This window comes from Arthrobacter sp. BPSS-3, from assembly GCF_044628475.1.
Taxonomy (GTDB): Bacteria; Actinomycetota; Actinomycetes; order Actinomycetales; family Micrococcaceae; genus Arthrobacter.
Genome location: NZ_JBIMMV010000006.1, coordinates 1 through 55,047 on the forward strand (window position 1 = coordinate 1; position 55,047 = coordinate 55,047).

Annotated in this window: 56 protein-coding genes and 1 riboswitch (1 of these 57 only partly in view); of the genes, 29 read left to right on the plus strand and 27 right to left on the minus strand. The window is 69.9% G+C overall.

Going from position 1 to position 55,047, the window contains the following annotated elements; genetic code table 11:
- Positions 1–26: 26 nt before the first annotated feature.
- Complete coding sequence (locus ACFVY3_RS10490) at positions 27–122, plus strand: hypothetical protein (RefSeq protein WP_400159658.1); 96 nt, start codon at positions 27–29, stop codon at positions 120–122.
- Positions 123–135: 13 nt separating this feature from the next.
- Here the strand turns inward: ACFVY3_RS10490 and ACFVY3_RS10495 are convergent, their stop codons facing one another.
- The 9 genes from ACFVY3_RS10495 to acsA all read right to left on the minus strand — a co-directional run bounded on the left by ACFVY3_RS10495 (position 136) and on the right by acsA (position 7,809).
- Positions 136–762: a DUF305 domain-containing protein gene (locus ACFVY3_RS10495; RefSeq protein ID WP_400159666.1), complete on the minus strand. Its 627-nt coding sequence runs from the start codon at positions 760–762 to the stop codon at positions 136–138.
- Positions 763–892: 130 nt separating this feature from the next.
- Positions 893–1,333, minus strand: coding sequence for a DUF6153 family protein (locus ACFVY3_RS10500; RefSeq protein WP_400159667.1), 441 nt, complete (start codon positions 1,331–1,333; stop codon positions 893–895).
- 68 nt (positions 1,334–1,401) lie between these two features.
- The gene (locus tag ACFVY3_RS10505) at positions 1,402–1,998 is read right to left on the minus strand and encodes a sulfocyanin-like copper-binding protein (RefSeq protein WP_400159668.1); all 597 of its coding nucleotides are present in this window, start codon (positions 1,996–1,998) and stop codon (positions 1,402–1,404) included.
- Positions 1,995–2,267, minus strand: a complete 273-nt coding sequence (locus ACFVY3_RS10510; protein WP_400159669.1) for an SHOCT domain-containing protein — start codon at positions 2,265–2,267, stop codon at positions 1,995–1,997. Before ACFVY3_RS10510 ends, ACFVY3_RS10505 begins: the two co-directional genes overlap by 4 nt.
- An 18-nt stretch (positions 2,268–2,285) precedes the next feature.
- On the minus strand, positions 2,286–2,528 hold the full coding sequence (locus ACFVY3_RS10515) for an acyl carrier protein (RefSeq protein ID WP_400159670.1): 243 nt from the start codon (positions 2,526–2,528) through the stop codon (positions 2,286–2,288).
- Between the two features lie 23 nt (positions 2,529–2,551).
- On the minus strand, positions 2,552–3,976 hold the full coding sequence (locus ACFVY3_RS10520; protein ID WP_400159671.1) for a 2-oxo acid dehydrogenase subunit E2: 1,425 nt from the start codon (positions 3,974–3,976) through the stop codon (positions 2,552–2,554).
- A 7-nt stretch (positions 3,977–3,983) separates the two neighbouring features.
- Complete coding sequence (locus tag ACFVY3_RS10525; RefSeq protein ID WP_400159672.1) at positions 3,984–4,964, minus strand: alpha-ketoacid dehydrogenase subunit beta; 981 nt, start codon at positions 4,962–4,964, stop codon at positions 3,984–3,986.
- A complete protein-coding gene (gene pdhA / locus ACFVY3_RS10530) occupies positions 4,961–5,989 on the minus strand; it encodes a pyruvate dehydrogenase (acetyl-transferring) E1 component subunit alpha (protein WP_400159673.1) in 1,029 nt (342 codons plus the stop codon). The genes ACFVY3_RS10525 and pdhA overlap by 4 nt, the downstream gene beginning before the upstream one ends.
- Positions 5,986–7,809, minus strand: a complete 1,824-nt coding sequence (acsA, locus tag ACFVY3_RS10535; RefSeq protein ID WP_400159674.1) for an acetate--CoA ligase — start codon at positions 7,807–7,809, stop codon at positions 5,986–5,988. Before acsA ends, pdhA begins: the two co-directional genes overlap by 4 nt.
- Before the next feature lie 178 nt (positions 7,810–7,987).
- Here acsA and pyrE point away from each other — a divergent pair, with 178 nt between their 5' ends.
- The 4 genes from pyrE to ACFVY3_RS10555 all read left to right on the plus strand — a co-directional run bounded on the left by pyrE (position 7,988) and on the right by ACFVY3_RS10555 (position 11,205).
- A complete protein-coding gene (gene pyrE, locus ACFVY3_RS10540) occupies positions 7,988–8,572 on the plus strand; it encodes an orotate phosphoribosyltransferase (RefSeq protein WP_290256785.1) in 585 nt (194 codons plus the stop codon).
- Between the two features lie 107 nt (positions 8,573–8,679).
- On the plus strand, positions 8,680–9,453 hold the full coding sequence (locus tag ACFVY3_RS10545; protein WP_377972646.1) for a GAF and ANTAR domain-containing protein: 774 nt from the start codon (positions 8,680–8,682) through the stop codon (positions 9,451–9,453).
- 84 nt (positions 9,454–9,537) lie between these two features.
- Positions 9,538–10,080, plus strand: coding sequence for a hypothetical protein (locus ACFVY3_RS10550; RefSeq protein WP_290256783.1), 543 nt, complete (start codon positions 9,538–9,540; stop codon positions 10,078–10,080).
- A gap of 87 nt (positions 10,081–10,167) precedes the next feature.
- Positions 10,168–11,205, plus strand: a complete 1,038-nt coding sequence (locus tag ACFVY3_RS10555) for a thioesterase domain-containing protein (RefSeq protein WP_400159675.1) — start codon at positions 10,168–10,170, stop codon at positions 11,203–11,205.
- 4 nt (positions 11,206–11,209) lie between these two features.
- On the opposite strand, the gene ACFVY3_RS10560 is transcribed toward ACFVY3_RS10555, so the two are convergent.
- Positions 11,210–12,073, minus strand: coding sequence for an HAD-IIA family hydrolase (locus ACFVY3_RS10560; protein ID WP_290256781.1), 864 nt, complete (start codon positions 12,071–12,073; stop codon positions 11,210–11,212).
- 52 nt (positions 12,074–12,125) lie between these two features.
- On the opposite strand from ACFVY3_RS10560, the gene ACFVY3_RS10565 reads away from it, so the two are divergent.
- The gene (locus tag ACFVY3_RS10565; protein ID WP_364136348.1) at positions 12,126–12,788 is read left to right on the plus strand and encodes a TrmH family RNA methyltransferase; all 663 of its coding nucleotides are present in this window, start codon (positions 12,126–12,128) and stop codon (positions 12,786–12,788) included.
- A gap of 21 nt (positions 12,789–12,809) precedes the next feature.
- Here ACFVY3_RS10565 and nagA read toward each other — a convergent pair whose 3' ends face one another.
- Positions 12,810–14,051, minus strand: a complete 1,242-nt coding sequence (gene nagA / locus ACFVY3_RS10570) for an N-acetylglucosamine-6-phosphate deacetylase (protein WP_400159676.1) — start codon at positions 14,049–14,051, stop codon at positions 12,810–12,812.
- A gap of 161 nt (positions 14,052–14,212) precedes the next feature.
- Here nagA and fbaA point away from each other — a divergent pair, with 161 nt between their 5' ends.
- Positions 14,213–15,232, plus strand: a complete 1,020-nt coding sequence (gene fbaA / locus ACFVY3_RS10575; protein WP_290256778.1) for a class II fructose-bisphosphate aldolase — start codon at positions 14,213–14,215, stop codon at positions 15,230–15,232.
- 2 nt (positions 15,233–15,234) lie between these two features.
- Positions 15,235–15,660: a DUF3151 domain-containing protein gene (locus ACFVY3_RS10580; protein WP_400159677.1), complete on the plus strand. Its 426-nt coding sequence runs from the start codon at positions 15,235–15,237 to the stop codon at positions 15,658–15,660.
- A 145-nt stretch (positions 15,661–15,805) separates the two neighbouring features.
- On the opposite strand, the gene ACFVY3_RS10585 is transcribed toward ACFVY3_RS10580, so the two are convergent.
- Both ACFVY3_RS10585 and ACFVY3_RS10590 read right to left on the minus strand, forming a co-directional pair.
- Positions 15,806–16,435 carry a uracil-DNA glycosylase gene (locus tag ACFVY3_RS10585; RefSeq protein WP_290256775.1) on the minus strand — a complete coding sequence of 210 codons (630 nt, stop codon included), beginning with the start codon at positions 16,433–16,435 and terminating at the stop codon, positions 15,806–15,808.
- A gap of 160 nt (positions 16,436–16,595) precedes the next feature.
- Positions 16,596–17,816 (minus strand): cobalamin-independent methionine synthase II family protein, encoded by a 1,221-nt coding sequence (locus ACFVY3_RS10590; RefSeq protein ID WP_400159678.1) that lies wholly within the window; start codon positions 17,814–17,816, stop codon positions 16,596–16,598.
- Between the two features lie 363 nt (positions 17,817–18,179).
- Here ACFVY3_RS10590 and ACFVY3_RS10595 point away from each other — a divergent pair, with 363 nt between their 5' ends.
- The 4 genes from ACFVY3_RS10595 (at position 18,180) to ACFVY3_RS10610 (ending at position 21,749) form a co-directional block, all read left to right on the plus strand.
- Positions 18,180–19,469 (plus strand): adenylosuccinate synthase, encoded by a 1,290-nt coding sequence (locus ACFVY3_RS10595; protein WP_377972656.1) that lies wholly within the window; start codon positions 18,180–18,182, stop codon positions 19,467–19,469.
- Positions 19,470–19,899: 430 nt separating this feature from the next.
- On the plus strand, positions 19,900–20,367 hold the full coding sequence (locus ACFVY3_RS10600) for a hypothetical protein (protein WP_364136360.1): 468 nt from the start codon (positions 19,900–19,902) through the stop codon (positions 20,365–20,367).
- A gap of 90 nt (positions 20,368–20,457) precedes the next feature.
- A complete protein-coding gene (locus tag ACFVY3_RS10605; RefSeq protein WP_364136362.1) occupies positions 20,458–21,006 on the plus strand; it encodes an RNA polymerase sigma factor in 549 nt (182 codons plus the stop codon).
- Complete coding sequence (locus ACFVY3_RS10610) at positions 21,003–21,749, plus strand: hypothetical protein (protein WP_400159679.1); 747 nt, start codon at positions 21,003–21,005, stop codon at positions 21,747–21,749. Before ACFVY3_RS10605 ends, ACFVY3_RS10610 begins: the two co-directional genes overlap by 4 nt.
- Positions 21,750–21,756: 7 nt before the next feature.
- Here ACFVY3_RS10610 and ACFVY3_RS10615 read toward each other — a convergent pair whose 3' ends face one another.
- The 7 genes from ACFVY3_RS10615 to ACFVY3_RS10645 all read right to left on the minus strand — a co-directional run bounded on the left by ACFVY3_RS10615 (position 21,757) and on the right by ACFVY3_RS10645 (position 29,796).
- Positions 21,757–22,251: a CoA-binding protein gene (locus ACFVY3_RS10615; RefSeq protein WP_377972658.1), complete on the minus strand. Its 495-nt coding sequence runs from the start codon at positions 22,249–22,251 to the stop codon at positions 21,757–21,759.
- A complete protein-coding gene (locus tag ACFVY3_RS10620) occupies positions 22,251–23,606 on the minus strand; it encodes an O-acetylhomoserine aminocarboxypropyltransferase/cysteine synthase family protein (protein ID WP_400159680.1) in 1,356 nt (451 codons plus the stop codon). The genes ACFVY3_RS10615 and ACFVY3_RS10620 overlap by 1 nt, the downstream gene beginning before the upstream one ends.
- On the minus strand, positions 23,606–24,790 hold the full coding sequence (gene sfnG, locus ACFVY3_RS10625; RefSeq protein ID WP_400159681.1) for a dimethylsulfone monooxygenase SfnG: 1,185 nt from the start codon (positions 24,788–24,790) through the stop codon (positions 23,606–23,608). The genes ACFVY3_RS10620 and sfnG overlap by 1 nt, the downstream gene beginning before the upstream one ends.
- 8 nt (positions 24,791–24,798) lie before the next feature.
- Positions 24,799–26,847, minus strand: a complete 2,049-nt coding sequence (gene acs / locus ACFVY3_RS10630; RefSeq protein WP_400159682.1) for an acetate--CoA ligase — start codon at positions 26,845–26,847, stop codon at positions 24,799–24,801.
- Positions 26,823–27,734 (minus strand): ABC transporter permease, encoded by a 912-nt coding sequence (locus tag ACFVY3_RS10635; protein ID WP_400159683.1) that lies wholly within the window; start codon positions 27,732–27,734, stop codon positions 26,823–26,825. Before ACFVY3_RS10635 ends, acs begins: the two co-directional genes overlap by 25 nt.
- Entirely contained in the window at positions 27,734–28,786 is a 1,053-nt protein-coding gene (locus ACFVY3_RS10640; RefSeq protein WP_364136372.1) for an aliphatic sulfonate ABC transporter substrate-binding protein, read from the minus strand. Before ACFVY3_RS10640 ends, ACFVY3_RS10635 begins: the two co-directional genes overlap by 1 nt.
- 176 nt (positions 28,787–28,962) lie before the next feature.
- The gene (locus ACFVY3_RS10645; protein WP_400159684.1) at positions 28,963–29,796 is read right to left on the minus strand and encodes an ABC transporter ATP-binding protein; all 834 of its coding nucleotides are present in this window, start codon (positions 29,794–29,796) and stop codon (positions 28,963–28,965) included.
- A gap of 339 nt (positions 29,797–30,135) precedes the next feature.
- Between ACFVY3_RS10645 and ACFVY3_RS10650 the strand changes: the two genes are divergently transcribed.
- The 11 genes from ACFVY3_RS10650 to ACFVY3_RS10700 all read left to right on the plus strand — a co-directional run bounded on the left by ACFVY3_RS10650 (position 30,136) and on the right by ACFVY3_RS10700 (position 38,382).
- On the plus strand, positions 30,136–30,561 hold the full coding sequence (locus ACFVY3_RS10650; protein WP_400159685.1) for a CoA-binding protein: 426 nt from the start codon (positions 30,136–30,138) through the stop codon (positions 30,559–30,561).
- Between the two features lie 75 nt (positions 30,562–30,636).
- Positions 30,637–30,726: riboswitch (SAM riboswitch) on the plus strand.
- Between the two features lie 139 nt (positions 30,727–30,865).
- Positions 30,866–31,678 (plus strand): methionine ABC transporter ATP-binding protein, encoded by an 813-nt coding sequence (locus tag ACFVY3_RS10655; RefSeq protein WP_377972669.1) that lies wholly within the window; start codon positions 30,866–30,868, stop codon positions 31,676–31,678.
- The gene (locus ACFVY3_RS10660) at positions 31,671–32,336 is read left to right on the plus strand and encodes a methionine ABC transporter permease (protein WP_377972671.1); all 666 of its coding nucleotides are present in this window, start codon (positions 31,671–31,673) and stop codon (positions 32,334–32,336) included. Before ACFVY3_RS10655 ends, ACFVY3_RS10660 begins: the two co-directional genes overlap by 8 nt.
- A 36-nt stretch (positions 32,337–32,372) precedes the next feature.
- The gene (locus tag ACFVY3_RS10665; protein WP_400159686.1) at positions 32,373–33,809 is read left to right on the plus strand and encodes an NtaA/DmoA family FMN-dependent monooxygenase; all 1,437 of its coding nucleotides are present in this window, start codon (positions 32,373–32,375) and stop codon (positions 33,807–33,809) included.
- 27 nt (positions 33,810–33,836) lie between these two features.
- Positions 33,837–34,709, plus strand: a complete 873-nt coding sequence (locus tag ACFVY3_RS10670; RefSeq protein WP_364136384.1) for a MetQ/NlpA family ABC transporter substrate-binding protein — start codon at positions 33,837–33,839, stop codon at positions 34,707–34,709.
- Positions 34,710–34,733: 24 nt separating this feature from the next.
- The gene (locus ACFVY3_RS10675) at positions 34,734–35,984 is read left to right on the plus strand and encodes an acyl-CoA dehydrogenase family protein (RefSeq protein ID WP_400159687.1); all 1,251 of its coding nucleotides are present in this window, start codon (positions 34,734–34,736) and stop codon (positions 35,982–35,984) included.
- A 113-nt stretch (positions 35,985–36,097) separates the two neighbouring features.
- Positions 36,098–36,535 carry an MmcQ/YjbR family DNA-binding protein gene (locus ACFVY3_RS10680; protein WP_400159688.1) on the plus strand — a complete coding sequence of 146 codons (438 nt, stop codon included), beginning with the start codon at positions 36,098–36,100 and terminating at the stop codon, positions 36,533–36,535.
- Positions 36,532–37,101, plus strand: a complete 570-nt coding sequence (locus ACFVY3_RS10685) for a DUF1990 family protein (RefSeq protein ID WP_290256755.1) — start codon at positions 36,532–36,534, stop codon at positions 37,099–37,101. Before ACFVY3_RS10680 ends, ACFVY3_RS10685 begins: the two co-directional genes overlap by 4 nt.
- A complete protein-coding gene (locus ACFVY3_RS10690) occupies positions 37,095–37,718 on the plus strand; it encodes a hypothetical protein (protein ID WP_400159689.1) in 624 nt (207 codons plus the stop codon). The genes ACFVY3_RS10685 and ACFVY3_RS10690 overlap by 7 nt, the downstream gene beginning before the upstream one ends.
- A 31-nt stretch (positions 37,719–37,749) precedes the next feature.
- Positions 37,750–38,067: a putative quinol monooxygenase gene (locus tag ACFVY3_RS10695; RefSeq protein ID WP_377972684.1), complete on the plus strand. Its 318-nt coding sequence runs from the start codon at positions 37,750–37,752 to the stop codon at positions 38,065–38,067.
- A gap of 21 nt (positions 38,068–38,088) precedes the next feature.
- A complete protein-coding gene (locus ACFVY3_RS10700; RefSeq protein WP_290256752.1) occupies positions 38,089–38,382 on the plus strand; it encodes a DUF503 domain-containing protein in 294 nt (97 codons plus the stop codon).
- 15 nt (positions 38,383–38,397) lie between these two features.
- Here ACFVY3_RS10700 and ACFVY3_RS10705 read toward each other — a convergent pair whose 3' ends face one another.
- Entirely contained in the window at positions 38,398–38,913 is a 516-nt protein-coding gene (locus ACFVY3_RS10705) for a MarR family winged helix-turn-helix transcriptional regulator (protein WP_400159690.1), read from the minus strand.
- Positions 38,914–39,014: 101 nt separating this feature from the next.
- Here ACFVY3_RS10705 and lgt point away from each other — a divergent pair, with 101 nt between their 5' ends.
- Both lgt and ACFVY3_RS10715 read left to right on the plus strand, forming a co-directional pair.
- Positions 39,015–40,034: a prolipoprotein diacylglyceryl transferase gene (gene lgt, locus ACFVY3_RS10710; RefSeq protein ID WP_400159691.1), complete on the plus strand. Its 1,020-nt coding sequence runs from the start codon at positions 39,015–39,017 to the stop codon at positions 40,032–40,034.
- Entirely contained in the window at positions 40,024–42,132 is a 2,109-nt protein-coding gene (locus ACFVY3_RS10715) for a transglycosylase domain-containing protein (protein WP_400159692.1), read from the plus strand. The genes lgt and ACFVY3_RS10715 overlap by 11 nt, the downstream gene beginning before the upstream one ends.
- Before the next feature lie 93 nt (positions 42,133–42,225).
- Here the strand turns inward: ACFVY3_RS10715 and purL are convergent, their stop codons facing one another.
- From purL to ACFVY3_RS10740, 5 genes are all read right to left on the minus strand, one after another.
- Positions 42,226–44,559, minus strand: coding sequence for a phosphoribosylformylglycinamidine synthase subunit PurL (gene purL / locus ACFVY3_RS10720; RefSeq protein ID WP_400159693.1), 2,334 nt, complete (start codon positions 44,557–44,559; stop codon positions 42,226–42,228).
- A complete protein-coding gene (purQ, locus tag ACFVY3_RS10725; RefSeq protein ID WP_400159694.1) occupies positions 44,556–45,314 on the minus strand; it encodes a phosphoribosylformylglycinamidine synthase subunit PurQ in 759 nt (252 codons plus the stop codon). Before purQ ends, purL begins: the two co-directional genes overlap by 4 nt.
- A gap of 1 nt (position 45,315) precedes the next feature.
- The gene (gene purS, locus ACFVY3_RS10730) at positions 45,316–45,567 is read right to left on the minus strand and encodes a phosphoribosylformylglycinamidine synthase subunit PurS (protein WP_290256746.1); all 252 of its coding nucleotides are present in this window, start codon (positions 45,565–45,567) and stop codon (positions 45,316–45,318) included.
- A gap of 269 nt (positions 45,568–45,836) precedes the next feature.
- A complete protein-coding gene (locus ACFVY3_RS10735; protein ID WP_400159695.1) occupies positions 45,837–47,369 on the minus strand; it encodes a beta strand repeat-containing protein in 1,533 nt (510 codons plus the stop codon).
- Positions 47,370–47,451: 82 nt separating this feature from the next.
- Positions 47,452–48,438 carry a hypothetical protein gene (locus ACFVY3_RS10740; protein ID WP_400159696.1) on the minus strand — a complete coding sequence of 329 codons (987 nt, stop codon included), beginning with the start codon at positions 48,436–48,438 and terminating at the stop codon, positions 47,452–47,454.
- Positions 48,439–48,721: 283 nt separating this feature from the next.
- On the opposite strand from ACFVY3_RS10740, the gene ACFVY3_RS10745 reads away from it, so the two are divergent.
- Both ACFVY3_RS10745 and ACFVY3_RS10750 read left to right on the plus strand, forming a co-directional pair.
- Positions 48,722–51,877 (plus strand): PAS domain S-box protein, encoded by a 3,156-nt coding sequence (locus tag ACFVY3_RS10745; RefSeq protein WP_400159697.1) that lies wholly within the window; start codon positions 48,722–48,724, stop codon positions 51,875–51,877.
- A complete protein-coding gene (locus ACFVY3_RS10750; protein ID WP_400159698.1) occupies positions 51,874–52,821 on the plus strand; it encodes a diguanylate cyclase in 948 nt (315 codons plus the stop codon). The genes ACFVY3_RS10745 and ACFVY3_RS10750 overlap by 4 nt, the downstream gene beginning before the upstream one ends.
- 57 nt (positions 52,822–52,878) lie before the next feature.
- On the opposite strand, the gene ACFVY3_RS10755 is transcribed toward ACFVY3_RS10750, so the two are convergent.
- Positions 52,879–53,052 carry a CsbD family protein gene (locus ACFVY3_RS10755; RefSeq protein WP_290256743.1) on the minus strand — a complete coding sequence of 58 codons (174 nt, stop codon included), beginning with the start codon at positions 53,050–53,052 and terminating at the stop codon, positions 52,879–52,881.
- A gap of 336 nt (positions 53,053–53,388) precedes the next feature.
- Between ACFVY3_RS10755 and ACFVY3_RS10760 the strand changes: the two genes are divergently transcribed.
- A complete protein-coding gene (locus ACFVY3_RS10760; protein WP_400159699.1) occupies positions 53,389–53,574 on the plus strand; it encodes a hypothetical protein in 186 nt (61 codons plus the stop codon).
- Between the two features lie 359 nt (positions 53,575–53,933).
- A protein-coding gene (locus ACFVY3_RS10765) for a S8 family serine peptidase (protein ID WP_400159826.1) crosses the window boundary here: on the plus strand, positions 53,934–55,047 show its start. 2,057 nt of this gene lie beyond the right edge of the window; 1,114 of the gene's 3,171 nt are visible here — the first part of the coding sequence; its start codon is at positions 53,934–53,936; its stop codon lies beyond the right edge, outside the window.

Here is a 55,047-nt window from a genome sequence, read left to right on the forward strand (position 1 = left end):
CCTCGAACCAAGCCCGAACCAACGCCCTGCAGCCATGGCTAAACTTCTACAACAACCACCGGCCACACGGCAGCCTCGGAGGCAAACCACCCATCAGCAGGTGCAACCAACCTACTGACTGAGTACACCTAGCGCCTAGAGCGTCGGCAGCAGGCCCTGCATCTCCTTGATCTCGGCTTCCTGGGCCGTGACGATGCTCTTGGCCAGCGCCACCGCGTCGGCGTTCTTCCCCTGGGCGATCTCGGTCTTGGCCATCGTGACGGCGCCCTGGTGGTGGGCGATCATCTGGGTTAGGAACAGCTTGGCCGCTTCGGGGCCCTGGGCGGCCTTCAGGCCGTTCAGGTCGTCGTCGCCCATCATGCCCTCCATGGTGTGGCCGGGCGCCATGGTGGCGGACTCGTTCCAACCCTTGAGCCAGCCGGTCATGGTGGCGATCTCCGGGCCCTGGGCGGCCTTGATCCTGGTGGCGAGGTCCTTGACCGGCGCGGGGATGCCGCTCTTGCCCAGCATCAGGTCGCTCATCTCCACGGCCTGCTGGTGGTGGGGGATCATGCCTCGGGTAAACATCGTGTCCGCAGCGTTGTGGTCCGCGGCGGCTGGCGCGGTGCTGGCGGGTGCGCTGCCGGACATACTTCCGTGATCCATGCCGTTCATGGAATTCATCGGGGCGGAGCCTGTATTGGAGCCGGAGGCGCAGCCGGCGAGGGCAAGAGCGGCGGCGACGGCGGTGGCGGACAGGGCAAGGTACTTTTGGGTTTTCATCGGGGTCCTTCGGATCGTTTCGGGCGCTCGGGCGCCCGCGGAAGAGGTACGCGTCATTGACGCGCCGGCCAGGGCCTATGGGCGGCCGGCGGGGCGGGCGCCGGGAAACTTCACGGCGCGCTCTCTTCTTTTACGTGCGACTGATGCAAAGGTCCCCGGGGGATGGGCTCCCGGGAAGATAGGACCAGCGCGGGGCCGCCACGAAGACGCCGGACGGCGGGGTGGCGACGGCGACACCGGTGCCCGGCGGCGGGGCCGCGAAAGACGCCGACGCCGCGGCAGGAGTGCAGGAGGGATCCATGGTGTGCATGCCGGTACCGCCGTGCGGGCCGGTGCAATGGTCGTCGGGTGCCGTCCCCGGCTGCTGCTGGCCACCGTGATTGTGGTCGGGCATTGCGGCGCTGTGGACGGCGGCGGAGGCCTCCGCCGGGGTGCCGTGCCCGTCCATCGGTGCGAGCGACATGACGTGCATTCCGAGGATGCCGGCCATCAGGGCCACGGACAGCAGGACCATCCGGGCACGGTGCAGGACGGCCATCATGCTGGCGGCCCGTCCGGTCACGGCGATCATCCCTCCTGGTGGAAGCTGCTGATCCAAGGCTACCTTTACCACCGGCGGCTATCTCGCCGGGGCCGGGCTCAGGGGACGGTGAGCTGGGTGTACATGCCGGCCTCGTAATGGCCGGGGAGGTTACAGGCCAGCTCATACCGGCCCGGCGGCAGAGTGAGGGTCACCCAGCCCGAGGTGCCGGGCAGGATTCCCTCACCGGAGCCTTCGGAGCAGCTGCCGGAGACCTCCCCGAGGCTGCCGCTTTCGTCGATGGTGCCGTCCGGCCCGACCGGACGGGTTCCGGGGACCTGGTTGTCGGGCAGGGGGAGGATCACCATCTCGTGGCTGATGCTCCCGGCGTTCGTCACCAGGAAGGAGACCGTGCCGTGGGTGACGGTGCCGCGGTCGGCCCGCAGCCGCATCGCCCCGCCCATCATGCCGTTCCGCGGGCGCATGACCGGTCCGCCCATGTTCGTCAACGTGACGTTGATCTGGGTTCCGGTCAGGGCAGGGACGGAACAGCCGGCCGCGGGCCGCCCGCCGGGGCCGCCGCCGGGACCGGGGCCGGCCGGGGTGCCCAGAAGTCCGACGGCCAAGAGGCTCAGCACGGTCAAGAGAACGACGGCGGCGCCCGCCACAAGGTTCTGGCCCCGCCGGGAGAGCCCCCGCCGGGAGAGCGCGCTCACTCCCGGCGCCTCAGGGCCGCCCGCCGCGCGGTGAGTTCCTGCTCGTCGATTTCCCCTCGGGCGAAGCGCTCGTTGAGGATCCGCTCGGCGTCGTCGTGGCCGGCGTGTTCCGGGAAGCCGCGCTCCGGGAAGCCGTGGCCGGGGTGATGGGGCCGCCGCAGGAGGAGCACCACTACCGTGATCACGCCGCCCCAGAAAATCAGCATCAGCAAGGCCATGACGATCCAGCCGCCGAGGCCCCACCCGTTTCCGTACCAACCATTCATCATGACAGTGCCTCTCTATCCCTACCCGTGGCTGCCGAGGTAGCCGACCAGTCCGTCCACCGTGGCGACGGCCGGGTAGTCGCGCTCGGGGATGTCCACCCCGGTGTCCATGTCGATCACTTCCACCAGCCGGAGGAAGTCCAGCGAGTCCAGCTCCAGGTCCTGGCGCAGCCGTGCGCCGCCGTCGACGTCGTCCAGTTCGACGTCGGGCGCCACCTTCCGCAACGCCGCGCGGACCGCCTCCCGGGCGTCCTGTTCGTTCATGGCCTCTCCGTTCCCGCTCGTCGTCAAAGCTCTTCGGGCGTTTGCAGCAGTTCCCCTATCCGGGCCAGGTAGCGGCCGCCGCGAAGGCCGTCGCTGACCCGGTGGTCGGCCGAGAGGGTGGCGGTCACCGCGTGCCGCACGCCCAGCATCCCGTTCTCCGCCCACGGCTGTTCCTGCACCCGGCCCAGGCCCAGTAACGCCACCTGCGGCGGGTAGATCACGCCGAAGACGCTGTCGACGCCGAGGTCGCCCAGGTTGGTAACGGTGAGCGTGGGGTCCGCCATTTCGGCCCGCTGCAGCCGCCCGGCCCGGGCCCTGCCCACCAGGTCGCGCAGCTGGGCCATCAGTTCGTCCAGGGTGAGGGTGTCCGCGTCGTGCAGCGCCGGCGCCACCAGGCCGCCCTGCCGCAGGGCCACCGCCACGCCCAGGTGAACCGCGGGGCTGGGCCGGAATTCGTCGTCGACATAGAAGCCGTTGACCTCCGGTACGTCCCGGGCGGCGAGCGCCGCGGCCTTGAGCAGCAGCGCGGACGGGACCAGCCGGGCGGCAACGGGCCGCTGCGCGTTGACGTGCTGCATCCAGTCCATGGCCGCGCGCAGGTCCAGCGTGGCACTGAGGTAGTAGTGCGGGATGGTCTGTTTGGAGCGTGACATCAGCGAACCGATCGCCCGCCGAAGCGCGGCGGTCCGGTCCGTCGCCGGGGTTTCGGTGCCGACCTGTTGTGCCTGGGCGGGCGGCTCCGCCAGTGGCGCGGCGGCGACTCCCCGGCTTTCGGCGGCCCGTTGCACGTCCCGCACCGTCACGGCGCCGTCCGGGCCGGTCCCGGCGAGCGTGGAAAGGTCGACGCCGAGCTCCGCGGCCAGGCGGCGGGCGCGGGGCGCCGCGCGAACCCGGCCGGACTCCTCCCGGTCAGGCTCCGCCCGGCCACGCCGCACCGGGCCGGCGGCAGCTCGGGCCGAGTCGGATCGGGCCGCTGCGGCGTGTTCGACGTCGGCCCGGGTGATGGCGCCGTCCCGGCCGGTCCCGTGGATCCGGTCCGTGTCCACGCCGAGCCGGTGGGCCAAGTGCCGGACCGGCGGCGCGACCGGTGCCGGGGCCGGCGGACTGGCGGCAGGAACCGGTTCCGTGGAAGAGCGAACCGGCGGCGTTGAGGGGGGTGGCACCACAGCGCCAGGCCGGGCCACGGACGCCGGGGGAGCCTCCGGCGTCGGCCCGGGGACCTCGGCCGGGGTCTGGGTGATCCGGGCCACGGGTGTTCCCACCGGCACGGTCTGGTTCAGCCCCACCAGCAGCTCCGACACCACCCCCTCCTGGAAGGACTCGATGTCCATGACGGTCTTGTCCGTGTCCACCACGGCCACCAGGTCGCCGCGGCGGACGTAGTCCCCGGGCTTGACCAGCCATTCGACGATCTTCCCGTGGTCCATGTCCGCCCCCAGGGAAGGCATCAGGAAGTCACCCACGCGCCCCCACCGCCCCGCGCGCGGCCGCCACCACCCGCTCGGCCGAGGGGAGGGCCGCCAGTTCCAGATGCTTGGAGTACGGGATGGGCACCTCGGCGCTGCACACCCGGGCCACCGGGGCGTCGAGCTCGTAGAAAAGCTGCTCGCCAAGCCGGGCGCAGATCTCCGCGGAGATGCTGCCGCTGCGCCAACCCTCATCGACGACGACGGCGCGGCGGGTCCGTCGCAGCGCGGCGAGGATGGTGGCCTCGTCCAGCGGGCGGAGGGTGCGCAGGTCCAGCACCTCGGCGTCGATCCCGTCCCCGGCGAGCCGGTCCGCCGCCTCCAGGGTCAGCGGCAGCGTCCCGCCGTAGGTGATGAGGGTGATGTCCGTGCCGGGCCGACGTACGGCGGCGCTGGTGATGTCGACGGCGCCGGCATCCTCGGCGAGCTCGCCCTGGACGTTGTAGAGCGAGCCGTGTTCGAAGATCAGCACCGGATCCGGGTCCCCCAGCGCGGTCCAGAGCATGCCGCGGGCGTCCTCCAGGGTGGCGGGGGCGAGGATCCGCAGCCCCGGGATGTGCGCGTACCAGCCCTCGAGGCTGTGCGAGTGCTGGGCGCCGAGCTGCCGGCCCGCCCCGGTGGTCATCCGGACCACCAGCGGGACGTGGAACTGCCCGCCGGACATGTGCAGCAGCGAGGCGGCGTTGTTCATCAACTGGTCCAGGGCCAGCAGGCTGAAGTTGACCGTCATGATCTCGACGATCGGACGCATCCCGCCCAGGGCCGCCCCGATCCCGGCGCCCACGAACCCGGACTCGGAGAGGGGGGTGTCCCGGATGCGCTCCGGCCCGAACTCCTCCAGCAGGCCCAGGCTGACGGCGAACGAACCGCCGTACGCGCCCACATCCTCACCCATCAGGAACACCCGACTGTCCCGCTGCAGCGCGTCCCGGATTCCGGCGCGGAGGGCCTCACGGTAGCTGGACTTCATGGCCGGCTCCCGGAAGTATCGGCGCCGGAACTCCCCGAAGCGCCGGCTTCGGAACCCCCGGAAGCGCCGGCCTCGCTGTAGACAAACCGTTCCAGGTCCGCGACCGGTTCGGGCGTCCCGGCCTCCGCGAACGCGACGCCGGCTGCGATCTCGGCGTCGGCGTCGGCCTGGAGCTGCTCCCAGTCCGCGTCGGAAAGATCGCCGGAACCCGCCAGCGAGGTGCGCAACAGTGTGATCGGGTCCCGCTCCTGCCACCGCGCCACCTCGGCCTTGTCCCGGTAGCGTTCCGGGTCGAACATCGAGTGGGCCCGGAACCGGTAGGTGCGCAGCTCCAGGAAGTGCGGCCCGCCGCCGGCCCGGACCGCGTCCACCGCGCGGCGGGCGGTGTCCTCCACCGCCAGCACGTCCATCCCGTCCACCGCCCAAGCGGCCATCTCGTAGCCGGCGGCCTTAAGCGCGATGTCCGTCTGCGACTCGGAGCGGCCCAGCGCGGTGCCCATCGCGTAGAGGTTGTTCTCGCAGCAGAACAGCACCGGCAGCTGCCAGAGCGCGGCGAGGTTCATGCTTTCGTGGAATTCGCCCTCCGCGACGGCGCCCTCGCCGAAGAAGCAGGCGGTGACGCGGGGCCGGCCGGCCAGCTTGTCCGCGAGCGCCAGGCCCACCGCGAGCGGCAGTCCGCCGGCCACGATCGCGTTGCCGCCGTAGAAGCGGGTGGCGGCGTCGAACAGGTGCATGGACCCGCCCCGGCCCCGGCAGCAGCCCTCGACGTTGCCGTACATCTCGGCCAGGATGGCGCCGGCGGACACCCCGCGCAGGAGGGCATGGCCGTGCTCGCGGTAGGTGGCGACGACGGCGTCCTCCGGACCCAGCGCGGACAGCACCCCGGCGGCCACCGCCTCCTCGCCGATGTAGACGTGCAGGAACCCGCGGATCTTGGCGGCACTGTAGAGCTCGACGCATTTCTCCTCGAGCCGGCGCACCCGGAGCATCTGCCGCAGCAGCTCCACGGCGTCCGGGCCGCTCACGCCGGGTCCCTGGACGCCGGACCGGACTCGATGGTGGAGGTGTCGCCCTCCGGCAGGCCCAGCTCGCGGGCCTTCAGCAGCCGGCGGAGGATTTTGCCGCTGCGGGTCTTCGGCAGCGCCGTGGTGAAGTCCAGCAGCCGCGGCGCCACGGCCGGCCCCAGCCGCTTCCGGGCGAAGGCGATGATGTCCAGCCGCAGCTCCTCGGAGGGTTCGACGCCGGGGCGGAGCTCCACGAACGCCTTCACCACCTCCCCGGCCACCGGGTCCGGGACGCCGATCACCCCCGCCTCGGCGACGGCGTCGTGCTCCATCAGCGAGCTCCCCACCTCGAAGGGGCCGATCAGGTGCCCGGAGGACTTGATCACGTCGTCGCCGCGGCCCACGAACCAGTAGTAGCCGTCGGCGTCGCGCCGGGCCAGGTCGCCGGTGAGGTACCAGCCGCCGGCGAAGCACTTCCGGTAGCGCTCCTCCTCGTTCAGGTAGCCGCGGAACATTGAGGGCCAGCCCGGCCGCAGCGCCAGTTCACCCATGGTGTCCGGGTCCGTGACCAGCACCGCGGCCCCGTCCCGGACCACCGGCTTGTCCGCCTCGTCCCGGACCACCAGGGCCGCCTCGATGCCCGGCAGCGGCCGCCCCATCGACCCGGGGCGGATCTCCGTCGCGGCGAAGTTGGCGATCATGATCCCGCCGGTCTCGGTCTGCCACCAGTTGTCGTGCACGGGCTGGCCGAAGGCTTCCCGGCCCCAGAGGACCACCTCCGGGTTCAGCGGCTCGCCCACGCTGGCGACGAACCGCAGCGCGGACAGGTCGTGGCCGGCGGCGCGCTCCGCCCCGGCCTTCATCAGCATCCGCAGGGCCGTGGGCGCCGTGTACCAGACCGAGACGCGCTCGCCAGCGAGGATCCGATACCAGCGGTCCGCGTCCATTTCCTCCTCGTCCACAATGCTCGTCACGCCGTGGCTGAGCGGGGCGAGGACGCCGTAGGAGGTGCCGGTGACCCAGCCCGGGTCCGCGGTGCACCAGTAGATGTCCTCCGGGTGCAGGTCCAGGGCGAAGGTGCCGGTGGCGTGGTGGGCGGTAACGGCGTCGTGGACGTGGATGGCACCCTTGGGCGTCCCGGTGGTCCCGGAGGTGAAGTGCAGCAGCGCCATGTCCTCCGGCTGCGTCGCGGCGATCTCCTCGTCCGCGGGCGCCTCCGCCAGCAGCGCGGTTAGGTCCAGCGTGCCCGGTTCCGGGTGGCCGTCCGCGTCAGCGAGTAGGACGTGCCGCAGCTCCGGCAGGGCGTCCCGCTGCGGGGCGATCTTCCGCCGGTACAGCGCCCGGGTGGTGACCAGGGCGCGGGCGCCGCCCAGTTGCAGGCGTTGCCGCACCGGCTCGGGGCCGAACGCGGAGAACAGGGGGCAGAAGACGCTGGCGTTCTTGAACGTGCCCAGCATGGCGGTATAGAGGGCGGGGCTGCGGCCCAGGAGTGAGAAGACGCGCTCGCCGCGGCCGACGCCGAGACCGCGCAGCGCCGCCGCGAACCGGTTGCTCCGCTCGGCCAGGTCCGCGTAGGTCAGCGCGTGGGCGCCGCCGTCGGCCCGGATGAACCGCAGTGCCTCCCGGCCGCCGAGCCCGGCCGCCACGTGCCGGTCCACCGCCTCGTACGCGATGTTCAGGCCCCGGCCGCCCGGCAGCCCCGAGAGCTGCCGCCGGGCCTCGTCCCAGCTGAACGCGGCGCGGGCGGCATCGTAATCGGCCAGATGGGGGCGGACCCGGAAGCTGCCGGGATCTTTCCCGATGGCCGGCCAGCGGAGCGAGGGCGCGGTTCCTGCCGTCATGGTTACATCGGACGCCCGCGCCCCGCCGGTGCCAAGAGCCGTTAGTCCCGGCGCCAGAGCGGGGGCCGGGAGCGGACAATGCGGCGGCCGGGCGGAGACAACGCGGGGGCCAAGCGGCCCCGCGTGGGGCCGGTCGGGGCGGCACGTCCGCGCCTGTACTGCCACTAAACTGGGTGCCATGACAGCCTCCACTGACACCGCGGCCGACGCCGCCGCCGCCCGCGCCCGCCTCCTGGAACTGATCAAGGAACTCGCCGTCGTCCGCGGCAAGGTCATCCTCTCCAGCGGCGCCGAGGCCGACTACTACATCGACCTGCGCCGCATCACCCTGCACCACGAGGCCTCCCGCCTGGTGGGCCAGGTCATGCTGGACCTGCTCGACGACGCCGGCATCGACTTCGAGTGCGCCGGCGGCCTGACCATGGGCGCCGACCCTGTGGGCACCGCGGTGATGCACGCCGCCGTCGACGCCGGCCGCCCGGTGGACGCGTTCGTGGTCCGCAAGGCGCAGAAGTCCTACGGCATGGGCCGCCAGGTGGAAGGCCCCTCCGTGGAGGGCCGCAATGTCCTGGTCCTGGAGGACACCTCCACCACCGGCGGCTCCGCGCTGACCGCGGTCGAGGGTGTGCGGAAGGCCGGCGGCAACGTGGTGGCCGTCGCCGTGATCGTGGACCGGGCCACCGGTGCCAAGGAAAAGATCGAGGCCGAGGCCGGCGTGCCCTACCTGTTTGCCTTCGGCAAGGACGAACTGGGCCTGGACTAAGGGTTTTCCCTGCAGCGGAATCCTCTGGACCGGGTTTGGGGCCCGACTTATCATTTCCTCAACACCCGCGCCGGCATCCCGGCGCCTGCAGCCGGAGAACACCGCCCATGCTCCCATCCCATGACCACACCGAAACCGACCCTGGAACGCTGGTGGACCAGGTCCAGGACCTCATCCTCGACAGCAGCGACTTCGAGGAGTTCCTGAACGACCTGGCGCGGTTCTCCGCACACCAGGTCGCCGGCGACGGCGAGGACGCGCTCTGCGGGATCACCCTGCTGCGCGACCGGAAGGCCGCCACGATCGGCTGGAGCAGCGACGACGCCCGGGCGATCGACGAGATCCAGTACCGGCTGGCCCAGGGTCCCTGCCTGACGGCGGCGCAGGAGGAACGCGAGGTCTACGTCCCCGACCTGCTGGACGAGGAGCGCTGGGGCCCCGAATACGCCGACGCCGTCGCCTCCTTCGGCCTGCGCTCGGTGCTCTCCGTCCCGTTCCACCTGCAGGGCGAGGCGCAGGCGGCGCTGAACCTGTACTCCGACGTCCCGCACAAGTTCGACGGCGAGGCAGCCGACAAGGCCCGCCACTACACCCGGCAGATCAGCCAGGCGCTGCGCATGGCCGTGCGCTGCTCGCTGCACGCGGACAGCGCCAGCAATCTGCGCGCCACCCTGGAGTCCCGCACGGTGATCGACATGGCCATCGGCATCGTCATGGCCCAGAACCGCTGCGACCAGGAGACCGCGGTGCGGATCCTGACGGACGCCTCCAATCACGGGAACATCAAACTCCGTGAGGTGGCGACCTCGCTGGTGAAGTCCGTGGGTGGTTCCGGCACCCGGACCCACTATCAGGAGCCGGGCCGGCAAGCCGCGGGCTGATCCGGGAACTTGTGCCGCTAGTATTCGGCCGATAGTCTGGGCGAGGTTGAGCCGTCGGCCAAAGATACCTTCTTTGGAGTACCTATGGACCAATCCCTGAACGCTCACGTAAAGCTCGACGTCGGTCTCGACATCGTCCGGATCGATGTTATTGGCACCCTTAACCGCGAAACCCGTCCGGCCCTCCTGCAGCTGATCCAGCGCATCCGCCGCTCCGGTTTCACCTGGCACATCCGCGTGGATCTCTCCCGCTCGCCCTTCGTCGAATCTGCCGCCCTCGCCGGCCTGCGCCACGACCTCAACGCCATCGACGGCCAGAGCCGCCAGCTGGACCTCTCCGGCGCGCCGCCCCTTTCCGCCGGGGTCTCGCTGGAACTGCAGTGCTCAGCCGACGCGTCCGGCAGCGTCTTCGAGGACCTGGACTTCGCCGCCGGCGACTTCCATGCCGCCAAAATCCGTCCGCTGGGCCGGTACTCGGACGCCGAACTGCTGGCGGCCTCGGACGACGCCTTCAGCAAGCTCGACGATCCCGCCCGCGGCGCCGCCTCCGAGCTGCTGGCCCACTACGAGGACATCCGGTTCGAGATGTCCCGGCGCGAATTCGACCGCGAAACCGAAACCCTCTGACCGGCCCGGGCTCGTGCTGCCCGGCTGTCCCCTACACCCTGAATCGGAGCATTTTCCCGTGGCCGCCGCAATGGTTACGGTTGTGGTGTGCCGCGTGAGACCGAAGTGACGGAGGGCGGAACCGCTGAGGCGGATACCCGGCTCCTCCGGCACGCCGCCGAACTGGAACGGTTCTCCCGGCGGAACTTCCTGATCGGCGCCGGCACCGCGGGACTCCTGGCCGCGGACATGCTCTTCACCCGCCGCGTCCAGGCCGAGCGCCGGGTGAACAAGATCCTGACCGTGCCCGACGACGTCGCCGAACGCTACTACCCGCGCGCCAGCTGGATCCTCTTCCCGGGGTTCAAGACCAGCTGGGAGGAAGCCCAGTGGATCCTGAACTCCCTGCGCGGCGCCATGAACAAACGCGGCCAACTGGCCGCCGTCGGCTATTCCAACGTGGGCCTGGAGATCGACAAGATCGTGATCGCCGTGATCGAGCACGTGCGCGCCCACAAGCTGGAGACCCTTTACTTTTACGGCCACAGCTTCGGCGGGATGGTCGCCGTGCAGGTGGCCGCCCGGCTGCTGGAACTGCACGGCGTCAAGGTGGCCTTCATCCTGCTGGACTCCAGCCCCGCAACCCGCAGCGACGTGCTGGACCAGAGCTGGTTCGAGGGAGTGGTGTTCCTCTACGAGAGCGGCGTGCGGTTCCCCACGGTGCTGCGCGGTGGCTACGAGCTCGGCGAACGGGTGCTCAACAAGCACGAGCGCACCTGGGGCCAGATCCTGGACCAGACGCTCGAGCAGCTTTCCCCGATCGCGCCCTCCAGCGTCCTGATCCAGAGCGAGTCCGCCTACATTTACCACTTCGATCCGGGCCGGTTCGTGGGCAAGCTCGGCGACGCCAGGATGGCGTTCATTGGCAACCCGGCGGACCAGACCGTCAGCTACGAGACGGCCCGGGACTCCTGGATGCTGCGGTTCGCGGGCAACATGGTCTCCGACTCGCTGCAGACCGACGGCGCCCGGCCGGCCCACGCCAGCCCCCAGTGGAACCCGGGGATCTACAAGCAGCTGGTCGAGCAGCTCCAGGACCAGATCCTGCCCCTTCCGGCCGGCGGAGGCCGGAAGGTGGCGTTCTAGCGGCCTAAATCTGGTTCTTGAGGTCCGCGACCGAGTTCAGGATCTGGTTCGGCCGGAACGGGTAGGCGGCGATGTCGTCCTTGTGGGTGATGCCGCTGAGCACCAGCACCGTGTGCAGGCCCGCCTCCATGCCGGCGATGATGTCCGTGTCCATCCGGTCCCCGATCATGGCCGTGGTCTCCGAGTGGGCGTCGATCTGGTTCATCGCGGATCGGAACATCATGGGGTTCGGCTTGCCGACAATGTAGGGTTCCCGGCCGGTGGCCTTGGTGATCAGGGCGGCGATCGCCCCGGTGGCCGGCATGGGGCCGTCCTTGGAGGGGCCCGTGGCGTCCGGGTTGGTGGCGATGAACCGTGCCCCGCCCAGGATCAGCCGGATGGCCATGGTGATGGCCTCGAAGGAATAGGTGCGGGTCTCGCCGAGCACCACGAAGTCCGGATCCTGGTCGGTGAGGATGAAGCCCGCCTCATGCAGCGCCGTCGTCAGGCCCGCCTCGCCGATCGTGTAGGCGCGGTTGCCGGAGTCGGAGCCGCGGACCTGGTCCTTAAGGAACTGGGCCGTGGCCAGCGCCGAGGTCCAGATGTTCTCCTCGGGGATCTCCAGGCCGGAGCTGCGCAGCCGGGCGGCGAGGTCCCGCGGAGTGAAGATCGAGTTGTTGGTCAGCACCAGGAAGCGCCGGGAGGTGTCCACCCAGCGCTGGATCAGTTCGGCCGCGCCGGGGATGGGCTGGTTCTCATGCACCAGCACGCCGTCCATGTCCGTCAGCCAGCACTCAATGTCCTGGCCGCTGCGGTACACCGACGCGGTGGAACGGGTCTCGTCCGCGTCCTGCCGCTGCTCTGAGTGGTGCTCTGACTGCTCCGCCATGGTGCCCTCCGCCGATAGTGTTCCGCTACTGCTCCCAGTCTAATGTTGAGGAGTGACCCAGCCAGAAGTAACGCCAGCAGCAGAGCCTGAACCCGGGCAGGAACCGGAGATCGGCGTCGGGCCCTGGAGCGGGCCGCTGCCCGAGGGGGACCACTGGGACCCGGACCTGCTGGCCGACGGGGACCGCCGCAACGTCCTGGACAAGTACCGGTACTGGAAGCACGAGGCGATCGTCGCAGAGCTGGACTCGCGGCGCCACAACTTCCACATCGCCATCGAAAACTGGCAGCACGACATGAACATCGGCACCGTGGTCCGGACGGCGAACGCCTTCCTGGCCAAGGAGGTGCACATCATCGGACGACGGCGGTGGAACCGGCGCGGCGCCATGGTCACCGACCGCTACCAGCACGTCCGCCACCACCCCACGGTGGAGGACTTCGTGGCGTGGGCGCAGGGGGAGGGGCTCGCGATCATCGGGATCGACATCTTCCCGGACTCGGTGCCGCTGGAGACCTACGAACTCCCGCGAGACTGCGTGCTGGTGTTCGGCCAGGAAGGTCCCGGCCTGACCCCCGAGGTGCACGCCGCCGCGGTGGACACCCTCTCCATCGAGCAATTCGGCTCCACCCGCTCCATCAACGCCGCCTCGGCCGCCGCGATCGCGATGCACGCCTGGATCCGCCGGCACGTCTTCAACCAGCTCCCCGGCTAGGCCGGCAGTAAGGACCGTTCTTTAGATCGGCCGGCCCGCGGCGAACACCGCCGTGACGGCCAGGTCCTCATCCAGCAGGACCGCGTCCGCCTGGTACCCCGGCGCCAGCAGCCCCAGGTCCGTGCCCCGGCCGATCGCCCGAGCCGGCGTCCCGGTCAGCGCCGTCACCGCATCGGTCAGCGGGATGCCCGCGTCCCGCACCGCCCGGCGCAGGGCCTCGTCAAGCGTCAGGGTGGACCCGGCGATGGGGCCCTCCGCGTCCCCGGTCCCGGCCAGCCGTGCCACCCCGCCGCGCACCGTGACGGGCAGCGTGCCCAGCCGGTAGCTACCGTCCGCGGCGCCGGCCGCGGCCATCGCGTCGCTGACCAGCGCCACCCGGCCCGGGGCTCCGGTGAAGGCCAGCCGCACCATTTCCGGGTGCACGTGGACGCCGTCGTTGATCACCTCAAGGGTCACGCCGGGGGAGCGGAACGCCGCGGCGACGGGCCCGGGCTCCCGGTGGCGCAGCCCCGGCATCGCGTTGAAGGTATGCGTGAGGATGGAGGCGCCGGCGTCGAACGCGGCGAGGGCGGCGTCGTACCCGGCGGCGGTGTGCCCGACGGCGACGGCGACGCCGGCGTCCACCAGGGTGCGGAGGGCCGCCATGGCGCCGGGAAGTTCCGGGGCGAGGGTCCACTGCCGGAGCATGCCGCGTCCCGCCGCCAGCAGCGCAGCGACGTCCTCCGGGTCCGGGGCGCGGAGCAGGGCGGGGTCGTGGGCGCCGCGGAATGTGTCGGCGAGGAAGGGGCCCTCCAGGTGGGCGCCCAGGATAAGCGGGTCCGTTTCGGCCGCGTCGGCGACTGCGGCGAGCCGGGCTTCCAGGTCCGGCCGGGCGGCGGTGACGAGGGAGAGGACCAGCCGGGTGGTGCCGTGCCGGTGGTGGGTGGCCAGGGCCCGGCCGATCGCGGCCGCCCCGCCGTCGTCAGCCCCATCGTCGAACGCGGCGCCGCCCCCGCCGTGGCAGTGCAGGTCGATGAAACCCGGCGTCAGCCAGCGGCCGGCCGCGTCCGTGACGGCGCACCCGGCGCCTGGAGCATCAAGACCGTCTCCGGCCCCGTTGTCGGCAAGGGTGCCGCCGGCATTCGGCACCAGCCCCCGCCAACCGTCCCCGGACCCGACGGCCGCGACTGTGGTCCCGGCGAACGCCACCCAGGCGTCAGCGGTGATGGACCAGCCGGAGACGAGGCGGGCGGAGTGGATGATGCGGGTGGGCTGGCCGGGCATGATGCTGCCACCCTATCCGCTCCGGTCCGGGGGCAGTGTTACAACCGGGAGTGAGCGGAACCACTGCCGTCCGGCGGGAATGGCTAGGATGGTGCGTAGCCGACGAGGTTCACCCCAGGGGTCAGCCCAGCCCGCAGACGAAATTCACCTAAGGAGTCAGCATGCCCATTGCAACCCCAGAGATTTACTCCGAGATGATCGACCGCGCGAAGACGGGCGGTTTTGCTTTCCCCGCCGTCAACGTGACCTCCTCCCAGACCCTGAACGCCGCCCTCCGCGGCTTCGCCGAGGCCGAGTCCGACGGCATCGTCCAGGTCTCCACCGGCGGTGCCGCCTACTGGTCCGGCGCCTCCACCAAGGACATGGTGGCTGGCTCCCTGGGCTTCGCCGCATTCGCCCGCGAGGTCGCCAAGAACTACGGCGTCAACATCGCCCTGCACACGGACCACTGCCCCAAGGACAAGCTGGACGGCTTCGTCCTGCCGCTGCTGGCCGCCTCCGAGGCCGAGGTCAAGGCCGGCCGCAACCCGCTCTTCAACTCCCACATGTGGGACGGCTCCGCCGAAACCCTGCAGGAGAACCTCAAGATCGCCCGTGACCTGCTGGCCCGCACCGCGGCCGCCAAGATGATCCTCGAGGTCGAGATCGGCACGGTCGGCGGCGAGGAAGACGGCGTCGAGAACGCCATCAACGACAAGCTCTACACCACGGTTGAGGACGCCCTCGCCACGATCGACGCCCTCGGCGCCGGCGAGAACGGCCGCTACATCACCGCCCTGACCTTCGGCAACGTGCACGGCGTGTACAAGCCCGGCGGCGTGAAGCTGCGCCCGGAGATCCTCAAGGACATCCAGGAGCAGGTGGGCGCCAAGATCGGCAAGGCCAACCCGTTCGACCTGGTCTTCCACGGCGGCTCCGGATCCTCCGAGAAGGAAATCGCCGACGCGGTCTCCTACGGCGTGATCAAGATGAACATCGACACCGACACCCAGTACGCCTACACCCGCCCGGTGGTGGACCACATGTTCCGCAACTACGACGGCGTCCTGAAGATCGACGGCGAGGTCGGCAACAAGAAGATGTACGACCCGCGCGTCTGGGGCGCCTCCGCCGAGGCCGGCCTGGCCGCCCGCGTGGTCGAAGCCGCCCAGCAGCTCGGCTCCACCGGCAAGACGTTCTAACCGTGTCGGACGAATTCCGGAAGAACCTGCTGGGCCCTGAACCCACCCTCCTGCCCGCCGAGACCGAGGTCACCGCGGGCCTGGAGGCCGGGCACGAGGCCCTGGACCTGGTGGAGAAGCACCCGACGTCCTCGCTGCTCTGGGCCGTGCTGGCCGAGGAAGCGTGGAAAGAGGGCCGGACCATCGATTCCTACGCCTACTCCCGCGTCGGCTACCACCGCGGCCTGGACGCACTCCGGCGCAACGGCTGGCGCGGCGCCGGCCCGATCCCCTGGGAGCACGAGCCGAACCAGGGCTTCCTGCGGGCCCTGTACTCGCTCGGCCGGGCCTCCGCCGCGATCGGTGAGGCCGAGGAGCCGGAGCGGATCGAGAAGTTCCTGCAGGAGTCCGATCCCACGGCCAAAGCCGCCATCGAGGCGCGCGGCTGACCCTGCGCCCCCGGATGACCCGGGACCAGACGACGACGGCGGGTGTCCACCGAAAGGTGGACACCCGCCGTCGCGGTTTAAGCTGGGCCCACGCCCGCAGGGTTCCCTGGCCGAGCTTGCGAGGTTAGGGAGCGGGTGGGGACGATCAGGCCTTCGCCAGGCCGGTGCGGGCCATCGCGTCCGCGTAGGCTACGCGCATGTCCTCGAGGTACTGCTCCTGCCGTGCAGGGGTGCCGGCGAAGGCGCGGCCGCTGAGCGAACGCACCTTGTAGGTCTTCAGGCCGCGGCGCCAGATCATCGGCACCTCGGTCTTCAGCAGCAGGTTGGCCAGCCGGTTGGCCTCGGTGCCGTGGGCTACGATCACGGAGGCGCGGGGGACCAGGGCCAGGAACTTCAGCAGCGGCTTGAGGCCGGCGGAGATCTGGTCCGGGGTGAACTTGCCGTTGGGCTCGCCCTCGACGTGCCACGGGTGGACATTCCACGGCATCACGAACTCGGGGCGCAGGCCCAGCTTCCACTGGATGCCCAGCAGACGGGTGGCGGCGTCGGAATCGCCGGCAGTGATGAACCCGGACGGGTCCGCGGTGCCGATGTTGGAGAACAGGCTCACGATGCGGCATTCGTCCACGTCGTGGGCGGGATCGACGTAGGGGACGGTGGTGCCGGCCTTGGCGGTCTGGAGGGCGTCGCACAGCTCGTTGACAGGGGCGACATTGGCCTCGTAGCGGCGGTTAAAGAGCTGTTCGCGGAAATTTTCAGTGGCCAGGGCTGTCATGTGGTGCTGGGTCTCCTGCGGGATTGGTAACGCCGCCAGACCGGCCGCGGGCGCGCCAAAGGAAGGCGCGCCGCGGCCGGTGTGGTGTGGAAATGTGGTGTGGGCCGAAAACCTGTCCGGCCGTTACCAGTCTACCAAGATCCCGCCGGCCGGCCGCCGGTCACCAAAGTCGCTTGGTGGCCCGCCGTGCTCCCTCGCCCAGCGCCTCAAGCTTGGCGAAGGCAATCTGCGGGTGGACGCGGCCGCCGAGGCCACAGTCCGTGGAGGCGATGACGTTCTCCCGGCCCACCAGTTCGGCGAACCGCACGATCCGGTCCGCCACCAGGTCCGGGTGCTCGACGACGTTGGTGGCGTGCGAGACGACGCCGGGGATGATCGACTTGCCCTCGGGAAGCTTGGTGTCCTCCCAGACCCGCCACTCGTGCTCGTGCCGGACATTGGCAGCCTCGAAGGAGTACGCGCCGGCGTTGACCTGCAGCACCGAGCCGATGATGTCCTGGAACGGGATGTCCGTGGTGTGCGGGCCGTGCCAGGAACCCCAGCAGACGTGCAGCCGGACCTGCTCCTGCGGGAGGTCCCGGAGCGCCCAGTTGGTGGCCTCCACCCGGAGCTGGATGAACTTCAGGTAGTCCTCCAGGCTGGGCTCGGGGTTGATCTGGTCCCAGCTCTCGGCCAGCGACGGGTCGTCCAGCTGGACGGTCAGGCCGGCGTCGATGATGGCCTTGTACTCCTCGCGCATGGCGTCCGCGCAGGCGTAGAGCAGTTCCTCGTCGCTCTGGTAGTACTCGTTGGCCACCCGGGCGCAGGACCCGGGGGAGAGGGAGGCGACGAAGCCCTCCGTCAGGCCTGCCGCGGCGAGGCCGGTCTTGAGGTTGGCGACGTCGGAGGCCACCAGGTCCTGGCCCGTGTAGGTCAGTGGACCGGCAATCTTGGGCTGGGTGACCGACTTGCGGTGCGAGAGGATGCCTGAGGACGGGTCGTTGTAGGCCTCGTTGAACTTCTGCCGGTCCCGGCGGTCCGGGAAAGACGTCAGGACGATGTGGCCCGGTGAGGAGCGGTGCACCTGGGCGTCGGCCCAGCGGTCCACATTGGTCGGTTCCAGGCCGCCGAGGCGCGAGAAGGAGTAGTTCCACCAGGCGCCGTAGTCCACGGAACTGGACATAGTGTGGCCGTATTCACCGTCGTTGGCGATGTCGATGCCCAGATCGCTCTGGCGCTGCACCACGTCCTTGACCGAGGTTTCCAGCAGGTCGAGGAACTCGGGGGTAATCCCGTCCTTTTCCTTGGCCTCGTTCGCGGCGATCAGCTCCGGGGTGCGGGGCAAGGACCCGGCGTGGGTGACGCGGATGTGGTCGGTGTTCTGGGCGGAGGTAGGGGTCATGGCTCGGTTTCCTTTCCATCGGTCCTGGCGGTAGCACCGTGGCCGGCCGCGGCAGCCGCCCTGGGGGCGGTCCGGGTCCGGCGGGGTTGCTGCGGCGTCAACGGTCCAGGTCCCTCGGCCGCTCGGGATGGTCACTCCCACTACATTCCACCCGTGCTCCGCCCGCAAGTCATGCCCATAATGTGTCACGGGCCCGTGGTGGCGGCCGAAAACGCGCCCCCGGCTCCGTCGTCGGCTAAACTTGGGTGGTAAGAGCCCCTGACTGCCCGCAGCGGTAGAGTCGGGGCATTCTCATGAACGGTGCCGGACTGCGGAACCACCTGGTGGACCGAAGCACGGCCCGAACGAATGGGGGAGGATCCCATGCCAGCAATCGTGATCGTCGGAGCCCAGTGGGGCGACGAGGGCAAAGGTAAAGCCACCGACCTTCTCGGCGGCCGCGTCGACTACGTCGTCAAGCCCAACGGCGGCAACAACGCCGGCCATACCGTCGTCGTAGGCGGTGAGAAGTACGAGCTGAAGCTCCTTCCTGCCGGCATCCTCAGCCCCAACGCCATCCCGGTGATCGGCAATGGCTGCGTGGTGAACCTCGAGGCCCTGTTCCAGGAGATCGACGGGCTCGAGGCCCGCGGGGCGGACACGTCCCGGCTGCGTGTCTCCGCCAACGCCCACCTCGTGGCGCCCTACCACCAGGTGCTGGACAAGGTCACCGAGCGGTTCCTCGGCAGCCGCGCCATCGGCACCACCGGCCGCGGCATCGGCCCGGCCTATATGGACAAGGTGGCCCGCCTCGGCATCCGCGTCCAGGACGTCTTCGACGAGTCCATCCTGCGCCAGAAGGTCGAGGGCTCGCTGCGGCAGAAGAACGAACTGCTGGTCAAGGTCTACAACCGCCGCGACATCGAGGTGGACGAGATCGTGGACTACTTCCTCTCCTTCGCCGAGCGCCTCCGCCCCTTGGTCGTGGACAGCACCTTCCTGCTGAACACGGCGCTGGACGAGGGCAAGGTGGTCCTCATGGAGGGCGGCCAGGCCACGTTCCTCGACGTCGACCACGGCACCTACCCGTTCGTGACCTCCTCCAACCCGACCGCCGGAGGCGCGTCCGTGGGCTCGGGCATCGGCCCCACCCGGATTTCCCGCTCGATCGGCATCATCAAGGCGTACACCACGCGCGTCGGCGCCGGACCGTTCCCCACCGAGCTGTTCGACGAGATGGGCGTCTACCTGCAGAAGACCGGCGGTGAGTTCGGCGTCAACACCGGCCGCCCGCGCCGCTGCGGCTGGTACGACGCCGTGCTGGCCCGGCACGCCTCCCGCGTCAACGGCTTCACCGACTACTTCGTCACCAAGCTGGATGTGCTCACCGGCATCGAGCAGATCCCGGTCTGCGTGGCCTACGACGTCGACGGCGTCCGGCACGATGAGATGCCGATGACCCAGACCGAGTTCCACCACGCGAAGCCGATCTTCGAGTACTTCGCCGGCTGGACCGAGGACATCACCGGCGCCCGCACCCTGGACGACCTGCCGGAGAACGCCCGCAACTACGTGCTGGCGCTCGAGAAGCTCTCCGGCACCCGGTTCTCCGCGATCGGCGTCGGCCCGGACCGCGACCAGACGATCGTGGTCAACGATCTGATCAACGACTGACCTGATTAAGGGCTAACGCCCTTCGAGCGCCCGACGGCGGCGTCCCACCCGGAACGGTGGGGCGCCGCCGTCGCCGTTTAACCCCGGGGCAACCCCGGAAAACTCCAGAAAAACCCCGGAAATCCGCGGCGGAACGGTCCTGGGAAAAAGAAACAAAAGAATTTTCCGGATCCGCGTAACCTTTTCGGCCCTCCCGGCGATTACCCCTATGTAAGCGCCGCATGGGACCTGGACCCCAACCACGTTCCGCGGCGCGGCCGCGAAGCTACCGCACGGCACCCGCCCCCATCGGGCGCCGCGGGCTTCGCCGGAAGGATCCGACGGGCACCTGCCCCCATCAGGTGCCGACGGGATCCCAACTGTAAGAGCCGGCGGGCGCCCGCCCCCATCGGGCGCCGCCGGCCCTCCACAACCAAAGGATGTAATTTTCATGAAGAGTGTTAGCAAGACCACCAAGATTGCTGTCGGCGCCGCCATTCTCGCGGTCGGAGGCTTCTCCGGAATCGGCCTGGCCAACGCGGCCCAGGTCTCGAACACCCAGCAGGCTGAAGTGAGCAACGCTACGCCCGCCACCCCGGCCGTTCCGGCGACCCCGTCGCTGCCCGCCGTTCCGGCTACCCCGGCCGTTCCGGCTGTGCCGTCCGCCCCCGCCGTTGACGGTGCCGCCAAGGGCGACGCCTCCGTCAAGGGTGCCGACGAGTCCGCCGAGGGCTCCGTCTCCGCCGACAAGGACGGCGTGACCGTCGACGGCGCCGCCAACGCCAAGGGCGCCGCAGAGGCCCAGGCCCACGCCGGCGTCACCGTGGCCACCCCGGCCGTCCCGGGTGCCAAGGACCTCCCGGCTACCCCGGCCGTCCCGGCCGTCCCGTCGGTGGATGTCCCGCAGGTGAAGAAGTAAGCACTGCCCATCTCCTTTCGGAGGTGACGGGGTGCGGCCGCTAAGATCTTGGGGGCCGCACCCCACAGCAGTAAACGGAAGGAAAGCCTCTTGGCAGACCAGCTGAGCGATGACGAACTGTCAGCCGCCTTGGCTGGCGACCCGTCAGGATTCAGCGCCGTTTACACCGTGATGTCCCCGGCAGTGCTGGGCTACTTCCGGGCCAAGGGCGTCGACGATGCCGAGGCCCTCACCCAGGACGTGTTCGTGGACATCCTGCCCCGGCTCGGCGGCGTCACCGGCGGCCACAAGGGGCTGCGGACCTTTATCTTCTCCGTGGCCCACGCCCGCCTGGTGGACCACTACCGCCGCTCGGAACGGGCCCCGCACCACACCCCTTACGACCCCCTCACGGATGACCGGCACACGGTCTCCGCGGAGGACGAGGCACTCGGATCGCTCGGGGGCCTGACCCACACACTCTCCCTGCTCAACGAGGAGCAACGGGAAGTCCTGGTCCTGCGGATCGTCGCGGACCTCGCCATCGACGAGGTGGCCAGCATCATGGGCAAGAGCCCCGGTGCCATCAAACAGCTTCAGCGGCGCGGGCTCAGTGCCCTGCGCGAACTGGTAACAGAAAAGGACCACGCAGCATCATGACCGGCACCCGCAAACCCCAGCAGGATGGCAGCATCCAGGCGGTGCTCCGTGATGCCGGCCTGGAATCTGCCGCCGAACTCCGCGGCGCCCTGGAAAACCTCCAGGCCCTGGTCCCGGACCAGGCCCCCGCCCCGCGGGCCGACCTCGCGGCCCTGCTCGCCGCCGGCGCCCCCGCAGCAGCCGCCTCTTCCGAAGAATCCGCCTCCTCCGTCGAGGAGCCCCCGCTCCCCGCGGGCGTTGCCAGCCTGGCGGCACACCGCCGCAGCCGGGGAAACCGGCGCCGGATGGCTTTGGTGGGCGGCGCCGTCGTCGGTGCCATGACCCTCGGTGCGGGTGCCGTGGCCGCCGCCAGCCAGGACTTCCGCGACAGCGTCGGCCACACCGTGGGCAGTATTTTCCAGCCCGCCGGCAACGCCCCGGCCCCCGCTCCGTCGTCGGTCCGCCCGTCGCCGTCGGATCTGCCGGCGCTTCCGGCACCGGCCCCCGCGCCGGCCGGCACGGTCACGGCACCGACCCTGCAGGCAACGGCTCCGGGCGCGGTCCCCGAACCGGTCCGGCCCAGCACTTCGGCCACGCAGCCGGGTTTGGGCCGCGACGTCGGCCGGACCGGCGTCCTGCCGACCCCGCCGCAGCGGCCGGTCACCCCGGTGATCCCCGGCGCTGATGGCCGGGGCATCCCGGTCAGCCCGCTGCCCACCGTCCCGGCCATCCCCGAGGTTCCGGACGGGACGGGGCAGCGCTGATCCCGGCTTAGGCCAGGACCTGCCGCTTCGAGGAGATGACGCCGGTGTCGAAGCCGGCCAGGTGCAGGCCGCCGTGGAAACGGGCGTGCTCGATCTTCACGCACCGGTCCATCACCACGTTCAGCCCGGCCGCCTCGGCCTCCTTGGCCACGTCCTCATGCCAGGACCCCAGCTGCAGCCAGAGCGTCTTGGCGCCGGCGGCGATCGCCTCGTCCAGCACGCCCGGCAGGTCATCGTGCTTGCGAAACACATCCACAATGTCCGGGCTCTCCGGCAGGTCCGCCAGCGACGCGTAGCTCGGCTGGCCCAGGATTTCCTTGACCACCGGATTCACGAAGTAGACCTTGTACCGGGTGGAGGACAGCAGGTACGTCGCCACGAAGTAGCTGGCCCGGGACGGCTTGTCCGAGGCGCCCACAATCGCGATGGACTTCGCCTGCCGGAGCAGGTTCAGCCGCTCCGGCGCGGACGGTCCGGTCCAGGTGCGGGTTGCGTCAGTCATCAGTTCGCTCCAATCGTGCAGGCCTCGGCGGGCAGTTCTTCCGGTTCCGCGGATACGCCGGCGGCCGGCACTTTCGAGGCCGCGGCCAGGGCCTGGTCCAAGTCCCAGAGGATGTCCTCGATGTCTTCCAGGCCCACCGAGATGCGGACCAGGTCCTCGGGCACGCCCGCGGATTCGAGCTGCTCCGGGCTGAGCTGCTGGTGGGTGGTGGAGCCCGGGTGAATCACCAGGGTCCGGGAGTCGCCCACGTTGGCCAAGTGCGAGGCCAGCTGCAGGGCCTCGATGAACTTCTGCCCCGCGGCGCGGCCGCCCTTGACTCCGAACGAGAACACGGACCCCGGGCCCAGCGGCAGGTACTTCCGCGCCCGTTCGAAGTGCGGGTGCGAGGGCAGGCCGGAGTAGTTCACGTACGCCACCCGCTCGTCGGCTTCGAGCCATTCGGCCACGGCCTGGGCGTTCTTCAGGTGCTCGTCCAGCCGCTGCGGCAGCGTCTCGATGCCCTGCAGCAGCTGGAACGCGGACTGCGGTGACAGGGCCGGGCCGATGTCCCGCAGCTGCTCGCAGCGCAGCTTGGTGAGGAACCCGTATTCGCCGAAGTTCCCCCACCAGGAGACGTTGCCGTAGGAGGCCACCGGCTCGGTCATGGTGGGGAACTTGCCGTTGCCCCAGTTGAAGCGGCCGCTTTCGACGACGACGCCGCCCAGGGTGGTGCCGTGGCCGCCGAGGAACTTGGTGGCGGAGTGGATCACGATGTCCGCGCCGTGCTCGATCGGCCGCACCAGGTACGGGGTGCTCAGGGTGGCGTCGACGACGAGCGGAATGCCGGCGTCGTGCGCCACCTTCGCCAGCCCGGCCAGGTCCTGGACCTCGGAGGAGGGGTTGGCAACGACCTCGACGAAGATCGCCTTGGTGTTCTCCCTGATGGCCGCGGCGTAGTCCGCCGGGTCCGTGCCGGGGACGAAGATGGTGTCCACGCCGAAGCGGCGGAGCGTGACGTCCAGCTGGGTCACGGTGCCGCCGTAGAGCTGGGAGGAGGCCACGAGGTGGTCCCCGGCCTGGGTGAGCGCGGCGAAGGTGACGAACTCCGCGGCCATGCCCGAGGACGTGGCGACGGCGCCGATGCCGCCCTCCAGGGAGGCGACGCGCTCCTCGAACGCGGCCACCGTGGGGTTGCCGATCCGGGAGTAGATGTTGCCGTACTTCTGTAGCGCGAAGAGGTTGGCCGCGTCCTGGGTGTCCTTGAAGACAAATGACGTGGTCTGGTAAATCGGCACGGCCCGGGCGCCGTGTTCGGCGTCGGGGGTGCCGCCGGCGTGCAGGGCGCGGGTGCGGAACCCGAAGGTACGGTCGGCCATTACGCGTTCACCTCAATCTTGGTGGCAGGGGTGGAAAGTTCGGTGCCGTGCTTGCGGGCCAGGTCGGCCTCGAGCTCGCGCACGATCGGCAGGATGTCCTTGCCGAACGCGGCCACCTCCTCCTGGAAGTGCAGGTAGCAGGTCAGGAGCAGGTTCACTCCGATCTTCTTGTATTCAACGATCCGTTCCGCGATCTGTTCGGGGGTGCCGATCAGCTGGGTCTTGAAGCCGTCGTTGTACTGGATCAGGTCCTCGAAGCTGGAGTCCGCCCACATGCCCTTGCCGTCCCTGGTGGACGCCCCGGCCTCCTGAACGGCGTCGCGGAAACCCTCGACGGCGGGCTTGTGCGCCTTGGCGACGATCTCGCGGAGGGTCTCGCGGGCCTCCTTTTCGGAATCCCGGGCGATCACGAAGCCGTTCAGTCCGAACTTCGGGAAATCGAGGGCGCCGTCGGTCCCGCGCCTGGCTTCGCCGGCCGCGGCGACGACGCCGGCGATGTTCTCCTTGAAGCCTTCCAGGTCCTTGCCGTTGGAGAAGTACCAGTCCGCCACGCGGCCGGCCGTGGCCTGTGCCGCGGTGGAGTTGCCGCCGAAGAAGATTTCCGGGTGCGCGCGGCCGGGGACGTCCACGGGGGCGGGCTGCAGGGTGAAGTCGGTGATGTTGTAGTACTTGCCGGCCTGGCTGAAGTTCTTCTCGGTCAGCAGGCCGCGGAGCACCCGGATGAACTCCTCGGTGCGGACGTAGCGCTCGTCGTGCTCCAGCCACTCGAGGCCGAAGTTTTCGAACTCGGCCTTGAGCCAGCCGGAGACGATGTTCACGGCGGCGCGGCCGTTGGAGATGTGGTCCGCGGTGATCAGGTACTTCGCCAGCACGCCCGGGTGCCACATGCCGGGGTGGACGGCGGCGATCACCTTCAGCCGCTCGGTGGCGGCCAGCAGGCCCAGGCTGAACGAGGTGGCCTCGTGCTGCTTGTCCGCGCCGTAGGAGGCGGCGTAGCGGGTCTGGGTCAGGGCGTACTCGAAACCGGAATCCTCGGCGATGCGGGCAAGCTTCTTGTTGTAGTCGAAGTCCCAGCCGGTGCGCTGTTCGATGGTGGAGACCACCAGGCCACCGGAGACGTTGGGGACCCAGTAGGCGAACTTGAGCGGTTCGGAGAGACGGGCGACGGTGCTGTGCTCGGTCATGGTGTTCCTTACTTCCGGGAGGGTTCTGTGCTGCGTTCGCGGAGGGCCTGCTGGATGCCGGCGATAGAGGGTTCGTTCTGCAACGACGTGGTGTCGCCGAGTTCGGTGCCCTCGAACAGCTGGGTCAGCAGCCGCCGCATGATCTTGCCGCTGCGAGTCTTCGGCACGTCCGGGACCACGACGACGTCGCGCGGCTTCGCGATCGGCCCAATCGCCTTCGCGACGTGGTTGCGCAGTTCCTCGGTGGACGGGGCCCGGCCGGCGTCGCCGCCCTTGGGGACGACGAACGCGACCACCGCGTGGCCGGTTTTGGGGTCGGGGACCGGGCAGACGCCGGCCTCCACCACGTCCGGGTGCGAGACCAGTGCCGATTCGATCTCGATGGTGGAAAGCAGGTGCCCGGAGACATTGAGGGTGTCATCCACCCTGCCCAGGATCCAGATGTCGCCGTCGTCGTCGTATTTGGCGCCGTCGCCGGCGAGGAACCAGCCCTGTTCCGAGTACTGGCGCCAGTACGAGTCGTAGTAGCGCCGCGGGTTGCCCCAGACGGTGCGGGCGATTGCCGGGCCGGGGGCGTCCACCACGATGAAGCCCTGCACCCCGGGCGGTACCGGGGCCCCGGCCCCGTCCACGATCCGGGCGCCGACGCCGGGCAGCGGCCGGGCGGCGCAACCGGGCTTGAATGCGGTGTCGGTCGGGGCGGGGGAGAGGATGGTGGCACCGGTCTCAGACTGCCACCAGGTATCCACGACCGGCGCGGTGCCGGCTCCGACGTTGTCCCGGAACCAGCGCCAGGCCTCCGGATTCACGGCCTCGCCCACGGTTCCGAGCAGCCGGATGGAGGACAAGTCGTATGCGTCGGGCACGCCGTCCGGGAACCAGCCCATCAGCGAGCGCACCAGAGTGGGGGCGGTGTAGTACTGCGTGACGCCGTAGCGTTCGATGATCTCGAAGTGCCGGCCCGGGTGCGGGGTGTTCGGTGTGCCCTCGAAGATCACCTGGGTGGCGCCGTTGGAGAGCGGGCCGTACAGCTCGTAGGTGTGCGCGGTGACCCAGGCCAGGTCCGCGGTGCACCAGTGGACGTCCCGGTCCCGGAGCGCCGGGTCCGGGTTGCTGAAGAGGTGCTCGAAGCTCCATGACGCCTGGGTCAGGTAGCCGCCGGAGGTGTGGACCAGGCCCTTGGGCTTTCCGGTGGTGCCGGAGGTGTACATGATGAACAGCGGCGTCTCGGCGTCGAACGCCTCGGCGACGTGGACGTCGGAGGCGCGCCCGACGGCGTCGTGCCACCACACGTCCCGGCCCGGGACCATCGGGACGGTGCCAAGGTCCTCCGGCGCGGTGGTCCGGTTGACCACCAGGACGTGTTCGACGGCGTTGTCCCCGGCGACGGCGGCGTCTGCATTGGCCTTCACCGGCACCGCGGCGCCGCGGCGGAACTGCCCGTCCGTGGTGACCAGCAGCTTCGCGCCGGTGTCCTCCACCCGGAACTTCAGCGCGTCGGCGGAGAACCCGCCGAACACCAGGGAGTGGATGGCGCCGATGCGGGCCACGGCCAGGGTGATGATGACCGTTTCGGGGATCACCGGGAGGTAGATGACCACGCGGTCGCCCTTGGTGATGCCGAGGTCCAGCAGGGCGTTCGCGGCCCGGGATACCTCGCGTTGCAGGTCCGCGTAGGTGAGGGTGCGCCGGTCGCCCGGTTCGCCTTCGAAGTACAGCGCCACGGTGTCACCGCGTCCCGCCGCTACATGGCGGTCGACGCAGTTGTAGGCGACGTTGAGCTTCCCGCCCTCGAACCAGCTGATCTGCGGACCGGTTCCGGCCGCCGGGTCCGCGGGGACGCGGCGGTGCGTGGTGTGCCAGGGCAGCCCCGCACCGGCGGACCCGGCGGGTTCCCAGTCCAGGCGCAGCGCGGCCTGTTCCCAGAATGCGATGCGTTCGGCCTCGGTCAACGGAGCCTGTGTCTGTGGTGCCACGGCGCCTTGGCCCAGGGTCTGGGGGTCCGGGGTTTGTGCCGTGGTCTCTGCTGCCGTTACGCCCACCGGTTCACCGCCCATTTCTCCGCCAGGCCCAGCAGCGCGTCGGTGATCTTGCCGATCACGGCCAGCAGCACGATGGCCAGCAGCAGCCGGTCTGTGCGGCCGTTGTTCTGCGAGTCGGTCAGCAGGAAGCCCAGGCCCATCGAGGAGGCGATGAGCTCGGCCGCCACGAGGAACAGCCACGCCTGGGCCAGGGCCAGCCGCAGCCCGGAGAACACGGCGGGCACGACGGCGGGCAACTGCACCGTGGTCAGCAGCTTGACCCCCTTGAGCCCGAAGGCGCGGGCGGCCTCCACCAGGTTCCGGTCCACGTGGCGCAGGGCCAGCGAAACGGTGGTGAAGACGGGGAAGAACGCGCCGATCATGATCAGGGTGACCTTGGAGTCCTCGCCGATCTTCATCCAGAGGATCAGCAGCGGCACCCAGGCCAGGGACGGGACGGCCCGCAGCGCGCCGATGGTGGGGCCCAGTAGCGCGTCCGCCACGCGGGAGAGCCCCACCAGGGAGCCGAGCAGCAGGCCCAGGGCGGCGCCGACGGCGAAGCCGATCAGCACCCGCTGGGTGGAGATGGCCACGTGCAGGCCCAGCTGCCCGCGGCGGAGCAGGTCGAGGCCGGCGTCGAGCACCATGGCCGGCGGCGGGAGCTGGACCACGCTAAAGAGTCCCGCGGCGGTGGACAGCTGCCAGGCCGCCAGCACCGCCGCGGGGACCAGCAGTCCAAGGAGCAGACGCGCCCAGCCGCGGGCCAGGAACCCGGCGGGGGACCATCCGTTCGCCGGGGTGCCGTGTCCTCCCGTGACGGGGGAGGCCGGCCGGGCGGCGTCTGCCGGAGCTGCGGGGGCGGCTGCAGCGCGCCCGTCCGCAACGGTGGTGCCGGTGAAGGGGGAATCTCCGGGGACGGCCATCAGGAGTCCTTGATGGCGGAGGCGTCCGCCTTCTTCACCAGCGAGTCATCGAGAAGCGAGCCGACGGCGTCGTCGATCTGCTTCTGGCTCGCCACGTCCCCGGTCTCCACGAAGGTGGGGCCGATCTTCGCGAGGACCGTGCGCTGGGCCTCGCCCGGCGCGGGATTGACGTTGAGGTTGCTGCGCTGCAGGACCACCGTCTTCGCCACGGCCAGGTCCAGGCCGGCGGCCTCGGCCAGGATCTGCGCGGTCTCGTCCGGGTTCGCGGCCGCCCAGGCGCGGGCCTTCTCGTAGGCGTTCACCACGGTCTGCGCCTGCTGCGGCCGGTCCTTGAGGAAGGACTCGGTGGCGTTGAGGAAGCCGTAGGTGTTGAACGAGAGGTTCCGGTAGAAGAGCTTGGCGCCCTTCTGCTCGGCGCCGGCCATGATCGGGTCCAGCCCGGACCAGGCGTCCACGGATCCGTTCTCCAGGGCGGTGCGGCCGTCCGCGTGCTGCAGGTTCTGCACGGTGACGTCCTTGGGCGAGAGGCCGGCCTCGGACAGCGCCTGCAGCAGGAAGAAGTACGGGTCCGTGCCCTTGGTGGCCGCGACCGACTTGCCCTTCAGGTCCGCCACCGTGCTGATGCCGGAGCCGGGCTTGGTGACCAGGGCTGCCCATTCGGGCTGGGAGAAGATGTCGATGGTCTTGATCGGGGAGCCGTTGGCCTTGGCCAGGAGTGCGGCCGAACCGGCGGTGGAGCCGACGTCCACCGCGCCGGAACGGAGTGCCTCGTTGGCCTTGTTGGAGCCGGCCGACTGGACCCACTTGACGGTGACGCCCTGGTCCTTGAGGGCGGCCTCCAGCCAGCCCTTCTTCTTGATCACCAGGCTCAGCGGGTTGTAGGTGGCGAAGTCGATGGTCAGCGTGCCGCCGCCGTTGCCGCCGGCGGCCGCGGCGGCTGCGGGCTGGCTGCCGGAACCTTCCCCGGCGACGCACCCGGTGAGGGCCAGGGCCGCGGAGGCGGCGACGGCGGTGAGGACGAAACGGCGGGACGTGGTGCGGGTGGGAGCCATGGAAGTTCCTTTTCGGGCGGTGCGAGCGATGCGAAAGAGACAGGAGAGTGATGCGGGTGGCCGCCGGCGCGGGGAGCGGGCGGCTCGGCCGGTCCGGTGCCGGGATGCCGGCGGCGCTGCCTGCCGGGAGTGGACGGACCGTTCAGGCCGTGACCGGGGCGGCAGGGGCGGGGCCGTTAGTGGCCGTCGACGCCGAGGCTGGCCAGGAGCGAGGTGCGCATGCGGGCCAGGTCGGCCGAGGCGCGGTCCCGGGGCCGTCCGCCGGGAACGGTGAGGGTGCGCACGATCGTGGCGCCGGCCGGGGACGATTCGGTGTCCTCCCGGCCGAGGACGATGATGCGGTCCGCCAGCTGCAGGGCCTCGTCGACGTCGTGCGTCACCAGCAGCACCGTGGTGGGTTCGGCGCGGTGGACCTCCAGGAGCAGGTCCTGCATCTTGATCCGGGTCAGTGCGTCGAGGGCGCCGAAGGGCTCGTCGAGGAGCAGCACGCCGGGGTTCCGGGCCAGGGCCCGGGCCAGCGACGCGCGCTGGGCCATGCCGCCGGAGACCTCCCGGGGGCGGTGTTTGGCGAAGTCCTGCAGTCCCACGAGTTCCAGCAGGCGGGCCACTTTGGCCTTGCCGTCGCGGGCGCTGACGCCGGCGGGCAGCCCGATGGCGATGTTCGCCTGGAGCGTGTGCCAGGGCAGCAGCCGCGGCTCCTGGAACGCGAAGGCGCAGCGGTCGTCGACGCCGCGTACCGGCTCGCCGTGGATGGCGACGCTGCCGGAGGTGGCGGCGTCGAGCCCGGCGGCGGCCCGGAGCAGGGTGGACTTGCCGCAGCCGGAGGCGCCCAGGATGGCCAGCACCTCGCCGGGGACGACGTCGAAGCTGACGTCCCGGAGGACGGTGTGCGCGGCGGGGCCGGTCCCGAACGCGCGGCCCAGGCCGCGGAAGGAGACCGGGAGGGCGGGGGTGCCGGAGCCGGGCCGGGCGTCGGCCCGGGGCTGGGGCGGGTGCAGGACAGCAGTCATAGGGTTACTCCATCGGTCCTGGCAGTAGCACCCTACGGAAGCAGCCTTTGGCCCGGGTAGTCAGTCCGGACCTTTCCCTCGGCGTGCGTCCTCGTTATCGGCGGGCTCCGGGGTGGAGGTCCGTCGACCAGGGTTGCTGCGGCGTCATCGATCCAGGTCTCTCGGCCGCTCGGGATGGTCATTGTCTACTAAAACCGAACGGCGGATTTTCGCCAAATGGGCGCGTAATATTCGGAAACCTGCGGACGTGAGGTGTCTGGCCCGATCAGAAATTCGGCGCAGTGCCCGGGGTGGGATTCCCTACTGCGGGGCCGCTGCCGGCGGACGTAGGCTGGCCGCATGAGCCACGTGAACGATCCCGCCGTCGTCGAACGCCTCCTGCGCACCAGGGGCCGATGGGCCATCGTGGGCCTGAGCACCAACCAATGGCGTGCGGCCTACGACACGTCGCTGTTCATCCGCGACCGCCTGGGCATGGACATCATCCCGGTCAACCTGCCCGGCGACGACGTCCACGGGGAGGCCGGCTACCGCTCGCTGGGGGAAATCCCGGCGGAGAAACGGCCCATCGACGTCGTGGATTGCTTCGTGAACTCCGGCCGCGTCGGCGACGTGGTGGACCAGGCGATTGCCGCCGGCGCCGGCGCCGTCTGGCTGCAGCTGGGCGTCATCGACGAGGCCGCGGCGGAACGGGCCAAGGCCGCCGGGCTGGACGTCGTCATGAACGCCTGCCCGGCACGAGAAGCGCCGCTCCTGGGCCTCTGACCGGGACTGATGGGAGCTTTACGGCGTGTGACGCGCCGCTTTCACACCGGCCGGGCGTGTGCCAGATTCGTGGGGTAACCATCCCGAGCGGCTGAGAGACCTGGCTCCGTGACGCCGCAGCAACCCCCTCGATGAGGACGGTGCTACCGCCAGGACCGATGGAGAACCACTGTTCCACGGACCTGAGAGGCCGCGCTTTGTGCTGCCCCGGCGCCGGGGGACGAGGCTTTCCTCGGGCGAGCCCCGGAGGAATCATGAACACCACAACGACGGCAGCGCCGGCCCGGATCGCGGGCGGTCCGCTGTGATCGAGATCCAGAACGTCAGCACCTCGTTCCGGTCGAAGGACGGCCGGTTCACCGCCGTCGACGACGTCACCCTCACCGTGGAGCGCGGCCGGATCCAGGGCATCATCGGGTTCTCCGGCGCCGGCAAATCCACGCTGCTGCGCAACATCAACCTGCTCGAACGCCCCACCTCGGGCCGGGTCCTGGTCGACGGCGTGGACCTGACCGCCCTGAGCGAGCCGGAACTGCGCAGCAGCCGGCACGGCATCGGCATGATCTTCCAGCACTTCAACCTGCTCAACAACCTCACCGCGCAGGAGAACGTGGAGCTCTCACTGAAGTTCGCCGGGGTGGGGAAGGCCGAACGCCGGCGCCGGGCGGCCGACGCCCTGGCCATCGTGGACCTCGCGGACAAGGCCGCCAGCTACCCCGCGAAGCTCTCCGGCGGCCAGAAGCAGCGGGTGGCCATCGCCCGGGCGCTGGCCACGGAGCCGAAGGTCCTGCTCTGCGACGAACCGACGTCGGCCGTGGACCCCCGGACCACCGCCTCCGTGCTGCAGTACCTCGCGGACGTCAACGCCGAATTCGGCATCACGATCGTGGTGGTCACGCACGAAATGAACGTCATCAAGGCCATCGCGGACAACGTCGCGGTCATGGAGGACGGCCGGATCGTCGAGCAATTCGACCTGGCCGAGCTCGAACGCCCCGGCTTCCACCCCGCCACCTCGATCGGGCGGTACCTGGTCTCCGACGCCATCGAGCTGAACCGGCCCCACCGGGCAGCCGCCCCGGCCGGCCCCGCCCCGAAAGGCCTGATCCATGCTTGAGCGCATCCTCTCGGTCCTGCCCGAAATCGGCGCCGCCATGGGCCAGACCCTGGCCATGCTGCTGGTCGCAATACCGCTCGCCGTCCTGATCGGCACGCCGCTGGGCGTCTGGCTCTACACGATCGGCCCCGGCGGACTGCGGCACCGGCCCCGGCTCCACCGGGTCCTGGACGGCCTGGTCAACCTGGTCCGGTCCTTCCCGTTCCTGATCCTGCTGATCGCCATCATCCCGGTGACCCGCTTCATCGTGGGCACCACCATCGGCACGGCCGCGGTGATCGTCCCGCTGACCATCAACGCCATCCCGTACTTCGCCCGCTTCGTGGAGCAGAACCTCAGCCAGCTCGGCAGCGGGGTGGTGGAGGCCGCCCGTTCGATGGGAGCCAGCCGGTCCCAGATCGTCCGGGACGTGCTGCTGGTGGAGGCCCGGCCGGGACTGGTCAGCTCCATCACCATCATGACCGTCAGCTTCATCTCCTACTCGGCGATGGCGGGCTTGGTGGGTGGCGGCGGGATCGGCGACTTCGCCATCCGCTACGGCTACTACCGCTACGAAACCCCGCTGATGATCACCGCGATCATCCTGATGATCCTGCTGGTCACCCTCGTCCAGTTCGGCGGCTCCCGCCTGGCCCGCCGCCTCGACAAGCGCCTCTGACCGCGGCCCCGGCGCCCCACTTCGGAAAGCAGAACCATGACTTCACCAGCCAGCCCCCGCTTCGACGGACCCCGCCCCCGCCTGCTCCTCAGCGCGTTCGTCATGAACACCACCAGCCACATCATGGGCGGCCAATGGCGCCGCCCCGAGGCCCAGCAGCACCGCTTCAACGAACTGCAGCTCTGGACCGACCTGGCCCGGCAGCTGGAGGACGCGAAATTCGACGCGATCTTCTTCGCCGACGTCGTGGGCCTCTACGGCGACTACGACGGCGGCTGGGCCTCCCACCTGAGGAAGGGCCTGCAGGTTCCCTCCAACGACCCGCTGATCCTGCTCTCGGCCCTGGCCGCCGCCACCCGGGAGATCGGCCTGGCCGCCACCTCCTCCGTGATCCAGAGCCACCCCTTCCAGTTCGCCCGGCAGATGTCCACCCTGGACCACATCAGCAACGGCCGGGTGGGCTGGAACATCGTCACCAGCGTGCTGGAAAACTCGCACCGGAACTTCAACGCCACCGAGCTGACCAAACATGACGAGCGCTACGACTGGGCGGACGAATACGTCGAGGCGGCCTACAAGCTGTGGGAGGGCTCCTGGGCGGACGACGCCCTGGTCCGGGACAAGGAGGGCGGCCTCCACGCGGACCCCGAAAAGGTCAGCAAGATCTACCACAGCGGGCCCCGCTACTCCATCGACGGGCCGCACCTCGTGGCGCCGTCGCCGCAGCGCACCCCGGTGCTCTTCCAGGCCGGCAGCTCCGGCCGCGGCCAGCAGTTCTGCGCCGCCAACGCGGAGGCGACCTTCACCCTGGCGCCCAGCACCGCGATCGCGGCCGCCTACACGGCCGCCGTTCGCGAGCAGGCGGTGGCCGCCGGCCGTCGTCCCGAGGACGTGAAGTTCCTCCAGGGCATGCACTTCGTAGTAGGCGGTACCGAGGCCGAGGCAGCCCGGAAAGCGGCCGAGCTGGAGGACAGCCTGGACATCGAGGCCCTGCTGGCCCACGTCGGCGGCGGATTCGGCGTCGACTTGGGCGGCCTGCCGCTGGACACCCCCTTGGGCGACATCCAGACCGAGGGCAGCCAGGGACACCTGGAGGCCATCCGGGCCTCCACCCGCGGCGGCAACCCGACGCTCCGCGACATCGCGCTGTACCGCAGCCGGGCCAACCGGGTGGTGGGCACGCCCGAACAGATCGCTGACCGGCTCGAAGAATGGCAGGACGCCGGCATCGACGGGATCAACATCATCAACCAGACCATCCCGGGGTCCTACACCGACTTCATCACCGGGGTGCTGCCCGAACTGCGGGACCGCGGCCTCGCCCAGACCGACTATGCGCCGGGAACCCTGCGCGAAAAGCTCTTCGGTGACGGCCCCCGACTCAACGGCCGGCACCCCGCCGCCGCATTCCGCGGTGCCTTCACAGCGTTCTCCGCGGCCGCCGAAAACACTCCCGCCGCCGTCGGCGTCTAATCCCCCTCTCGACAAAGGACACCCGCCATGCACCGCAGAAATTTCCTCAAGTTCGCCCTCGCCGGAGCCGGCGCCGCGTCCGCGACGGCCCTCACCGGCTGCGGCCTGGTCAACCCCGGCGGCGCCAACGCCGCCTCGGGCGGGAAGACCATCAAGATCATCGTCACCGAGTCCGCGCCGTACCAGGAGCCAACGAAGATCGCCAAGAAGCTCCTCGAGGCCAAGGGCTGGACGCTGGAGCCCACCTACGTCACGGACATCATCCAGCCCAACCTTGCGGTGGCGAACGGTGAATTCGACGCCAATTTCTTCCAGCACAACGCCTACCTCAAGCAGTTCAACCAGGACAAGGGCCTCTCCAACGTCGGCCTGTTCTACGTCTACAGCGCGCCCGGCGGGATCTGGTCGGACAAGTACAAGTCCCTCAGCGAGCTCCCCGACGGGGCCAAGATCGGCATCCCCGTGGACCCGGCCAACAACGGCCGCGCCCTGTTCATGCTCCGCGACGCCGGGCTGCTGGAACTCTCCGACGCCACCGTCATCCACACCTCGCAGAAGAACATCACCGCCAACCCGAAGAAGCTGCAGTTTGTGGAGGTGGACCAGCAGTCCCTGGCCAAGACCCTCCCGGACGTCGACGCCGGCTTCCTGATCGCCCGGATGGCGGCCGACGCCAAGCACACCCGGGCCGACGCGCTGGCCTTCGAACCCGACGCCAACCAGGTCCCCTTCCGGATCGTCGTTGCCGGCCGGCCCGAGTTCGCCGGCACGGAGAAGGCGGCCGCGCTTAAGGAGGCCTACCAGTCGCCCGAGGTCAAGGCCTGGTTCGCCGGCTACCAGAACGGAATCCTGCCCACCCCGTGGGACCAGGACCCGGCCGCCGACGCGGCGAAACTCTAGCCGGCCCGGGGAACAGGAGACGCGATGAGCACCTCAACAGAAACAACGACGACGGCGGCGGGCGCCACCACGGAGTACGGCTACCAGGCCCTGGCCGGGCGGTTCCGACCGGTCTTCGCCCGGATCGCCGAGGGCGCCCTGGACCGGGAGCGGGACCGCGTCCTGCCCTTCGAGCAGGTCCGCTGGCTCAACGCGGCCGGGTTCGGCCGGCTGCGGGTCCCCGTGGAACACGGAGGGGACGGGATCGGCTTCGAGCCGTTCTTCCGGCTGCTGGTGGAACTGGCCGAGGCCGACTCCTCGGTGGCGCACCTGTACCGCTCGCACTTCGCGTTCGTGGAGACCGTGGGCCTGGAGGGTCCCGGCTTCCAGGACCGCTGGTACCCGCGGGTGGTGGCCGGCGAAATCTTCGGCAATGCGGCCACCGAGCAGTCCGGCAACGTCCTCGGCGCCACCGGAACCACGCTGACCCCGTCCGGACCGGACTGGGTGCTCAACGGCCGGAAGTTCTACACCACCGGGACCATCTTCGCCCGGTGGATCGCCGTCACGGCCAGTACCGCGGGCCGGGAGGGCCGCCAATACGCCGTCGTCAGCACCACGGCGCCCGGGGTGGAGATTCTCGACGACTGGGACGGGTTCGGCCAGCAGCTCACCGGGACGGGCACCACAATCTTCCGCGACGTCGCCGTGCCCGCGGAGCACATCATCCAGCGCTCGGTGTCCACCACACACGAGCCGGCCTTCTTCCAGCTGGTCCTGCTGGCGGTGCTGGCCGGGATCGGGCGGGCGGCCCTGGCGGATGCGAAGGCACTGGTCCGGGACCGGAAACGCACCTTCAACACCGGCTCGGGTGAGCTGTTCCGGCACGACCCGCTGATCCTGCAACTCGTGGGGCAGCTCTCCGCCAAGGTCTTCGCCGCGGAGTCCGTGGTCCTGGCCGCCGCCCGCGAGCTCGACGCCGCCGCCGATCCGGGCCTGGACCTCGCCCCCGCCGAGCGGTACAGCAGGGGAGAGGCGGCCGTGGGGAAGGCGCAGCTGCTGGTCCCCGAGCTGGTGCAGTCGGCAGCCCAGCAGCTCTTCGACGTCACCGGCGCCTCCGCCACCTCGAAGGCCAAGGCACTGGACCGGCACTGGCGGAACGCCCGCACGGTGGCCACACACAACCCGGCGGTCTTCAAGGCCCGGATCCTGGGCGACTACGAGGTCAACGGGACCACACCGGAGGGGCTGCACAGCATCGGCGACGCGCCGAAGGCGCCGGCGGCGGGGGAGTAGCGTCCATCCAGCCGCGCCGCTTCAGCACACCGGGGAGACTTGGCCTCACCGCGGAGACCTGGCCTCCCGGGTTCGGGCTGCCCGATGTCCGTGCCCGGACGTAAGCTCGGACCATGGACGCGGACGCACTGCGAGAGATCTGCCTGGGCTTCCCCGGCGCCTTCGAGGACTACCCGTTCGGGCCCGAGACGGCCGTGTTCAAGGTCCGCGCCGCCATTGCCGGCGGGGCCCGGCACCAGGCGAAGGTCTTCGCCCTGTCCGCCATGGACCCGGAGGACTTCAGCGTGAGCCTCAAATGCGAACCGGCGCTCGCGGAACAGCTCCGGCAGGTGCACCCCGAGATCACCGGAGCCTGGCACCTGAACAAGCGGCACTGGAACGGCGTCCGCTTGGACGGTGCGCTCCCGGACGACATGATCCGGGACATGGTGGAGGATTCCTACGACCTGGTGGTGGCCACCCTGAGCCGGGCCCAGCAGGCGCAACTGGGCTGGTCCCGGCTGGCACGGGGTGGAGACCGGGGCAACGACCGGATCGGGGACCGGCCGTGAGGGGCGGGGACCGGATCGCCGCGGGCGAGCTGACCTATTCCGGCGTCGGTGCCACCGAAAGCGGCCGGCTTCCCGCAGGCGGCCACGGCATCGTCACCCGGGCCCACATCGGCGACGGGGAGGCGGCCTACCGCCGGGCGGTGCACGGCCTGATGACCTGGCAGCTGCACCGCGGCGCGGGTCTGCGGGTCCGGGCCGAATCCGACGTCGCCCCCGGCGTCCGGGTGGTCAGCGGCTTCGGCGTCGGCCCGTTCCGCGTCGACGCCCCCTGCGAGGTGGTCTGGGTGCACCCGCCCCGCCCCGGGGCCGGCCCGCAGTCGGCCGGATTCGGTTACGGCACCCTGCCCGGGCACCCCGTCCGGGGCGAGGAGTCCTTCGAGATCTCGCTGGATGAGGCCGGCCGGGTGCTGATCACCATCACCGCCTTCGGTGTCCCGTCCACCTGGTTCTACGCCGCCGGCCGCCCCGTCACGGACCGGGCGCGCCGGCTGGTCACTTCCCGGTACGTTAGGAGTGCACAGGAACTGGCCGCCGGCGTGAACCGAGCAGGAGTGAGTGGATGCTGAACCAACAGAACCTGGACCTGATCTGGAACTTCGACAATCCCGGGCTCTCCGAAGCCCGCTTCCGGGAGGCACTGGAGGACCCGGCGTTCGACGCCGATGAACGCGCCGAACTTGCCACCCAGCTGGGCCGGGCGATCGGGCTGCAGGGCCGGTACGAGGAAGCTGACGCACTGCTGGACGCGGTCGACGCCGACGAACCCACCGTGGCGGTGCGGGTCCTGCTCGAGCGCGGACGGGTGCTCAACTCCGGCGGCCACCCCGAGATGGCCGTTCCCCTTTTCGAGCAGGCCGCGGAACTCGCGGACCACCTCGGCGAGGACTTCCTGGCCGTGGACGCGCTGCACATGCTGGCCATCGCGGACACCGCCCACGCCGAAACCTGGACCCGCAGCGCCCTCGAGTACGCCTCCACCGCCGGCGATGACCGCACCCGGCGGTGGCTGGTGGCGCTGCACAACAACCTGGGCTGGTCGCTGCACGAAGCGGGCCGCTGCACCGAGGCCATGGTCGAATTCCAGCTGGCCGAGCAGTGGGCCGAACGCGTGGGCACGCCCCGGCAGCAGGAGATCGCCCGGGCCGCCATCGGCGCCTGCTCACCGGCCCAACTGAAATACTGAAAGACCGTATCCGTACCGAAAGGGACCGTCCATGATCTTCATCGTCGTCAAATTCAAGGTCAAGCCCGACTGGTCCGAGCGCTGGCTCGGCCTCGTGGAGGACTTCACCACGTCCACCCGCAAGGAAGCCGGCAACCTCTGGTTCGAGTGGTCACGCAGCGTCGAGGACCCGAACGAGTTCGTCCTCGTCGAGGCCTTCAAGGACGACGCCGCCGGAGACCACGTCAACAGCGCCCACTTCAAAAAGGCCATGGAGGACATGCCCCAGGCCCTGGTGGAGACGCCCCGGATCATCAGCCGCCAGATCGACGGCGACGGCTGGGACCGGATGGGCGAGCTCACCATCTAGCCCGGGCGTTACGCTGGGGCCATGTGGATCGGCTGGATCGAGTTCGACCTTCTGCTGGGCGACGTGCACAGCCTGAAGGAAAAACGGTCCGTGGTCCGGCCGCTGCTGGCGGAGCTGAAGCGGCGCTTCGACATCTCCGTCACGGAGGCCGGGTACCAGGACCAGTACCGCAGGGCCCTGGTGGGCGCCGGACTGGTCGCCGCGGACCGCGCCCACCTCATCGAGGTGCTGGCCGCCGTCGAACGCTTCGTCGCGGCCCGGCCGGAGGTCGAACTCCTCAGCGCCCGCCAGCGCGAACTCCGCAGCGACGACTAGGCCCGGCGCACGGCCTCAGGGCGCGGGGTCCCGGGAAGGCAGGCCGCCGCCGTCGGGATCCTGGTCGTCCGCCTCCAGCAGGGCGGCCAGGGCGGCCAGTGCCGGAAGTGCGTCCTCGATGGCCTGCTGCGAGGAATCGGGCAGCCGCCGGAGGGCGTCGCCGAGGCGGCGGTCATTGGCGTCCTGCCAGGCGGCGAGGACCGCGGCGCCCCGCTCGGTAAGGGTCAGCGTCACCGAACGCCGGTCACCCGGCCGGGTCAGCCGCTCCACCAGCCCCGACACCACCATCTGCTGGACCAGGTTGCTCACCGTGTTGACGGCCAGCCGCTGCCGCGAAGCCAGCCCGCTCACGCCGATTCCCGGTTCCTCGGCCAGCCGCTGCAGGACCTCCACCTGGGCCATCGGCAGCGCCTCCCAGGGAAACTCCTGCCGCACGCTGGAGCGCAGCACCCTGCGCAGGCGGGTGATCACGCCGGTCAGGGACCACGCGCCGGAGTCCCGGCGGGCCGCTGCCTCCGGTACGGATTCCACGGCCCTCATCATCCGCCCAGTTTAGCCGGATACAGTCAGACCTAGAATAGTTCTGTGGCAGAACCAATTACCGTGCCGCGCACTTCTTAGACAGGACCGCCATGACCGCCGGAGATTCGTTTTTTCCGTCCCCGACCGTCAGCGCCTTCCACGTGGGACCGCTGACCATCCACTTCTATGCCCTCTGCATCCTGGCCGGCATCGCGGTGGCCATCTGGCTGGGGTCCCGCCGCTGGATCGCCCGCGGCGGCCTGCCAGGCCAGGTCCTGGACATCTGCGTCTGGGCGGTCCCGGCCGGGATCATCGGCGGCCGGATCTACCACGTCATCACGGACCCGGAGCTGTATTTCCTGCCCGGCCGGAACCCCTGGAATGCTTTTGCCATCTGGGATGGCGGGCTAGGCATCTGGGGAGCGATCGCGCTCGGCTGCGTGGGCGCCTGGATCGGCTGCCGCCGGGCCGGGGTGTCCTTCGTGGCCTTCCTGGATTCCGTGGCGCCCGGGGTGCTCTTTGCCCAGGCCCTCGGCCGCTGGGGCAACTGGTTCAACAACGAGCTCTACGGCGACCCCACCACCCTGCCGTGGAAGCTGCAGATCCACCAGATGGACGCCGCCGGAAACGCGGTCACCGATCCCTCCGGCGCCGTCGTGGTCCTGGGCTACTTCCAGCCGACCTTCCTGTACGAATCGCTCTGGTGCGTCGTCGTGGCTCTCCTCATCCTCTTTCTGGACCGGCGGTTCAAGCTCGGTGCCGGCAGCGTGTTCGCCCTTTACGTCGCCGGGTACACGGCGGGCCGCTTCGCCTTCGAACTGATGCGCTCGGACTACGCCAACCTGATCCTGGGGCTCCGGGTCAACACCTGGGTGGCCGCGCTGATCTTCCTTGGCGGCGTGGCGGGCTTCCTGCTGACCTTCCGCCGGAAGCGTTCGGTGGCAATCCCGGGCGCCGCGCCCGACGGCGGTGACGCGCCTCCCGCGGCCGACACGCCTCCCGCCGTGGAAGCGCCATCCGCCGTTGACGCCCCCACCGCCGTTGACGCCCCCTCCACCGGCGACACCGAGACCGCCGCCGTTGACGCCGAGACCGCCCCCGCGACCCGGGAACATCCCGATGCCCGCTAGGCGATCCCTCTGGCGTGCGGTCCTGGCCTTCATCGCGGCCGGGACCGTGTGCGGCGTGCTGGTGGCCGGTCTTTTCATCCCCGCCACCGCCATGGCGGGCGAGGTGGTCAGCGACTCGATCGGCATGTTCGACAAGCTCCCCGATGACCTGAACCTCAACGCCCCGCCGGCCACCTCCACCGTCCTGGCCAACGACGGTTCCGTCATCGCCTCCTTCTACGCGGAGAACCGGGCGCCGGTCAGCCTGGACAAGATGTCCCCCTTCATCAAGGACGGCATCGTCGCCATCGAGGACGCCCGTTTCTATCAGCACGGCGGCATCGACACCACCGGCATCCTGCGCGCCCTCGTCGCCACCGCGCAGGGCGGCCGCCAGGGCGCGTCCACCCTCACGCAGCAGTACGTCAACAACATGATCATCGAGTCCCTGGTGGCGCAGGGGAAGAGCGAGGACGTCAAGCTCGGCTACGCCAAGACCGTGGGGGACAAGCTGCGGGAGATGAAGCTCGCGATTGCCCTGGAGAAGACCTACTCCAAGGACCAGATCCTGCAGGGCTACCTCAACGTGGTCTACTTCGGCAACGGCGCCTACGGGATCGACGCCGCCGCCCACGAATACTTCAACGTCAGCGCCGCGCAACTGACCCTGCCGCAAGCGGCGGCTCTGGCCGGCGTCGTCAACAGCCCGGTCTACTACGACCCGCTCACCCAGCCGGACCACGTGGTGTCCCGGCGCAACGAGGTCCTGGACAAGATGCTCCAGCAGGGCAAGATCAGCCAGGCCGACCACGACGCGGCTGTGCAGGCCCCGATCGGCCTCAACGTCCACCCGGCCAGCCAGGGCTGCGCCGGTGCCGTCTCCGCGCCGTACTTCTGCGACTATGTCCAGCGGCTGATCCTCAACGACCCGGCCTTCGGGCCCGACGAGGACGCCCGGAAGAAGCTGCTCTATCTGGGCGGCCTGACCATCCGCACCACCCTGGACCCGGCGCTGCAAAAGGTGGCCCAGGACCAGGTCAACGCCTCCATGTCCGCCACCGACCCGCTGCAGCGCGGGGCGTCCCTGGTCAGCGTCCAGCCCGGCACCGGCAAGGTCCTGACCATGGCGCAGAACACCAACTACAACCCCACGGCTGGTCCGGGCAACTACACCGGCAACTTCGCGCTGCCCGAACGGGACACCAACGGCCAGCCCCTCGATGGCGCCGGCGGCTTCCAGATCGGCTCCACCATGAAGCCGTTCGTCTTCGCCGAGTGGCTCCGCGCCGGCAAGTCCATGGGCACCGTCCTGGACGGCGCGGTGCGCCTCTACCGGCCCGGCTACCCCTGGCAGAACTCCTGCGGCCGCACCACCGGATCCTATGACCCGGCGGCAGGGACGCACCTCCTGCCCAACGACGACGCGGACCACTACGTCAGGATGAGCGTCCTCCAGGGCCTCTACCAGTCGATCAACACCATCACCTTCCAGTCCGCCGCGCAGCTGGACTTCTGCAACATCCAGAAAATGGCGACGGCGGCCGGCGTCGCCGACGGACACACCAACAAGCCCTACGACGTTTCCAGCATCGCCAGCCTGATCGGCACCCAGGACGTCGCACCGCTGACCATGGCCGACGCCTACGCCACCTTCGCCGCCGGCGGCGAGCACTGCGACCCGATCGCCCTCGAATCGGTCACCGGCCCGCACGGCAAGACGTACCCGGTCCCGGACGCGCACTGCCAGCAGGCCATCGATCCGAACGTCGCGGCCGGGGTGACCTACGCGCTGAAGAACGTGCTGACCCGGGGCTCCGGCTACAACATCCCGGTTTCCAAGGCCACGGACATCTTCGCCAAGACCGGCACCACGGACGGCAACACCATGACCTGGACCGTGGGCGGCACCTCCGGGATCGCCACGGCGTCCTGGTTCGGCAGCTACCAGGGCATCGGACCGCGCTGGGTGAACCAGGACATCACCATCAACGGCCGCTACTACGTGGGCGTGGACGGCGCGGACATCGCCGGCGGCCAGTGGGGCCGGCTGATGGACGCCGCGGCGCAACGCTATCCCGGCGCCCCGTTCGCCACGCCTCCGGCGTCGATGACCCGCTGATGCCGGGTACCGCCTGACGCGCGACCTTGATTAAAACCGAACGGCCGCCCCTCCTGAGGAGGGCGGCCGTTCAGTTCAGGCGGTGGTTGGGCCTTAGCCGAAGTACTTCGGCAGTGTCCCCTCGTGCGCCTCGCGGAGCGCGTCCAGACTCAGGGTGTCCACGCCGTTGATCTCCAGCGTGCCGCCCTCGGCGTCGACGACGCCGATCCGGACGTGCGCGAAGCCGCGGGCGGTGCACATGTCCTTGAAGCGGATCTCCTCCGAGCGGGGCACGGCCGCGACGGCGCGCGCCTGCGACTCGGAGAACAGCGCGGTGAAGAGGTCCACGCCGTCGCGGTCCATGACGTCCTGCAGCGAGATCCGGGCGCCGACGCCGTAGCGCAGCGAGGATTCCACCAGGGCCGCGGCGAGGCCGCCCTCGGAGACGTCGTGGGCGGAGTCCACCATGCCGTCGCGGGAGGCGTTGATCAGGATCTGGCCCAGCTCGCGCTCGGCGGCGAGGTCAACCTTCGGCGGCCGGCCGCCCAGGTGGCCGCGCATGTTGGCCCATTCGGACCCGTCCAGTTCGGAACCGGTGGTGCCGAGGAGGTAGATCGCCTGGCCGTCCTCACGCCAGCCCGACGGCGTGCGGCGGGCGACGTCGTCGAGCTTGCCCAGCACCGCCACCACGGGGGAGGGGTGGATGGGGGTGGTGCCGGTCTGGTTGTAGAGCGAGACGTTGCCGCCGGTGACCGGGATGCCGAGTTCCATGCAGGCGTCGGAGAGGCCGCGGATGGCTTCGGCGAGCTGCCACATGACGTCCGGGTCCTCGGGGGAACCGAAGTTCAGGCAGTCGCTGACGGCCATCGGGATGGCGCCGGAGGTGGCCACGTTGCGGTACGCCTCGGCCAGGGCCAGCTGCGCGCCCTGGTACGGGTCCAGGTAGGTGTAGCGGCCGTTGGCGTCGGTGGCCAGGGCCACGCCCAGGCCGGTCTCCTCGTCGACCCGGACCACGCCGGCGTCGTCCGGGAACGCCATGGAGGTGTTGCCGCCGACGTACCGGTCGTACTGGTTGGTGATCCAGGCCTTGCTGCACATGTTCGGCGAGGCCACCAGCTCGGTGACGGCCGCAGCGAGCTCGGACGGGGCGGCCGGGCGGCCGGTATCCTGCACGGAGCCGGTGAAGGCATCCGCCTGGACGGAGTCCTGCCACTCGGGACGGGCGTAGGGGCGGTCGTAGACCGGGCCGTCGTGGGCGACGGTGCGCGGGTCGACGTCGACGATCACTTCGCCGTCCCAGGTGATGATCAGGCGGCCGGTGTCGGTCACCTCGCCCAGCCAGGAGTACTCCACGGCCCACTTGTCCATCACGGCCTCGAACGCCTCGACGTTCTCGGGGGTGACCACGGCCATCATGCGTTCCTGCGACTCGGACATCAGGATTTCGCCCGGGGTCAGGGTGGGGTCGCGCAGCAGCACGGAGGTCAGCTCGACCTGCATGCCGCCGTCGCCGTTGGACGCCAGTTCGGAGGTGGCGCAGGAGATGCCCGCAGCGCCGAGGTCTTGGATGCCCTCCACCAGGGAACCCTTGAAGAGCTCCAGGCAGCACTCGATCAGGACCTTCTCCGCGAACGGGTCGCCCACCTGCACGGCCGGACGCTTGGAGGGCTTGGTGTCGTCGAAGGACTCGGACGCCAGCACGGACGCGCCGCCGATTCCGTCGCCGCCGGTGCGGGCACCGAACAGGACAACCTTGTTGCCCTTGCCGGAGGCGTTGGCGAGGCGGATGTCCTCATGCCGCATGACGCCGACGGCGAGGGCGTTGACCAGCGGGTTGCCCTGGTAAACGGAGTCGAAGACCATCTCCCCGCCGATGTTCGGCAGGCCCAGGGAGTTACCGTAGCCGCCGATGCCGGCCACGGCGCCGTGCATGACGCGGGCGGTGTCCGGGTGGTCGATCGCGCCGAAGCGCAGCGGGTCCATGACGGCCACGGGGCGGGCGCCCATCGAGATGATGTCGCGGACGATCCCGCCGATGCCGGTCGCGGCGCCCTGGTACGGCTCCACGAAGGAGGGCGAGTTGTGCGACTCGATCTTGAAGGTCACGGCCCAGCCGTCGCCGAGGTTGGTGACACCGGCGTTCTCGCCGATGCCCACTAGCATGTCCTTCTTCATCTCCTCGGTGACCTTCTCGCCGAACTGGCGCAGGTGGTTCTTGGAGGACTTGTAGGAGCAGTGCTCGCTCCACATGACGGAATACATGGCCAGCTCGGCGCCGGTGGGGCGGCGGCCGAGGACCTTGACGACCTCGTCGAACTCGTTCTGCTTCAGGCCCAGCTCGGCCCAGGGCAGCTCGGTGTCAGGGGTCCTGGCCGCGTTCTCCACCGTGTCGATGTTGAACTTCTTGCCGGACTCCGCGGGCTTTGCCACGGCGGGGGTCTCGGTCATTTGTTGTCTCCCACGATCTTGTTCAGGACAGAGGTGAAGAAGCCCAGGCCCTCGGTGCCGGAGCCGTTCTCCGGACCGAAGCCCGCCTCGATGGCGTGCTCGGGGTGCGGCATGAGGCCCACCACATTGCCCGCCTCGTTGGTGATGCCGGCGATGTCGCGGCGGGAGCCGTTGGGGTTCCAGCCGACGTAGCGGAACACCACGCGGTTCTCGGCTTCCAGCGCGTCGAGGGTCTTCTCGTCCGCGATGTACTGGCCGTCCTGGTTCTTCAGCGGAACGGTGATTTCCTGGCCGGCGGTGTAGTCGCCGGTCCACGCCGTGGCGGTGTTCTCCACGCGGAGGACCTGGTCGCGGCAGAGGAACTTCAAGTGGTCGTTCTTGATCATGGAGCCGGGCAAAAGGTGCGACTCGGTGAGGATCTGGAAGCCGTTGCAGATGCCCAGGACCGGCAGGCGGGCCTCGGAGTTGGCGGCGTCGATGATCTTCGACATGAGCGGGGCGAACCGGGCGATCGCGCCGGCGCGCAGGTAATCGCCGTAGGAGAAACCACCGGGGATCACGACGGCGTCGACGTCGGCCAGGGTGGTGTCCGCGTGCCAGAGGGCCACGGGGGTGGCGCCGGCGAGCCGGACGGCGCGGGCGGCGTCGCGGTCATCGAGGGTGCCGGGGAAGGTGACGACGCCGATCTTCGCGCCAGCGAGCCGGGGCTCGGCAGCGATCGCGACGGCCTCGCCGATCAGGGGTTGTTCAGTCATTTCAGGCCTCGACGACCTCGACGTTGACGACATCCTCGATCACCGGGTTGGAGAGCAGGGTCTCCGCGGCGTTCCGGGCCTGGGCCAGGATCTCCTCGGTCACCTCGCCGTCGACGGTGAGTTCGAAACGCTTGCCCTGGCGGACGCCGCTGAAGGCGGTGAATCCGAGGCGGGGCAGCGCTCCGACGATCGCCTTCCCCTGCGGGTCCAGAATCTCGGGCTTGGGCATGACGTCGACAACGATCCGGGGCATCCGGCAACTCCTGTGCGTGAGCGTTGGGTAAGGGCGCAGCGGAGTGGTGCCGTCTCACGCCGGTCCCGCTGTGATGAAACAGGAATGTTCCAGGACGGCGTGGTTCGGGCGCTCCGCGAGCTTGCACGCTTATTCTACCGGGCCTGCTCCGCCGGGCGTATTCGTGACCGCTGGAGCCTGGCTGGCCCTGTGCGCGCGGATGTCCGGGGACGCCATGGGGCGTCCCCGGACAGCTCACAGGACGGTTAGTCCTTTACTGGGGCCGTTGCTTAGGCCGACCGCTTGAGCCGCATACCGAGCAACATCAGCAGTCCCGCGCCGAGGAACAGGCCCGCGAGCCACAATGCGTTGGCGTTGGCTCCGGTGTAGGCGAGCGTGGTGGCCCCGGCGGGGACACCTGACGGCGCTGAAGCGGCGGACACGATGCCCTGCGAGGTGCCGGTGGCGCCCTGGTTTCCGGGCTGGACGGCGGCAGGCGACTCCGCCGCCGGGGGAGTAACCAATGGCGGTGTGACGACCGGCGGGGTAACCATCGGGGGAGTCACGACCGGCGGGGTGACCGTGGGCGGGTTGCCCGTCGTGGCCGCAGAGCCGCCACCGACGCCCACCGAGGTGGCGCCGAGCGAGATCGGCGCGCTGATGGGCGCGGTGATCTGGGTGCCGGAGAGAATCCCGCCGGAGCCGGTCGTGGCAGGACCCGATGCGGGGCCCGCTGCTGCCTGGCCCGTGTTGCCGGAACCCGTGGTGGCAGTGGAGTCACCCAGTGCTCCCACGGAGGTGGCGCCGAGGTTGATCGGGGCCGTGACCGGTGCGGTGACCTGGGTGCCGGAGAGGATTCCGTCCGCCCCGGTGGTTGTCGGACCCACGGAGGTGGATCCGGCCGGTGCGGTCCCGGCGGTGGTCCCGCCGGTGGTGGCGGTGGAGTCGCCCAGTGCTCCCACGGAGGTGGCGCCGAGGTTGATCGGGACCGTGACCGGTGCAGTGACCTGGGTGCCGGAGAGGATCCCGTCCGCCCCGCTGGTGGAGGTTGCTCCGGCAGGCGCCGCAGGCGCGGTACCGGTGCTGGTCCCGCCGCCGGTGGTGGCGGTGGAGTCGCCCAGTGCGCCCACGGAGGTGGCGCCGAGGTTGATCGGGACCGTGACCGGTGCAGTGACCTGGGTGCCGGAGAGGATCCCGTCCGCCCCGCTGGTGGAGGTTGCTCCGGCAGGCGCCGCAGGCGCGGTACCGGTGCTGGTCCCGCCGCCGGTGGTGGCGGTGGAGTCGCCCAGTGCGCCCACGGAGGTGGCGCCGAGGTTGATCGGCGCCGTGACCGGTGCGGTGACCTGGGTGCCGGAGAGGATTCCGTCCGCCCCGGTGGTCGTCGGACCCGCGGAGGTGGATCCGGCCGGTGCGGTCCCGGTAGTGGTTCCGCCGGTGGTGGCGGTGGAGTCGCCCAGTGCGCCCACGGAGGTGGCGCCGAGGTTGATCGGGACCGTGACCGGTGCAGTGACCTGGGTGCCGGAGAGGATCCCGTCCGCCCCGGTGGTGGAGGTTGCTCCGGTGGGCGTGGATCCGGTGGGAGCCGCCGGTGCGGCCCCGGTGGTGGTCCCGCCGGTCGTCGCGGTGGAGTCGCCCAGCAGTCCCAGGGACGTCGCCCCGAGATTGACCGGAATCGAAATCGGCGCGGTGACCTGGGCGCCGGAAAGGAGTCCGTCCGAGCCGGTGGTGGTCGTGTCGGCCGCTGAGGCGGCCGTGCTTCCGAGGGCCAGCAGGCCGCCGGCGAAGAGGGTGCCGAGCAGGCCTCGGCGAAGGTTTTGATGCATGACTAAGTCTCCTGAAAAGAGTGGTTGAGCGGCCGCTGGGGCCGTGGATGCCGTGGCCGCGCCTGGGCGCGGCAGGGCTCAACTAGTCAGGAGACGACCCCGGGTCAAAGGACACCGGGGAGGGCGGCGCGAGCAGGTCTCCCCGCGCCGGAATGTTGAGGGCGCCCGCAAGGTGCAGCCGGAAGCTGGAGAGCCAGGCAGGGTTGGCGTTACCGCCGGAGGGTGCGCCGGATCCCGAGCCGCTGCCGGGAACCCCCGGTGCGGGGTCCGGGGCGCCCGGCGCCCACTCATCGGCCGGATCATCGGCGAGGGACATCATCGGGGTTTCGGCGGGGTTCGGCGCCGCAAGCTGCGTGCAGGGTATCGCGGAGACCGTCGCCGCGACGGCGTCCCGGGCCGCGGCCGAAGCGGCAGGGGCAGGCTCTATGTCCGCAGAAGGGCTCTGGGTGCTGCCTGTAACGGCTTCGGCCGGAGGGTCGAGGGTTGCCGCCACAGCAGCCCCGCCGGGCAGTTCCGATGGGAGTGCCGGCAGTTCCGACGGGACGGCGGGCAGCGCCGGAGGCGTGACGACGGCGGCAACCGGCCCGGTCACGGCGCCGAGGACCGGCCCCACGCCGTCGACGACGGACGCGACGGCAGAGTCGGCGGAGACCACGACGGCGGACACGGCACTGTCCGTAAGGCCCAGGACAGGGTCTGTGACCGGAGTCAGCGGCGGGAGCATGAGGGCCGAACCGACCACCGGAACGTCGGCCACCGGGACTGTTGCCACCAGGGCATCCGCCCGGGACGTCACCCCACCGGCCAGGGGCTGCAGCTTCGGCACCACGGAGAGGAGCCCCGGTGCGGGAGCGTCACCGTTGGGCCGGGAAGCCAGCGGGAGTTCGACGGCCACATCGGGAGCGGCGATCGCCGTTACGGTGGACAGGACCTGCCCGGCGAGCGGCCCTCGGTCGGTGGGGGAGTCGGCAGAGGCTGCCGTGGCCGAGATGGCAAGCCACGAGGTCGCGGCGGCAGCCGCGAGGAGCACGGGCCGGACCACGCGCCACAAGGGCCGTGAACTTTCCATCTCAATACACCTCCCCCACGGAGCAGCGATATGTAAGTGAACCCAGCATACGGATGATGAAGGAGTAATTTCCAGAGATTTCTGTAAAAAATCTTTCGATTGGATGAATTGTGGCAGCGGTCCGGGCGGTCACCCGGGCGGGCGTCGGCGCCCTGGTGGGGTTGGCCGCGGGAGCCGCGCCCGCGCGCCGAACGGGATACTGCTAATGCGGTACGCGGGTCGGGATATCTTTGGCTGATACGGCTATGGGGCCGGTGGGGCTGAAGCGATTGATGGGACGGGAATGGCCGAAGTGGAAGGTGCCGGACACGTTTACCGCGCCCTGGTGGAGGGCTCGCCGGAAGCCGTCCTGAGGATCGACGGCGCGGGAGTCCTCGTCTTCATGAACGCCGAAGCGGAACGGCTCTTCGGCTACCCGCGGGAGGAGCTGCTGGGCTCACACTTCGGCGTGCTGCTGCCCAAGCGCTTCCGGGATGAGCTGGCGGGAGCCATCGCCGGGCTGTCCGCCGCCGGCGACATCTGCCGCCTGGGACCCGGCCAGGCCGTTTCCGGTCTTCACCGGGACGGCACCGAGTTCCCGATCGAGGTCAGCGCGGCCCATCTGGGAAGCGGCCCCGCCCCCGACGTGATCGTCAACGTCCGCGACGTCAGCGAGCGGCGCCACACCGAAAACCAGCTCCGCGACACCCTCTCGCTGCTGGCCGCCACCCTGGAGTCGACGGCGGACGGGATCCTGGTGGTCACCTCCGACGGGACCATCGCAGGGCTGAACGAACAGTTCGGGAAGCTCTGGGGCATTCCGCCGGAGCTGCTGAACTCCCACGACGACGGCCAGGTCATGGCATTCGTCCTGAACCAGCTCTCGGACCCCGGCAGCTTCCTGGACAAGGTTCAGGAGCTCTATTCCGATCCCGGCGCCGAGAGCCTCGACATCCTGGACTTCAAGGACGGGCGGACCTTCGAGCGCTACTCCCGTCCCCAGCGGGTCGGGTCCGACATTGTCGGGCGCGTCTGGAGCTTCCGGGACGTCACGGCCCGGCGCCGGGCCGAGGATCAGGCCCGGGCGGCGATCACCCAGCTCAAGGGCTTGGGCGCGATCGTGAACTCCTCGGCAGACGCCATCGTGGGCATGACCCCCGACGGCGTCATCACCAGCTGGAACGCGGGCGCCGAAAAGCTGTACGGCTACACCGCCGAGGAAGCGTCCGGCCGCAACGCGCGGTTCCTGATCCCGGAGCCGCTGCGCGCGGAGGAGGAGGAGTTGCTGGCCGGGGTCCGCCGGTTCGGCACCCCGAAGAGCTTCGAGGCCGAGCGGGTGCGCAAGGACGGCAGCATCGTCCCGGTTTCGGTGACCATCTCGCCGATCCGCACCGAGGGCGGCGCCGTCACCGGCGTGGCCAAAATCGTCCGCGACATCACCAGCCAGCGGCATGCCGCCGCGGAGCTCCTGGCCGCCCGGGAGGCCGCCCTGGAATCGAGCCGGCTGAAATCGGAATTCCTCGCCACCATGAGCCACGAAATCCGCACGCCCATGAACGGGGTGATCGGATTGACCGCCCTCCTGCTGGACACGCCGCTGGACGAGACCCAGCGGCGCTACGCCGAGGGGGTCCGCGGCGCCGGCGAGTCCCTCCTGGCCCTCATCAACGACATCCTGGATTTCTCCAAGCTGGAGGCGGGGAAGGTCGAACTCGACGTCGGCCCCTTTGACCCGCGGGGCCTGGTCGAGGAGGTTGCCGGGCTGCTCAGCGAGGCTGCCCGCGGCAAGGGCCTGGAACTCATCGCCTACTGCCAGCCGGAACTGCCCGCCCGCCTCTCCGGGGATCAGGGCCGGATCCGGCAGATCCTGCTGAACCTCGCCTCCAATGCCGTGAAATTCACCTCCACCGGCGAGGTGTCCATCCACGCGGAAACCACCGGGAAATGCGAGGGCGGCCGGTGCCTGGTCAGGTTCGAGGTACGGGACACGGGGATCGGCGTCGCGCCGGAGGACCATGACCGGCTCTTCGAGTCGTTTTCCCAGGGGGACTCCTCCACCACCCGTCGTTACGGCGGGACGGGCCTGGGCCTGGCGATCTCCCGCCGCCTCACGGAGGCGATGGAGGGAGAGATCGGGCTGGAGAGTGTCCAGGGGGAGGGCAGCACCTTCTGGTTTGAGATTCCCTTGGAACAGGCGGACGACGACGGCGGCGACGGACTGTCGGCGGGCGCCACGCTCGCCGGGCTGCGGGTGCTGGTCGTCGACGACAACGCCACCAACAGGCTGGTGCTGGAGTCCCAGCTCCGGTCCTGGAAGATGGCGCCGGATTCCGCCGGCAGCGCCCGCGACGCCCTTGACCGGTGCGCAGAGGCCCGCAGCGCCGGGATGCCCTTCGACGTCGTCGTCCTCGACCTGTGCATGCCGGAGGTCAGCGGGCTCGACCTGGCCCGGATGATCACCGCCGATCCCGGCCTCTCCGGCACGTCCCTGATCATGCTCTCCTCCGACCCCCAGGTGGACCCGGCCGACCTCGCCGCGGCGGGCGTCGGCGAGTGGCTGACCAAACCGGTGCGGAGCTCGGAGTTCTACAACCGGCTGGTCCGGCTGCGCGCCGGAAGCGCACCCCGGGTGCCCGAACGGCCTTCCCCGGTGCCGGAGCCGGCAGGCAAGGCCGCCCGCGGCCGGGTGCTGGTGGTCGAGGACAACACCGTCAACCAGCTCGTGGCCCGGGAAATGGTGGGCAAGCTCGGCTATGACGTGGATGTGGTCTCCGACGGCAGGGAAGCGGTGGCTGCCGTCGCGGCCGGCTCCTACGCGGCGGTGCTCATGGACTGCCACATGCCGGTGATGGACGGTTACGCGGCGACGCGGACCATCCGGGGCGCCGGGGAGGCTGACGGCCTGCCGATCATCGCGATGACCGCGGGTGCCATGGACGAGGACCGCGAACGCTGCCTCGCCGCCGGGATGGACGACTTCCTCACGAAGCCCGTGGACCTGGCCGCATTGGAGGCGGCACTGGAGCGCTGGGTGGCGCTGCCGCCGTCCGACGCCGCCGAACCGCCCGGCCCGGCGGTGCCGGACCCGGTAGTGCTAGACCCGGCAGTGCCGCCCGCCCTGGACGAGGCCCGGTTGACCGTGCTCCGCCAACTGGGACCGCAGGACGGCCTCGGGCTCCTCCCGGCCGCCGCCGAAGCCTTCCTCGACGACGTCCCCTCAACCCTGAAGGAACTCCGCCACGCCATGACCACCACCCCGGACCGCGCTGCCGTCAGGATCGTGGCGCACAAGCTCCGCGGCTCCGCCGGGAACATAGGCGCCGCCGTGGCGGCGTCGCTGTGCGCGGAACTCGAGGCCACCGGGGGAGGAACCGAGGGGCTGGAGCTCCTGGACCGCCTCGGTGCCGAACTCGACCGGGTGGACGCCGCCCTCCGGCGTGCCCTGGCAGGTGAAGCGTGAAGGTCCTGGTGGTCGACGACGACAGGGGGTCCCTGATGGTGGCCGCCGCGGCCGTCGAGCAGGCCGGGCATGAGTGCATCACCGCCCCCGACGGCGACACTGCCTGGGCGCTCTACCAGAAGCACCGCCCCCACGTGGTGGTCACGGACCGAAACATGCCCGGGCTCGACGGGCTCAGCCTGTGCCGGGCCATCCGCGACTCGGAACGCGACTCCTACACCTACGTGGTGCTGCTGACGTCCCGCGGGGACCGCGACGACGTGCTGGCCGGGATGGCAGCCGGCGCGGACGACTACGTCACCAAGCCGCTGGACCCGTTCACCCTGCATACGCGGCTGCTCGCCGCGGACCGGGTGACCTCCCTGCACGCTGAACTCGCCGGGTACCGCAACGCCCTCGCGGCCCAGGCGCGGACCGACGCGCTGACCGGGCTGCACAACAGGCTCAAGCTCACCGAGGACCTGGAGCGGCTGGAGAGCCGGGCCGAACGGTACGGCGAGGAGTACTGCCTGGCCCTCTGCGACGTGGACAATTTCAAGAGTTACAACGACCTGTACGGGCATCCGGCGGGCGACGCCGCGCTCGCCGCCGTGGGTGCGGCGTTGGCCGGGCATGCGCGGCAGAGCGACGGCGCGTACCGGTACGGCGGTGAGGAATTCGTGGTCCTGCTGCCGCACCAGTCGCCCGCCGCGGCGGCGGTGGTGATGGAACGGGTCCGGCAAGCGGTCCAGGAGCTGGGGATCGTCCACGCGGGCGACCCGTCCGGCGGATTGACCATCAGCATCGGCATCGCCGGCAGCGGACGCGGCGGAGCTGGCGACAACGACGGGGGTGCCCGGGTCCTCGAGGACGCGGACACCGCCCTCTACTCGGCGAAGGCCAACGGGCGGAACACCGTCGCGCTGGCCGAGGCACCCCGGGAAGCCGTCGCGGACCAGGCATGAAAAAACCGGGAGGCGTCCCCCAAGGACGCCTCCCGGTTTACTGCAGTGGTGCGCTGGTTAGCCCTTGAACGCGTCCTTGACGTTTTCGCCGGCCTTCTTCACCGAGGCCTTCGCCTGGTCGGCCTGGCCCTCGGCCTCGAGCTCTTCGTTGTGGGTGGCCTTGCCCACCGTTTCCTTCAGCTTTCCGCCTGCGGATTCAGCTGCGTTCTGGATCTTGTCTCCGATACCCATGATGTACACCTTCCTTGTTCGTTGCTGCGGTTACGTACTTCTGTGCATTCACCCCGGCGGGGGAATTCTGTGTGCAGACCTACTTAGCGGCGCGCAGGGGGCTGTGTGCCCCCGCGGCGGCCCAGCCGTCCCCTGAGCCAGCCGGCCAGCGCCGTGTCAACTGCTGCAATGATCTTGTTGCGCATGGTTCTCTCTTCCGTGGTCGGGAGAGCGCCGGAGTGAATCGCTCTACATGGGTAAAGACGCGCCCCGGCGGCGGATCGTCACGGTCCGGTCCTGACTTTTTTGGAGAAAATTTGCCGTGACCTTGACGGGGCCCATCAGTAGGATGAGCGCATGGCTCAGAATCCCAGGTCCGTGGTCCTTCCCGTGGTCGCCGCCGCCGTCTTTGCGGGCCTCGGCCGGATGGTCCTGCAGAAGGTCCTGGCCGACCGTGCCGCCCGCGAGACGAATGTTGCCGGGCCGCTGGATGAGAAGACCAGGGCCTGGATCAGCGATGTTGTGCGGACGCCCCGCCAGTAGCGGATCGGACCACCCCAAGACCCTCCGCGGAGGGCACAAAGGGACTGCAAGTACCGGAATCCGGACGGTCACAGACCGCCCGGCTTCCGCGCGCCCCGACCGCGACAAGAGTTGTCGAATCGTTTGACCAAAGTTAATTCGTTACCTGTGGTCTATGTCATATCCGGCTCTCAGTCTGTACTGTGTGAAACGGCTGGTATCCGCCGGGCCGCATGTGACAAGAGTTGCTCCAGCGCCCGTTCCAGACCACAGTCCCCGGCCTCCGCGCCGGGACCGTTCCTTCTGAAAGGTTCAAAACACTCGTGAAATCACCAGGAAAGAGCTTCCTTCGAAGCGGGGGACTCCGGAGGGCCGCGGCACTGACCCTGGGCTTGCCGGTTCTCCTCTCAACCGTTGCCATCGCGCCCGCCACCGCGGCCACGGCACAAGGCGCCACCGTCGCCGGCGTCGCCCAGAAGAATCTGGACCCGGCCAACTACCCGGACGGCCGCTACATCGTCATGCTGGCCGAGCAGCCGGCGGCCAGCTACGAGGGTTCCACTCCCGGCCTGCCAGCCACCAAGCCCGCGCCGGGCAAGAAGCTTGACCCCAGCAAGGGCGAAGTCAAGAACTACCGCGCACACCTGGAGCAGAAGCAGGCCGAGGTCGCCGGCAAGCAGAACGTCAAGATGGGCCGTCAGTTCTCTGCTGCGGTCAACGGCTTCAGCGCCAAGCTGACCACGGACCAGGCGATCAAGCTCGCCAAGGACCCCAGCGTCCTGGCGGTGGCTCCGGACACGGAGAACGCCCCGGACTACTCCACCACCGACTTCCTCAAGCTCAGTGGTCCCAACGGCACCTGGAACACCACCTTCGGTGGCCAGGACGGCGCCGGCAAGGGCGTCGTCGTCGGCGTCATCGACACCGGGTACACCCCGGACAGTGCCTTCTTCGCCGGCGACCCGGTCAAGCCGCTCTCCGGCGCCCCCGTGGTCGGCGTCCCGTACCGCGCGGCGGATGGCAAGATTGCCATGCTCAAGGCCGACGGCGAGACGTTCACCAGCGACTGCCAGAAGGGCGTCGACTCCGGTGCATCCTTCGACGGCACCGCCTGCAACTCCAAGGTCCTCGGCGCGCACTACTTCGCGGACGACTTCCTTAGCTACGTGGCCCCGGGTGACCGGTCGCCGCTGGAGCAGCTCTCCCCGGTTGACGTGGCCAGCCACGGTACCCACACCGCCAGCACCGCGGCCGGCAACGCAAACGTCGAATCCTTCGTGGACGGCCGCAGCTTCGGCCTGACCAGCGGCATCGCCCCGGCTGCCAAGCTCTCCATCTACAAGGTCTGCTGGGAAGACACCGATCCCAACACCGGCGGCTGCTACAGCTCCTCCTCCGTCGCCGCCGTCGAGCAGGCCATCGAGGACGGCGTCGACGTCCTGAACTACTCCATCTCCGGTTCCGCGACGTCCGTCATCGACCCGGTCTCCATCG

Excerpts from the sequence above, each read along its gene's own strand:
- purL (WP_400159693.1), bottom strand. The coding sequence starts at position 44,559 with ATGACCGAGACCCCCGCCGTGGCAAAGCCCGCGGAGTCCGGCAAGAAG.
- ACFVY3_RS10700 (WP_290256752.1), top strand. The coding sequence starts at position 38,089 with ATGTGGATCGGCTGGATCGAGTTCGACCTTCTGCTGGGCGACGTGCAC.
- ACFVY3_RS10590 (WP_400159678.1), bottom strand. The coding sequence starts at position 17,816 with ATGACCCCTACCTCCGCCCAGAACACCGACCACATCCGCGTCACCCAC.
- ACFVY3_RS10660 (WP_377972671.1), top strand. The coding sequence starts at position 31,671 with ATGCTTGAGCGCATCCTCTCGGTCCTGCCCGAAATCGGCGCCGCCATG.
- nagA (WP_400159676.1), bottom strand. The coding sequence starts at position 14,051 with ATGCCCGGCCAGCCCACCCGCATCATCCACTCCGCCCGCCTCGTCTCC.
- purS (WP_290256746.1), bottom strand. The coding sequence starts at position 45,567 with ATGCCCCGGATCGTTGTCGACGTCATGCCCAAGCCCGAGATTCTGGAC.
- ACFVY3_RS10715 (WP_400159692.1), top strand. The coding sequence starts at position 40,024 with ATGCCCGCTAGGCGATCCCTCTGGCGTGCGGTCCTGGCCTTCATCGCG.
- fbaA (WP_290256778.1), top strand. The coding sequence starts at position 14,213 with ATGCCCATTGCAACCCCAGAGATTTACTCCGAGATGATCGACCGCGCG.
- ACFVY3_RS10525 (WP_400159672.1), bottom strand. The coding sequence starts at position 4,964 with ATGAAGTCCAGCTACCGTGAGGCCCTCCGCGCCGGAATCCGGGACGCG.
- ACFVY3_RS10670 (WP_364136384.1), top strand. The coding sequence starts at position 33,837 with ATGCACCGCAGAAATTTCCTCAAGTTCGCCCTCGCCGGAGCCGGCGCC.
- ACFVY3_RS10615 (WP_377972658.1), bottom strand. The coding sequence starts at position 22,251 with ATGACTGACGCAACCCGCACCTGGACCGGACCGTCCGCGCCGGAGCGG.
- acs (WP_400159682.1), bottom strand. The coding sequence starts at position 26,847 with ATGGGCGGTGAACCGGTGGGCGTAACGGCAGCAGAGACCACGGCACAA.
- ACFVY3_RS10550 (WP_290256783.1), top strand. The coding sequence starts at position 9,538 with ATGGACCAATCCCTGAACGCTCACGTAAAGCTCGACGTCGGTCTCGAC.
- ACFVY3_RS10545 (WP_377972646.1), top strand. The coding sequence starts at position 8,680 with ATGCTCCCATCCCATGACCACACCGAAACCGACCCTGGAACGCTGGTG.
- lgt (WP_400159691.1), top strand. The coding sequence starts at position 39,015 with ATGACCGCCGGAGATTCGTTTTTTCCGTCCCCGACCGTCAGCGCCTTC.
- purQ (WP_400159694.1), bottom strand. The coding sequence starts at position 45,314 with ATGACTGAACAACCCCTGATCGGCGAGGCCGTCGCGATCGCTGCCGAG.
- ACFVY3_RS10585 (WP_290256775.1), bottom strand. The coding sequence starts at position 16,435 with ATGACAGCCCTGGCCACTGAAAATTTCCGCGAACAGCTCTTTAACCGC.
- ACFVY3_RS10495 (WP_400159666.1), bottom strand. The coding sequence starts at position 762 with ATGAAAACCCAAAAGTACCTTGCCCTGTCCGCCACCGCCGTCGCCGCC.
- ACFVY3_RS10745 (WP_400159697.1), top strand. The coding sequence starts at position 48,722 with ATGGCCGAAGTGGAAGGTGCCGGACACGTTTACCGCGCCCTGGTGGAG.
- ACFVY3_RS10645 (WP_400159684.1), bottom strand. The coding sequence starts at position 29,796 with ATGACTGCTGTCCTGCACCCGCCCCAGCCCCGGGCCGACGCCCGGCCC.
- ACFVY3_RS10640 (WP_364136372.1), bottom strand. The coding sequence starts at position 28,786 with ATGGCTCCCACCCGCACCACGTCCCGCCGTTTCGTCCTCACCGCCGTC.
- ACFVY3_RS10695 (WP_377972684.1), top strand. The coding sequence starts at position 37,750 with ATGATCTTCATCGTCGTCAAATTCAAGGTCAAGCCCGACTGGTCCGAG.
- ACFVY3_RS10650 (WP_400159685.1), top strand. The coding sequence starts at position 30,136 with ATGAGCCACGTGAACGATCCCGCCGTCGTCGAACGCCTCCTGCGCACC.
- ACFVY3_RS10675 (WP_400159687.1), top strand. The coding sequence starts at position 34,734 with ATGAGCACCTCAACAGAAACAACGACGACGGCGGCGGGCGCCACCACG.
- ACFVY3_RS10515 (WP_400159670.1), bottom strand. The coding sequence starts at position 2,528 with ATGAACGAACAGGACGCCCGGGAGGCGGTCCGCGCGGCGTTGCGGAAG.
- ACFVY3_RS10510 (WP_400159669.1), bottom strand. The coding sequence starts at position 2,267 with ATGATGAATGGTTGGTACGGAAACGGGTGGGGCCTCGGCGGCTGGATC.
- ACFVY3_RS10665 (WP_400159686.1), top strand. The coding sequence starts at position 32,373 with ATGACTTCACCAGCCAGCCCCCGCTTCGACGGACCCCGCCCCCGCCTG.
- ACFVY3_RS10690 (WP_400159689.1), top strand. The coding sequence starts at position 37,095 with ATGCTGAACCAACAGAACCTGGACCTGATCTGGAACTTCGACAATCCC.
- ACFVY3_RS10610 (WP_400159679.1), top strand. The coding sequence starts at position 21,003 with ATGACCGGCACCCGCAAACCCCAGCAGGATGGCAGCATCCAGGCGGTG.
- ACFVY3_RS10755 (WP_290256743.1), bottom strand. The coding sequence starts at position 53,052 with ATGGGTATCGGAGACAAGATCCAGAACGCAGCTGAATCCGCAGGCGGA.
- ACFVY3_RS10595 (WP_377972656.1), top strand. The coding sequence starts at position 18,180 with ATGCCAGCAATCGTGATCGTCGGAGCCCAGTGGGGCGACGAGGGCAAA.
- ACFVY3_RS10620 (WP_400159680.1), bottom strand. The coding sequence starts at position 23,606 with ATGGCCGACCGTACCTTCGGGTTCCGCACCCGCGCCCTGCACGCCGGC.
- ACFVY3_RS10735 (WP_400159695.1), bottom strand. The coding sequence starts at position 47,369 with ATGCATCAAAACCTTCGCCGAGGCCTGCTCGGCACCCTCTTCGCCGGC.
- ACFVY3_RS10520 (WP_400159671.1), bottom strand. The coding sequence starts at position 3,976 with ATGCCTTCCCTGGGGGCGGACATGGACCACGGGAAGATCGTCGAATGG.
- ACFVY3_RS10740 (WP_400159696.1), bottom strand. The coding sequence starts at position 48,438 with ATGGAAAGTTCACGGCCCTTGTGGCGCGTGGTCCGGCCCGTGCTCCTC.
- ACFVY3_RS10680 (WP_400159688.1), top strand. The coding sequence starts at position 36,098 with ATGGACGCGGACGCACTGCGAGAGATCTGCCTGGGCTTCCCCGGCGCC.
- ACFVY3_RS10635 (WP_400159683.1), bottom strand. The coding sequence starts at position 27,734 with ATGGCCGTCCCCGGAGATTCCCCCTTCACCGGCACCACCGTTGCGGAC.
- pyrE (WP_290256785.1), top strand. The coding sequence starts at position 7,988 with ATGACAGCCTCCACTGACACCGCGGCCGACGCCGCCGCCGCCCGCGCC.
- ACFVY3_RS10560 (WP_290256781.1), bottom strand. The coding sequence starts at position 12,073 with ATGGCGGAGCAGTCAGAGCACCACTCAGAGCAGCGGCAGGACGCGGAC.
- sfnG (WP_400159681.1), bottom strand. The coding sequence starts at position 24,790 with ATGACCGAGCACAGCACCGTCGCCCGTCTCTCCGAACCGCTCAAGTTC.
- ACFVY3_RS10500 (WP_400159667.1), bottom strand. The coding sequence starts at position 1,333 with ATGATCGCCGTGACCGGACGGGCCGCCAGCATGATGGCCGTCCTGCAC.
- ACFVY3_RS10760 (WP_400159699.1), top strand. The coding sequence starts at position 53,389 with ATGGCTCAGAATCCCAGGTCCGTGGTCCTTCCCGTGGTCGCCGCCGCC.
- acsA (WP_400159674.1), bottom strand. The coding sequence starts at position 7,809 with ATGACGGCAGGAACCGCGCCCTCGCTCCGCTGGCCGGCCATCGGGAAA.
- ACFVY3_RS10600 (WP_364136360.1), top strand. The coding sequence starts at position 19,900 with ATGAAGAGTGTTAGCAAGACCACCAAGATTGCTGTCGGCGCCGCCATT.